Here is a 57,435-nt window from a genome sequence, read left to right as displayed (position 1 = left end):
GGAACTGGTGCGCCGCCTGCTCGAATACGAACAGATGAAGCTCGCCTCGCAGCAGCTCGACGCATTGCCGCAACTGGGCCGCGACTACGTGCGCACCCAGGTCTATATCGAGCAGAACACCGTGGTGCGCTGGCCGGACGTCAACGTCGCCGACCTGCAGTCGGCCTGGGCCGACCTGCTGCGCCGCGCCAAGCTGACGGCGCACCACACCATCAGCCGCGAGGAACTGTCGGTGCGCGAACACATGACGGCCATCCTGCGCCGGCTGCAGAGCGCCAAATTCGTCGAGTTCACCGATCTGTTCGATCCGTCGCGCGGCGTGCCGGTGATCGTCGTCAACTTCGTCGCCCTGCTCGAGCTCGGCAAGGAAACCCTGATCGAGATCACCCAGGCCGAACCGTTCGCCCCCATCTATGTCAGGCTGGCCTACGCGCCCAGCTAGCATGCGGCCGCGTGCCGCCTTGCCAGCGGCCGCCGGCGCCGAGAATCCACCAAGGCAGCATCCATGAAAATCATTTCCTGCATCGAAGAACTGCGCGACCATCTGCAAGGCCAGCTGCGCACCGCTTTTGTCCCGACCATGGGCAATCTGCACGACGGCCACCTGTCGCTGATGAAGCTGGCGCGCAAGCATGGCGATCCGGTGGTGGCGTCGATCTTCGTCAATCGCCTGCAGTTCGGCCCCAACGAGGATTTCGACAAGTACCCGCGCACTTTCCAGGCCGACGTCGAGAAGCTCGAGAAGGAAGGCGTCTATATCCTGTTCGCGCCGACCGAGAAGGATCTGTACCCGGAACCGCAGGAATACCGCGTGCGCCCACCCGACGATCTCGGCAACATTCTCGAGGGTGAATTCCGCCCCGGCTTCTTCACCGGCGTGACCACCGTCGTGCTCAAGCTGTTCTCGTGCGTGCAGCCGCGCGTGGCGGTGTTCGGCAAGAAGGATTACCAGCAGCTCATGATCGTGCGCAACATGGCCAAGCAGTTCGCGCTGCCGACCGAGATCATCGCCGCCGAAACCTATCGCGCCGAGGACGGACTCGCCCTGTCGTCGCGCAACGTCTATCTGTCGGAAGCCGAACGCGCCGAGGCGCCGGCGCTGTATCGCAGCCTCAACGCGGTCGCCGAGGAAGTGCGCAACGGCCATCTCGACATCTTCGAACTCGAGCGCCAGGCCATGGCCGATCTTTCCAGGCGCGGCTGGAAGCCCGACTACATCTCGATCCGCAAGCAGAGCAACCTGCAGCCACCTTCGGCCGGCGACATGGCGACCGGCGAAAAGCTGGTGGTGCTGGCCGCCGCCAAGATCGGCACCACGCGCCTGATCGACAATCTGGAAATCTGAAGCACCTTGCCAAAACGAAACGGGCGGCATGTCTTGCACATGCCGCCCGTTTTCTTATGCTGCTATCGGCTGAACGTTTCTTACACTCGCGATGCCCAGCGAATCACATCCTGCCACTGCTCGATGTCCTTCTCCACGCGTCCCGGCGGCACGTCCCACAGCGTGCGGCCATGCGCGGCAAGCTGCACGTAGTTCTGCGTGTCGCGGATGAAGCCCAGCACCGGCAGGCCCAGATTTTCGACGTAATTCTGCAACTGGTCCGCCGCGCGCGTGCGCGTGTGGACGCGCATGCCGAGCACGCCGACATCTACCTGCTTCTTTTTCTTGCGCTCGGCCAGGCGCTCGAGGAAGTCCTGGGTGGCGAGAATGTCGAACATCGACGGTTGCAGCGGCACGATCACCTTGTCGGCGATCTGCATGACCTTGTCGAAGCGCTTGCCGCCGAAGCCGGCCGGCGTATCGAGCACGATGTGCGTGGTGCCCTTGGGCGGCTTGGCGACGTGGCCGTCCTCGATGTCCCACGCGCGAATCTCGGGCAGCGCCTGCGGCCGCAATGCCAGCCAGGCACGCGAGGATTGCTGGACGTCGGTGTCGCCGAGCATGACCTTGTGGCCCTGCGCGGCGAAGTAGCCGGCGAGATTGGTGGCAAACGTGCTCTTGCCGACTCCCCCCTTGGGATTGGCGACGACGATGACAGGCATGGCTTCCCCTTGTTGTGCGGCTGCCGGAATGACGGCGCGAGGCCGGCCGGTGCGCGCTGATTTCAGGATTTCGGGTTCAAGAATACCATGCGGCTTCGGCACGCAGAACGCGTACAGGCCACGGGCAAGATTCAGGCGAACAGCGCCTTCAGGGCCTGCAGCAGCGGCCGTGCGGCCTCGGCGAGGCGGTCCAGGCTCTGCTCGCGCAGAGCGGCGGTATCCACCGCCTGCGTACTGTGCAGCCCGGCCCATTCGAGCAGCGCCGTGCAGGCCGCGGGCGTATCGAACACGCCGTGCAGATAGGTGCCGAGCACCTGGTCGTCGGCCGAACGCGCGCCCTCGGGTCGGCCGTCGATGAAGAAGACCGGCCGCTCGCGCGCGGGGCCGTCGGATACGCCCATGTGGATTTCGTAGCCGGCCACCTGCGCATCCGCGAAGGCGCAGGTGCCGCCGACCTGCTGCAGGCGCTTCTCGCGCGTCAGTTCGGTCGTCACGTCCAGCAGACCAAGTCCGGGCGAGATGCCGGCCTCGCCTTCCACGCCGTGCGGATCGGCCACGTCCTGCCCCAGCATCTGGTAGCCGCCGCAGATGCCGATGACCTTGCCGCCGTAACGCAGATGTTTCTGCAATGCCGCCTGCCAGCCCTGCGCGCGCAGCCAGTCCAGATCGGCGCGCGTGTGCTTGCTGCCGGGCAGGATGATGAGATCGGCCGGCGGAATCGGCTGGCCCGGCCCGATCATCTGCAGATCGACTTCCGGATGCGCGCGCAGCGCGTCGAAGTCGGTATGGTTGCTGATGCGCGGCATGACCAGCACTACCACGCGGAACGCGCCCTGCTGCGCCTGCACCGAGGCCACCGCGTCCTCGGCATCGAGAAACAGGCCGTGCAGATACGGCAGCACCGCGAGCACCGGCTTGCCGGTCTGCTGTTCGAGCCAGCGCAGGCCCGGCTCCAGCAGGGAGAGGTCGCCGCGGAAACGGTTGATGACGAACCCGACGATGCGCGCGCGTTCGCTGTCCGACAGGCAGGCCAGTGTGCCGATCAGGTGCGCGAACACGCCGCCGCGATCGATGTCGGCCACCAGGATCACCGGGGAGTCCACGGCTTCGGCAAAACCCATGTTGGCGATGTCGCGCTCGCGCAAATTGACTTCGGCCGGACTGCCCGCCCCCTCGACCAGCACCGCGTCGTACTGCGCGCGCAGGCGACGATAGGATTCCAGCACCGCCTGCATCGCGACCGGCTTGTAGGCATGGTAGTCGCGCGCGTTCATGTCGGCGCGCACCTTGCCGTGGATGACCACCTGCGCGCCGATGTCGCTCGACGGCTTGAGCAGGATCGGATTCATGTCGGTATGCGGCGCGATGCGCGCGGCAACGGCCTGCAGCGCCTGCGCGCGGCCGATCTCGCCGCCGTCGGCAGTCACCGCGCTGTTCAGAGCCATGTTCTGCGGCTTGAACGGTGCCACGCGCAGGCCCTCGTCGGCCAGCAGGCGGCACAGCGCCGCCACCAGCGTGCTCTTGCCGGCGTCGGAGGTGGTGCCCTGCACCATCAGCGTGTGGAACGGGAAGCTCATGCCGTCTCTAAGGTGTGCCCGTGCGGCGGCTGCGCGCCTGCTCGAGCTTCTCGCAGACCATCGCCGCGCCATCGATCAGGCGCGGGCCGGCGCGATTGACGAGATCGGCATCCACCGAGAACAGGTTGTCGTTCCTGACCGCCAACAGGTTCCTGTAGGGCCGCCAGATTTCGAGCCCGCCGGATTTCTCGGCCTGACGGTCGCCGGTCATCATGACTTCCGGGTTTTCCAGCAGCACGGCCTCGGTGCTGACGGTCGGCGCCGATACAGGCAGCGAAGCGAACACGTTCTCGCCGCCGCACAGGCGGATCACGTCGCTCATGATGTTGCTGCCATTGAGCGTGTAGATCGGCTTGCCCCAGACCTGATAGAACATGCGCACCACCGGCCGCTCGCGATATTGCGCGGCCAGCGTCGCCAGCCGCGCGCGCTGCTGTGTCGCAACCCTGGCCGCCTGCTGCTCGGTCCCCATCAGCACGCCGAGCCGCTCGATGCTGCGCGGAATGTCGTCGAGCTTCTTCGGCTCGCTGAAGTAGAACGGAATGCCGAGCTTGCGCACGTGCTCGAGCTGGCGTTCCGAATTGCCGTGCAGCCAGACCACCAGCAGATCGGGCTTGGAGGCGATGATGCGTTCGATATCGACTTGCTGGTGATTGCCCACGCGCGGAATCTTGAGCGCGGCCGGCGGATAGTCGCTGTAGCCGACCGTGCCGACGATGCGGTCGCCGCCGCCGGCGGCAAAGATCAGCTCGGTCGCATGCGGCGCCAGCGAGACGATGCGCTGCGCCGGCCGTTCCAGGGTAACCGTCTTGCCGGCATCGTCCTGCACCGTGACGACCGCCTGCGCGGGCAGCGATACGGCCAGTGCCAGCAGCGAAAACCAGTGTGTCAGCTTCATTCCTTTTCATCCTTCCACGCGGCCAGCACGGCCTGCAGTTTTTGCCACTCGTCCTCGTGCGCGGGCAATCCCAGCCGCACGCCATGCGCAAAGCGCCTGATCCAGATGCCGTGCGCGGCCAGATGATCGGCCAGCGTTGCCGGGTTAGGCTGCGACCAGTACTGGAACAGGTCGCAACCGCGCGCCGGGAAACCGAAGCCGTTCAGCATCGCATGCAGGCGTTGGCCCTGCGCACGCAGGTTTGCGCGTGTCGTCTCTTGCCACGCATGGTCGCGCAAGGCCAACACACCGATTTCCTGTGCCGGACCGCTGACGCTCCACGGCCCGAGTTGTTCCGCCAGTGCATCCAGCAACGCCTGTTCGGCCACCACGAAACCCAGGCGCAGCCCGGCCAGTCCGAAGAACTTGCCGACCGAACGCAGCACGATCAACCCGGTGCGGTCAGCCATGCTTGCCACGCTCCATTCCGGCACGACGTCTCCGAATGCCTCATCGACGATCAACCAGCCGCCGTGCGCCGCCAGTTGTGCGGCCCATTGCAGCAGCGTCGCCGGCGCGACCGTCTCGCCGGTCGGATTGTTCGGATTGCAGACCACCATCACGTCGCAGTCCGCCACGGCATCGGCCAGATCGGCATGCGCGACGGCGCGCACCGCATGTCCCGCGCGCCGCCATTGATGCGCATGTTCGGCATAGGATGGTTCGGCAACCACGACCCTGGAAGCAGGCGCATGACGTGTGCGCAGTTGTGGCAGGCCCTGAATCGCGGCCTGCGAACCGGCGACCGCGATCAGGCGCGGCGCGCCGTAGTAGTCGCGCGCGGCGGACAGCAAGACCTCGCTGTCTTCCGGCAGGCGATGCCAGGCATCCGCAGCCAGGGCAGGCACCGGATACGCATGCGGATTGATGCCGGTGGACAGATCGATCCATGCGTCGCGCGGGATGCCGTAGCGCGTTACTGCTGCCTGCAGGTTGCCGCCGTGTTCAAGCAAGGCACACTCCCGCTATTCCAATCACGCCCATCCACAGCCAAGCTGTACCCGCCACCAGCTTCCAGGCGCGTGCGATGTCCTTGCCGGTCGCGCGTGGTCCGCTGCCGAGCGTGGGGCGTTGTTCGAGTTCGCCGTCATAGACTGCCGCGCCGCCTAGCGAGATCGCGAGCGCGCCGGCACCCGCCGCCATCACCGGTCCCGCGTTCGGACTGCTCCACTGCGGCGCCTGCGCACGCCAGCATTGCCAGGCGAGCCGCGTATTGCCGAGCGCGGCATAGGACAAGGCGGTCAGGCGCGCCGGCGCCAGATTCAGCAGGTCGTCGATGCGCGCGGCGGCCCAGCCGAAATGCAGGAAGCGCGCAGTCCGGTAGCCCCACATCGCATCCAGGGTGTTCGCGAGCCGGAACAGCACGGCGCCGGGACCGCCGGCGATCACGAACCAGAACAGCGTGGCAAAGACCGCGTCGTTGCCGTTTTCGAGCAGCGATTCGACACCGGCCTTGGCGAGATCGGCTTCCGGCAATTGCGCGGTGTCGCGGCTGACGATGCGAGAAGTCAACGAGCGCGCCAGCGGCAGGTCGCCCGCCTGCAGCGCAGCGGCAATCGGCATGATGTGGTCGCGCAGGCTGCGCAGGCCGAGGCCGAAGTACAGCATCAGCACGTGCGCCGCCAGCGCAAGGAAGAAATGCAGTTGCGCCAGCATCGCGATCGCGAACCAGCTCGCCGCCACCAAAGGCAGCACTGCCAGCAGCCACGCCAGCATGCCGCGCAGGCGGCCGGCATCCTTGTCATTCATGCGTCGCTCGATCAGCGCCGCGACGTTGCCGAATCCGGCCAGCGGATGCCAGCGGCGCGGCTCGCCGAGCAGGCGGTCGAGCGCAAGACCGAGCCAGACCAGCAGCGCCACCATGTCGAACGTCAGGCCAGCCAGCATGTCAGCCTTTCAGTTGCAGCGGCAGCCCGGCGACCACCAGCACCGCGCGATCGCACACGGCCGCGATGGCCTGGTTCAGGCGGCCCGCTTCATCGACATACCAGCGCGTCACGGCGCCGGTCGGGATGATGCCCTGCCCCACTTCGTTGCTGACCAGGATGACATCGCCCTGCACGTTTGCCAGTGCATCGAGCAAGGCGACGCGTTGTGCATGGAACACGGCCGGCGCTTCGATCGGTCCGACTTCCGGAAATTCGATCCGTTCGGCAAACAGCAGATTGGACAGCCATACCGTCAGGCAATCGACGAGCACCACGGTATCGGGCGCGCTGTGGCGTGCGATCGCCTCGGCCAGCGCGATCGGCGCCTCAACCGTGGTCCATGCCTGATCGCGGCGCGCACGGTGATGCGCGATGCGCTGCGCCATCTCCTCGTCGCCGGATTGCGCGGTGGCGACATAGACAAGCCTGCGGCCGCTGGCGAGCGCCAGCGCCTCGGCATGCGCGCTCTTGCCCGAGCGCGCGCCGCCGATCACGAGCATGCGCGTCATGCCTGCTCCGGCAGGAACAGGCGTGCCGTCGCCGCCGGGTTGGAGGCGAAGTAGGCGTGGAAATAGGTGGCCGTCAGCGAACCGTGGCGATAGACGGCCTCGCCGACCGCGCCGTTGGAACGGCGGATGGTTTCGCCGACCGGCGACAGTCCCGTTTCCAGCGTCGAATAATGAAAGGCGTGGCCGCGCAGTTCACCGTCTTCGGTCGCCAGCGACTGCATGCCGAGACCGGCGATCCGCGGCTGCATCGCGACGCGCCCCGGCAGCAGGCCAGGCATGGCCCAGGCCTTGCCATCGGCATCGGTGATCGATTCGGTAATCGCCATCATGCCGCCGCATTCGGCCAGGATCGGCACCTTGCGCGCGTGCGCGTCACGCATCGACTGCTGCCAGCGCGCAGCGGACGCCAGCGTGGCGCAATGCAGTTCCGGGTAGCCGCCCGGAATATAAACGCCATTCGCATCGGCCGGCACCGGCTCGTCGGCCAGCGGCGCGAAGAAAACCAGTTCCGCACCAAGCGCGCGCAGACAGGCGAGATTGGCGTGATAGGCGAAGGCGAACGCGGCATCGCGCGCCACCGCGATCCTGCGTCCGGCCAGCAATTGCGCGGGTGGCGCGGACGGTTCATCGGGCATGACTTCGACCGGCGCGATCGCCTCCCATGCCGGCATGTCGAGCGCGATGGCATCGGCCAGCCGGTCGAGCAGTTGATCGACATGCGCGATCTCATCGGGCTGCACCAAACCAAGATGACGCTCGGGCAGCGATTCGGTCTGCCTGGGCAGGGTCGCGAGCACCGGCATATCCCGCAGTCCCTGCACGATCTGGTTGCGGTGGTTGTCGCTGGCAATACGGTTCAGGACCACGCCCGCCAGTTTGACGGGACCGTACTGCTGCAGGCCGAGCACCACGGCGCCGACCGTGCGCGCCATCTTGCCGGCATCGACCACGGTCACGACCGGCACGCCGAACGCCTGCGCCAGGTCGGCGGACGACGGATCGCCGTCGTAGAGTCCCATCACGCCTTCGATCAGCACCACGTCGGCTTCCTCGGCCGCCTCGACCAGCAGGCGCTTGCAGGCGTCGAGTCCGACCATCCACAGGTCGAGCGCATAGACCTCGCCACCGCAGGCGCGCTGCAGGATCATCGGGTCCAGGTAATCGGGGCCGGTCTTGAAGACGCGCACGCGCCGCCCTTCCCGCACCAGCCTGCGCGCGATGGCGGCGGTCACCGTGGTCTTGCCCTGTCCCGATGCAATGCCGGAGATCATCAGCATGCGTGCGCTGGCCATCGTCACCACTCCACGCCGGGCTGGGCCGCGATGCCAGCGGCGAATGCATGCTTGACCAGCTGCATCTCGGTCACGGTGTCGGCCGCCTCGATCAGTTCCGGCGGCGCGCCGCGGCCCGTCACCACTACGTGCTGCATGGCCGGGCGTGCGCGCAGGTCGGCGATCACCTGCTGCACGTCGAGATACTTGTACTTCAGCGCGATATTGAGTTCGTCGAGCACGATCAGACCGATGCTGTCATCCGTCAGCAATTCCTTGGCGCGCGCCCATGCAAGCTGCGCCTTCTCGACGTCGCGCTCGCGGTTCTGCGTTTCCCAGGTGTAGCCCTCGCCCATCACGTGAAAGCTGACTTCCTCCGGAAAGCGCCGGAAGAATTTTTCCTCGCCGGTCGGGATCGCGCCCTTGATGAACTGCACGACGCCGACTTTCATGCCATGGCCGAGCGCGCGCGCCACCATACCGAAAGCGCTTGAACTCTTGCCCTTGCCGTTGCCGCAGGTCACCAGCAATACGCCGGCATCGCGCTTGGCAGCGGCGATCTTCTTGTCCACGACTTCCTTCTTGCGCGCCATGCGCGCGTTGTGCCGTTCGGCGAGACCGTCGTCGCTTACTGCACCTGCAGCTTCCGTTTTTTCACTCATCGTTCTTCCTCCGCCGCCAGGTAAATGGCGCGTTGTCCATGACGCACGATCTCGATCGGGTGACCGAGGCAGGCGCTCAACAGCGGCGCCTGCATCACCTCGTCCACCGGTCCCGCATGCCAGCGGCCGTCGCCCATCAGCAGCAGTGCATGGGTGGCGACGCCGTGCGCCAGATTCAGGTCGTGGCTGACCATGACGACCGACCTTCCGCGGGCGCGGCACAGCTCGGCCAGCAGTTTCATCATGCCGACCTGATGCGCGAGATCGAGCGCGCTGGTCGGCTCGTCGAGCAGCATCAGTGGCGTATCCTGCGCCAGTACCGCGGCCATCGCCACGCGCTGCCGCTCGCCGCCTGACAGCGTGCGGATGTCGCGCTCGGCCAGCTCGATCACATCCATCGTCCGCAAGGCTTCCTGCGCGGCGGCATGGTCGTCGTCCGACTCCCAGTACGCCGCATCATGATAGGGATGGCGCGCGGTCAGCACCATCTCGATCGCGCGATAGCCGAACGCATCGTTGCGCCCCTGCGGCAGAAAGGCGCGCTCGCGCGCCAGGTCCTGCAGCGGCCAGTCGGCAATCGACTTTCCATGCATGGCGACCGTTCCATCTTCCGCCGGACGCAAGCCCGCCAGCGTGCGCAGCAGGGTGCTCTTGCCGGCGCCGTTGCGGCCGATCACGCACCAGCATTCGCCCTCGCCGATGCGCCAGTCGAGTCCGTCAACCAGCACGCGATCCGCCACGCGCAGCTGCAGATTGCGCACGTGCATGCCGACCTCCGTTTGTACGGTCATGCGCGCCTCCGCAACTGGTGCAACTGCAGCAGGAACACCGGCACGCCGATCATCGCCGTGATGACACCGACCGGCAATTGCTGGGGAGCCACCACGGTACGCGCCAGCGTATCGGCCAGCACCAGGAAGGCGCCGCCGACCAGCGTGGCAGCCGGCAGCAGCAGCCGATGATCGGGGCCGAACAGGAAGCGGCACGCATGCGGCACGATCAGACCGACGAAGCCGATGCTGCCCGCATTGCTGACCGCGCTGGCCGTCAGCAATGCCGCGCACAGGAACAGGCCGACGCGATATTTGGCAACCGCGATGCCGAGCGTGGCCGCCGCTTCCGCATGCAGCGCCATGACGTTGATGGCACGCGCCGCGCGTGCCGAGAAAGCGAGCGCAGCCAGCAGCACCAGCCACGGCAGCCAGCGGAACTGTGTACCCGACAGATCGCCGATCAGCCAGAACACCATGCCGCGCAGACGATTGTCCGGCGCGATCGACAGCATCAATGTCACCAGCGCGCCGCAGCCGGAAGCGAGCACCACGCCGGTCAGCAGCAGCAGGGGCGCGCTGCCGTCGGAATGCACGGCGCCGCGCAGATCGCGCCGCGCCAGGAAATAGAGCAGGAAGGAAATCGCGATCGCGCCGCCGAAGGCAGCCACATCGACCAGCCAGCCGATCGAGAACAGCAGCATCGCTCCCAGCGCGCCGACTGCCGCCCCGCCCGACACGCCCAGCACATAAGGTTCGGCCAGGGGATTGCGGAGCAGCGCCTGCATCATCACGCCGGCCAATGCCAGCGTGGCACCGGTGACGAAGGCCGACAGCGCGCGGCTCAGTCGCAGTTCGACCAGCGTGGCGGCCATGGTCGAGGACGTGCCGTTTGCGAGTTCACGCAATGCGCCGACGATCTCCGACAACGGCAGCGCCACCGATCCCATGATGCAGGCAATGACCAGACTTGCCAGCGAAATCAGCGCCAACAAGCAAAGGACCGTCCACGCCCGTGCCGCGCTGCGAGGCGCGGCATACGTCATGCGATGCGTGGCGGCAGTCATGAGGTCAACTCCATGCGGATTTCTTTCCCGATAAAAATTCGCGCATGCATCGGCCTTGATAGAAGCGATGCATGCGCGTCCGTGGAACAGCCGCTATTTTACAAAGGACTACTTGAAGCCGTAGCGAATACCCACAAAGACGTTCGAACCCTGCGTCTGGTAACCGCGTGCGAATTCGTATTTCTTGTCCAGCGCATTGTTCCAGCGGCCGAACAATTGCCAGTCGTCATTCAGATCATAGCTGGCATGGAGGTTCAGCAATGCGTAGCCGCCCAATCTATCCTTGTGCTCGCTCTGGTCGTAACGATATCCGGAAAAAACAATGTCGGCGCCCGATTTGATCGCGCCCGCCGTGTGGCTGAAGCCAACCGTGCCATGGTATTTAGCGCGGCGCGCGATCAGCGTATCGGTCGTTTCATCACGCGGATCCTGGATATCAAGCGAACCGAACAGGCGATAGCTGCCGAATCTGCTGCCGGCTTCCAGCGATACGCCAGTCAGCAAGGCCCTATCGACGTTATAGGTGCACTGACCCGGAGCACCGTTGGCGCATGGCTCGGCTGCCAGCATGTCCGTCAACGCATTCCGGTAATAAACGGCACTGAAATGGGTTCGGCCGTTGTCATAGTGCACGCCAATTTCGGCATTCTTGCCCTTCTCCGGCTTCGCATCGGGATTGCCATAGGTAGGATTCCCGGAATACGCATAATAGAGATCGTTATAGGTCGGCGCGCGGAAGCTCGTCGCCACACTGCCGTTGACGCGCCAGTTCTGGTCGAAGCGGTACCCATAGCCGAGTCCGCCGGTCACCTTGGAGCCATAAACCGAACTATCGTCATAGCGCACGCTGGCACTGCCCTGGTGATTGCCACGATTGGCCTGATAGGCAAATGCGATGGAGTTGTTGTTCCGGCTCCGGTTCTGCAATGCCTGGGCAGTATTGAAGACACTCTCCTCGCGCCGTTCCAGCAATACCTGCAGCAAGTCCTTGCCGATGGAAATATCGTTCTGCCAGCTGAAATTGTCCTGCTTGGAATTATTCACACCCGGCGTGGCCGAGGAAAAACTCTGCTGGCGCGTATAGGATCGCGACACCTGGAACAAACTGATCCAGTTGTCCGACAAGCGATTGCGACTGTATGCCGAATAGACATCCACCTCATTGACCATGTAAGGCTTGAACACCGGGATACCGGAGTTATCGATGTCGGCACGGTTATAGCTATTGAGGAACATGGCGCCAATCTCGTGTCCCTGCGCCAGCTCCCAGGAGACCTGACCATTCAGACTGCGCTTGGTGTAACCATCCTTGTCCGGATCGTAGGAGGTTACGCTGCCGGTGGAGGGATTCACCACTCGTGCCGGACGCACCGAAAAACCATCCGCTTTCTCGTGCGACGCATTCAGGGAATAGCGAACGCGGTGATCGCCCTCGGTCGAACCGGAAATACCGGCACTGTATGCCTGCTCGCCATCGGAACCAGCCCCCGCCGAAAAAGTCAGTTGCGGTGCGCCATGACCTTTCTTGGTGAACACCTGTATCACGCCACCAACCGCATCCGCGCCATACAGGCTGCTCAATGGCCCCATCACGATTTCCACGCGTTCGATCTGCGACAACGGAACGGCAGACCACATTGCGGTACCAGACGTGGAAGAAACACTCCGCACACCATCAATCAGCAACAGAGTCTGCTTGCCATTGCCACCACGAATATAGACTTCGGTATCGGTACCGGGGCCACCGTTGCGCTTGATCTCGATACTGCGCTTGGTCTGCAGCAGGTCGGCAAGAGACGTCTGACCGGATTCGCGAATCTCCTCTGCAGTGATGACGATATGATCGGCAAGCACCTCACCCGCTTTCTGTGGTGTACGCGAAGCCGTCACCACCACGGCCTCTAGGGATTCCGGATGTGCAGCCTGAGCAAGGGCCGGCGTGGAAAAAATGGAAGAAACGGCCAGGGCAATGGCGAGCGGCGGAAACGCGCGAGCGGCGCTCCGTGAAACGGATACGGACATGATGACTTTTCGAGAAGATGCTTGCTCAGCCTACCTCCCCGCAGGCTGAATCCAAGGAAAGCGCGAACAGCGACCAGATAGGATCAAGGAGAGCGACGACCGAAACGGCAGGAGCGCGGACAAACCGGACTTGCAAGATCGCGTCGCGACACTCCCCGTTCGCGGCATTTCCACCTGTCCTGGCCGGTATCCGGGCTGACAAGCACAATCGTCCGGCCTTCCCATGAATAGACACAGTGGCGTGAGGAGACGATCTGTCACCGAAGTGGCGACGCTTGTTTACCGTTGCGGGGGCAGCACACGTTGGCTCGAGGCTTCGTGTTTCCCGTTTAACTGCGGCTATGGACATGGCCGCGGGCACCAGAACGGCGCAAGTTTAACGGACTATTCCACCCTGCCGCAACCAATGTGTTGCGCAGATGCGCATCACAGGATCAGAAGTCGAGTCTTGCCGATATACGCACGGACCGTCCCGCCTCAGGATAAATACCGCTGCGGCAAGCGCCAAAAGCTTGCGTGAAGTAATCCTTGTCAGTCAGGTTGGCACCAGTGATGGCAAATTCCCAGGGACCGAACTTCCGGGCATAACGTGCATCGACCACGGCGTGTGCCGGAATGCGCGCATCGCATGTATTCGAGAAATCCCCACCATAACGTTGCGTATCCACCCACTGCACGCCAAGATCAGCGTTCTGCCGATTATCAGGCAACCAGTATAGGCGCAACGTTGCCGTGTTCTTCGGCACGAGCACTACCCGATTACCCTTGTTGGGTCCCTCAGTGAATTTGGCAGACACATGCTGCAGTACGGCAGACAGCTTGAAGACATCGGCAAAACGCAGGCTGCCCTCCACTTCCAACCCCTTGCGCTCGGTTGAGTCGAGATTGACATTGGAAAACGCGTTGGCGTCATAAAGAATCTCGTTTTTCAATTTGTGCTGAAACAACCTGACATCCAGTTGTGTGGCATCAGTCGCACCGAACTTCACGCCAATCTCTCTATCCTGCGAGGTTTGCGGCAACAAAGGCGCGGACAGGAAGGCGTTGTCGTCGATATTCGGCATGCGATAACTGCGCCCTGCTTTTGCATAGGCCATCAGGTCCGATGCGAAAGCATATGATCCTTCCAGTGTCCACGCATTCAGCGAATGCTCTGCTTCATAGTTGGTCCCGAAAGGTATCGGATCGATTGTCTTTTGCTTGAACTTCTCATGCCTGCCGCCGACAGCAATTCTCGCCTTCTCGAAGCGCAGTTCGTCACGCAGATAAAACGCTGTCGAACGTTGCGTGAAATCATCATTCGCGTAGGAAGCATCCCTGACGCGATTGGAACGCGCGAAGTCCAGTCCTGCCACCAGTTCATTGGCGACATTTCCGAATGTACCGGTGTGCCGCACACGCGGCGAGAATTGCGTGACTGTGGTGTCGTATGTCGTGCGAGAGCCGAATTGGAAAAACTCCACGCTCTTGGTCCGCTGCGACAAATCGGCTGCCAGCAGCCATGCACCAAGCTGCGTCTGTCCAGAAAGCGTGTAGCGGTCCATGTCGAAGCTGCCGTATTCGTCAGGTGAATTGGTCTGCCGCAGATTTTCCCGATACTGCATTTCAGTCAACGCTCCTGGGAATCGCGCGTCCTGCCGACTGGAATCCACCCTGAAGCCGATGCGCGATCCCGCATCCGCCCATTGCAATCCACCGCTGAAATTATCCTGCCTCAGTTCGTTGTTCTGACGATAGTTGTCTGTCCGCAGCGATCCCAGATTTGCATCAAGGGAAAACTTGTCCCAACCCTGAGCCAGGGATGCCCGCAGTTCGCGATAGTCGAAACTGCCCGCTTCGGCAAACACGGAACCTCGCGTGCCGTTACGCAGCCCTTTTTTGGTCATGATGTTGATCGTGCCACCAGTAGCGCCGTCGCCGTACAACACACTGCTGCCACCGCGCACGATCTCGATGCGCTCGACGATCTCGATCGGGATCGAGGACATGATCGCGGTAACCTGCTCGTTGTCGGAAAGACGAATCCCATCCACCAGCACGACGATATTCTGATCGCTGAATGCACCGAATCCTCGCAGGTCGATCTGGTAGTCGGACGCGCCTGCCATGTTCTGCCGGCCATAGACACCTGCGATCTTCCGGATTGCCTCATTAACATTAGAAACGCCAGTCTGCCGGATCTGATCAGCAGTGATGACCGTCGCGCCGATTGCTGGCGAATCGCTTTCAAAGCGCGATTCGGACACAGTCACCGTGGAAAGCCTCTGACCGCTCTCGACCTGTGCAACTGCGGGAGAAGTCAGCATGAAAAGGAAGGAAGCAAGCGTGAGCGGCTTCATGGCAGCGACGCTGCAGTGGTGCGGAACGGATGTCATGATAATGTCTTAAAAAGAGCACGCACCCTGCTTCCCCGCAAGGTACGCCAACGGAAGAGCGCGACGGGATCAATTCGCTCGCTGCTTCCACCCGTTCTGGCCGGTATCCGGGCTGTCAAGCACAGTCGCCTTGCCTTCCCATGCGAACGCACAGTGGCGCGAGAGGCGACGTGTCACGAAACCGTGACGCTTGATGACCGTTGCGGGGGCAGCACACGCCAGCCTTGCGGCCTCGTGTTTCCCGTTTAACTGCGATCGTGGACACGATCGCGGGCACCAGAACGGCGCCATTGTACGTGCACGCGCAGATCGGCCGCAATGACCTGCGTTGGCAAACGCACACACGGCAACAATCGGCGACGCTCGCCGCAGGCCGCTGATCTATAATTCTCCCTCGCCCGCAAGCCCCGTCATCCATGTTCACACCCGCACAGCAACAATCCGTCGAAGCACAACTCGCCATCAGGGCCGGGCGTACACATCTGCTGGAACTCGATGGCGCACCGATCATCGTCAAGCAGCTCGAACCGCCGCTCAAGCACTGGGGTTATCCCGTGCTCGATACGCTGGCGGCAATACTCGGGCAGCCGATGCTGCGCGCCGTTCCGGCACCCGGCGGCACGGAGGCGCAAAAGATCGAAGTAATGCGATTGCAGAGCCTGAAGGCGGCGGGTGCATCAGTGCCGGAGATACTGCATGTCACGCCGAACTGGTTTGCCCTCTCCTTCCTCGGCGCGACCTCGCTCGATCACATGCTGCGCGAGCATGCAGACATCGGACAGCGTTACTGGGAAAGCGGGCTGAATGCCATTCTGGCCCTGCATCGCCTGGGGCAGACCGCCAGCCAGTGCTTTGCGCGCAACATGATCTGGCATGATGGCAAGGTCAGCTTCATCGACTTCGAGGACGATCCGACCAAGAGCATGCCTCTGTCCTCGGCACAGGCACGCGACTGGGTGCTGTACCTGCATTCGACCGCCTACATCCTGCAGATGTCGCCCGAGCACATCGCCACCATCTTCCTGCGCTACCTGCACAAGGACCAGCCCGCCGTGCTGCACGAAGTGCTGCGCGCGGCACGCACCTTCGGCTGGCTGCGCATCCTGCCAAGCAAACGCAAGCCATGGGGACGCGATGTGGTGGCGGCACAGGCAGCCGCCAATGCACTGCATCGTGTGGCAGTCGAAGCAAGGCGCGAACGCGCCATTTTCTGATACGTACCCGACACGAAGAAGACACGGACGCGCAGCAGCACGTCCGCTTCAGCAATCCACGATCAGCAGTTCGCCATAGCGAATCTTGTGCGGCTTCTGCGCCGCGTAGCGCGCCATCTCGGGCACCGACAAGCCATGTTCGCAGGCAGCCAGCAGACGGATGATGCCGGCATGGCAGACGACGATCGCGTGTTCGATCTGCATCCCCGACAATTCATCGCGAAAATCGCGCACGCGCTGCGCGACTTCGAGCACGCTTTCGCCACCGCCGGGCCGGTAACCGGCCATGTCGCTGGCCCAAGCATCGATATCGGGACGCGGAATATCGTCCCAGGCGCGCATTTCCCAGTCGCCGAAATGCATCTCGGCGAGGCGCTCGTCGCGCGTCGCGGTTTCGCAATCGAGTTCCTGCGCCAGACTGTCTGACAGATCGGTACAGCGCCGCAGAGGGCTGGAAAAAAGCCGCGCATGGCGCGGCAGGTGTGGCAGCAGCGCCGCCTTGACCGAGGCGATCTCTTCCTGCGCCACGGCAAGGTCGGTGCGTCCGTAACAGACCTTGGGGGGGACCGTGGGACGCGGATGGCGGATCAGGTAGAGATGCATGGCGGACCTCGTTCAACCTGAAAACGGTAGCTGGATGCGCGCGCCAATGGCGTCATCGGCGTGCCGGGCATGACATGACGACACGCGTTTCCAGGGTTAATAGGCAATGGCGGTCAGCACTCCCAGGTAGAACGCAAGCTCGGCGATCTGCTGCACGGCGCCCAGGCAGTCGCCAGTATAGCCGCCGATGCGGCGCCTGAACATTCTTGCCATCCAGAACATCGCCCCCGCCGCCAGCAGCACGCCGACCACGATGCCATCGAACGGAATCCAGCCCGATACCAGCACCAGCAACAGCGCCGGCACCACGGTGACGGCAGCGATGCCGAACTCGCGCGACGACATGCGTTCGGCAATCGGCTTGGACTTGCCTTCGTCCCTGACGTACGCCATGCGCCAGATCAGGCTCACGGCGCACAGGCGCGACAGCGGATGCGCGAGCACCAGCGCCGCCACCACGGTGGCCGGTGGTAGCGTCGCCAGCGTGGTCGCCTTCAGTCCCAGCATCAGCATGATGCCGATCGCGCCGTAGGCGCCGATGCGCGAATCCTTCATGATTTCCAGCACGCGCTCGGGCGTGCTGCCGCCGCCGAAACCGTCGCAGGTATCGGCAAAGCCGTCCTCGTGGAACGCGCCCGTCAGCAGCAGGCCGGCCACCATGGACAGCAGCACCGCCACCGCCTGCGGCCACAGCAGCGTGGCGAGGATATAGACCAGCGCCAGCAGCAGCCCGACCACCAGCCCCACTGCCGGGAAATAGCGCGCCGCCTGCGACAGCCAGCGCGGATCGTAGCCGACCCAGCGCGGCACGGGCAGGCGCGTGAAGAACTGCAGCGCAACGAAGAACAGCCGCAGCTCGTGCCTGACGCGCTCGCCCATGTCTTCTTCCTCGAACAGATCCGGTTCCATCATCCTGCTCCCGCCTATCCGGCACTTCGGTTGCTGACAGCGGCCGACTCGAAGGTCGCCATCTCGTTCAGGAAATTCACGGCGGCGTGCAACATCGGCAACGCCAGCACGCTGCCGGTGCCCTCGCCGAGACGCAAGCCCATCTGCAACAGCGGCTGTACGCCGAGTGCGTCGAGCAGCTGGCGATGTCCGTGCTCGTCCGAGCAATGCGCAAACACGCAATAGTCCAGAATCGCCGGCTGCAGCCGTGCCGCCACCAGCAAGGCGCTGGTGATGATGAAGCCGTCGATCACCAGCACCATCCTGCGCCGCGCTGCTTCCAGCATGGCACCGGTGATCATCGCGATCTCGAAGCCGCCGAAGGCGGCCAGCACCTCGAGCGGCGCGCGCGCGCCGGCATGCAACGCGACTGCGCGCTCGACCACCTGCTGCTTGTGCCGCACGCCATCCGCCGACAGGCCGGTGCCGGCACCGACGCAAGCCGCGGCAGGCAGGCCGGTCAGCGCATGCATGACGGCGGCCGCCGAGGTGGTGTTGGCGATGCCCATTTCGCCAAAGCCGATCACGTTGCCGGGCATCTCGGCGACAAGCGCCGCACCGTGCGCCATCGCCTGCGCGCACTGCGCCAGCGTCATGGCCGCCTCGCGCGCGAAGTTGCGCGTGCCGTGCGCGACCTTGCGATCGATCAGGCCCGCGCGCGCACCGAAGTCGTGGTTGACGCCGGCATCGACGATCCGCAGCGCGCAACCGTTCTGGCGCGCAAAGACGTTGATGGCTGCGCCGCCGGCCAGGAAGTTCTCGACCATCTGCCAGGTCACGCTCTGCGGATAGGCAGACACGCCCTCCTCGACCACACCGTGGTCGCCGGCGAATACCAGCAGCGCCGGTTCCACGATGCGCGGCTGCACGGTCTGCTGGATCAGGCCGATCCGGCGTGCGAGCGTTTCGAGCATGCCGAGGCTGCCCGGCGGCTTGGTCTTGCCGTCGATGGCTGCACGCAACGCATGGTCGAGCGCGGCATCGCCGGCGGCGGGAATGGGGGGGATGGTCATGCGTGACGCACAGCGAGCTGCACGGTCCTTTGAAAATCGTTGAATCGGAGGGAAGCCCGCAGCACTTGTCGCGAAGACAAGCGCGCGTGCGGAAAACCAGCAGCAGTGTATGCGCGGCGCTCGGGGGCGTCAAACGCGACCGTTGCGCCAAGGTCGCGGAACAGGCAAAAGTGTGGCGGCATTGGAAATGCACCGTGTGCCATGACTTTCCTGCCACGATATTTCACCATATTTAACAAGTGTTGCCAGCGTGCGGCATCTTGCCCGCCCGGCTATGCCACCCTCTCAAATCCGGCTATGATTGCCTGTAGACAACTTCAATAATCCGCCTGCATTGCTCAAATTATCGGCCGCGCCGCCGTTAACTTGAACATGGCATGCATGCGGCAGCAGACACGAATCAACAGGAAGGATGAACATGAGCGGCGATACGGACGAATTTGAAGCGTTGTTTGACGAGATTTCTGCCCAGCGCCTGCAACCATCCTCCCCTCCGGCGGCGCCATCGGCGGCCGTGAACGAAGTGCGTGCCGAAACAAGCGCCGCACCTGCTGTAGAAGAGGCGGAAGCGGCTGCCGAACAATCCGCCGCCGACAAACCCATGTACGAACGTCTGGGCGGCATCGTGCGCCTGCTGCATGACTCGCTGCGTGAACTCGGCTACGACCGTTCGCTGTCGGACGTGGCCTCCGAGATTTCCGATGCGCAGGGCCGTCTCGAATACGTCGCCACGCTGACCGAGCAGGCTGCCAACAAGGTCCTCAATACCATCGACGTGGGCATGCCGGAACAGGAAGCGCTGTCACGCGATGCAAAGCTCATGGACGAACGCTGGACGCAACTGTTCGAAGGCAAGCTCGGCGTCGACGAATTCAAGGCACTGGCCGGCGATTCGCACAGTTTTTCCGCGCGCGTGGCCGCCGCCAGCGAAGCCGAAAAGGCGCGTCTGCTCGACATCATGATGGCGCAGGATTTCCAGGACATCACCGGCCAGCTGATCAAGAAAATCGTCTCCATCACGCACAAGGTCGAGAGCGAACTCGCACAGCTGCTGCGCGACAACGCACCGCCGGAAGTGAAGGCAGCGCAGGCGCAGGCCGAACAGCAGAAGAAAGAGGCGCCAGTCGAGCTCATGAATGGTCCTGCCGCGCCGGCAGTCGCGATGGCGCAGGACGATGTCGATAGTCTGCTTGCCGATCTGGGGTTCTGATGGACGAGATGCTCAAAGAGTTTGTCGTCGAGGCGCTTGATCTCGCCACCAACGTCGAGGAGCATCTGCTCTCGCTCGAGCGCCATCCCGACGACCTGAATACCCTCAATGCCGTGTTCCGCTCCTTCCACACGATCAAGGGCGGCGCCGGTTTCATGAACCTGCCGGCCATGGTGTCGGCCTGCCACCTGACCGAGAACCTGTTCGACGCGCTGCGCACCGGCCAGGTGCCGGTAACGCCGACCGCAATCGAGGCCGCATTGCAGGCCAGCGGCTTCGTCGCCGATCAATTGCAGGAACTCGCCAACGGCGCGCCGCCCGAATCGCTGCCGGCCATGCCGGAATCGCTCGAAAGCATATTGACCACCGCCATCGAAGGTGGCGTTGCCGCCGCGCCGGCCAGCGCCGCAGTGTCCGCGTCAACTGCTGCAAGTGCGCCGGCAGCAGTCGATGATGGGGTGGACTGGGAAGCCCTGTATCTGGCCGTGGTCCCCGCCGGCACGGCCGTGGCATCGGCAGCGGCCACGCCCACCGCACCGCAGCCGGCTGCCGCGACTGCCCCGGCCTCTCCCGCCCCGGCCGCCAAGGCAGGCGGATGGGATGGCGTCGAACGCCGCGGCGGCGACAAGGCTGCCGCCGTGGTCAAGGAAGACAGCATCCGCGTCGATGCGGTCAAACTCGACACCCTGCTCGAGGTTGCAGGCGAATCGGTACAGGCCGCCAATCAGGCTGCCGTGCTGCTCGAAAAACTCGCGCAGTTCCCGGTCGAGGGACAAGCTGCCACGCTGATGGCAGCGCTGGCCGAAACGCTCAACCGCGCCTCGCGCTACTCGACCGAACTGCAGCGCGCCACGCTTTCCACGCGCATGCAGCCGGTCGGCAAACTGTTCCAGCGCTTCCCGCGCCTGGTACGCGAACTGGCCAAGGACCTCGGCAAGGACGTCGATCTGCAGATCGAAGGCGCCGAGACCGAAGTCGACCGCGTGGTCGTCGACAGTCTGTACGATCCGCTGGTCCACATGCTGCGCAACTCGCTCGATCACGGCATCGAGGACAACGAAACACGCGCGGCATCCGGCAAACCGGCAAAGTCCGTCATCCTGCTCAAGGCATGGCAGGAAGCCAGCAGCGTCATGATCGAAATCTCCGACGATGGCAAGGGCATGGACGCGCAAGCCTTGCGTGCCAAGGCGCTGGCCAAGGGCCTGATTTCGGAAAGTGCGGCGCAAACACAGGAAGAAATGCTGCAACTGGTGTTCCTGCCGGGCTTCTCGACCAAGGAAGTCGCCAACAGCGTGTCGGGCCGCGGCGTCGGCATGGACGTGGTGAAAACCGCCGTCGAAAAGCACCGCGGCGCCATCACCATCGATTCGCGTCTCGGCGTCGGCACGCGCTTCTCGATTCGCCTGCCGATCGAACTGTCGATCGTGCCGACCATGCTGGTCCGCAGCTCGGAGGCCGCGCTGGCGCTGCCGATGGCCGTGGTCGAGCGCGTGGTCGAACTGCCGGAAGAGTTCGAACAGGTCGGTGGCGCTCCGGTGCTGCGTGATCAGGGCCGGCCGCTGCCGGTGCGCTCGCTGGCGGGCGCGCTCGGCTACGAACTGGCTGCCGAACGCGTAGGCATCGTGATCTCCGCACCGCAGCCTTACATCCTCTCGGTCGGTGCAGTCGATGGCACGGCCGATCTGGTGATCAAGCCGATGACGGCCATGCATGTGGATGGCATTGCCGGTACCGCGCGCTCGGCCGAAGGCGAACTTGTACTCGTGGTCGGCCTGTCCTTCCTGCTCGAAGGCTGCAAGCCGACCGTCAAGGCGCAATCCGTCAAACTGGCAGCCTGAGCGCTTCTCCCCTTCCGCAAAACAAAACACCCTGATCGCTCAGGGTGTTTTTACATCCGCTTCTGCCAAAGAAGGCGTCAGTCGTCCTTGGCGCCGTCGATATTGAGTTCGTGGATCTTGCGCGTGATCGTATTGCGGCCTATGCCCAGGCGCACCGCCGCGTCGTTCTTGCGGCCATGCGTATGCTTGAGCGCCGTCTTGATCAGGATCGATTCGAACTGGCGACCCAGCACATCCATCACCTCCGGCTGACCGGCGGCCAGCAACGATGCCGCCTCGGCTTCCAGCAGCGCCGTCCAGTTAGACGGCTCGCCCTGCGGCGGCATGGCGAACGACGCCGGCGCAGACGACGCGATTGCCGCCGGCATGGCCTGACCGTCGCCGTCGAGCGGACTGTAGCTGACTGCCGGTACGGCCGGCGCGTTGCCGCTTGCCACCGGCGGCATGCCGGCGGCAAAGCCCTGTCCTTCCGTCAACTCCTGCGGCAGGTCCTTGGCCTCGACCGTCTGTCCTGGCGCCATGACGGTGATCCAGTTGCAGAGGTTCTCGAGCTGGCGCACGTTGCCCGGCAGTTCCAGGCTGCTCAGGAACTGCATCGCGCCGTCCGACATGCGCTTGACCTCGACGCCGAGCTGCTTGGCGCTCTGCGCGAGGAAATGGCGCGTCAGGATCGGGATGTCTTCGCGACGCTCGCGCAGGCTCGGCAGGCGCAGGCGGATCACGTTCAGGCGGTGATACAAGTCTTCGCGGAACAGGCCTTCGCGCACGCGCTGCTCGAGGTTCTGGTGCGTCGCCGCGATCACGCGCACATTGGCCTTGAGCGGCTGGTGGCCGCCGACGCGGTAGAAGTGGCCGTCCGACAGCACACGCAGCAGGCGCGTCTGCAGGTCGAACGGCATGTCGCCGATCTCGTCGAGGAACAGCGTGCCGCCCTCGGCCTGCTCGAAGCGGCCGCGCCGCGTCGCCTGCGCGCCAGTGAAGGCGCCGCGCTCATGGCCGAACAGTTCGGATTCCAGCAGGTCTTTCGGAATCGCCGCCGTGTTCAGCGCGATGAAGGGTTGCGAGGCGCGCGGACTGTGCTTGTGCAGCGCGCGTGCGACGAGCTCCTTGCCGGAACCCGATTCGCCGGTGATCAGCACCGTGACGTTGGATTGCGAGAGACGGCCGATGGCACGGAACACGTCCTGCATGGCCGGCGCCTGGCCGAGGATTTCCGGCGTGTCGGCCGATACGTGTTCGACACTGGTTTCACGCAGGCTTTCCTCGAGCGCGCGGCGAATAAGTTCGACCGCCTTGTCGATGTCGAACGGCTTGGCCAGGTATTCGAAGGCACCGCCCTGGAAGGCCGCGACGGCGGAATCGAGGTCCGAGAACGCGGTGATGATGATGACCGGCAGCCCCGGATGCTTGGCCTTGACCGCCTGCAGCAGCTCGAGACCCGACTCGCCCGGCATGCGGATGTCCGAGACCAGGACCTGCGGCGCGCCATCCTTCAGCGCCTCCATCGCGTCGCGCGCATTGGAGAAGCTCTTGGTCGCAAGATTTTCACGGGCCAGCGCCTTTTCGAGCACCCAGCGAATCGATTCGTCGTCGTCAACAATCCAGATTGGTTTCATATGCTTTTTCTAGTGTTCCGCATGAGGCGGCAATGCGCATGCATTGCCGAATTGTTTGTCCCTTCTCAAGGCAGCGGAATGAGGATTCGGAAATCCGTGTATCCCGGCCGGCTTTCGCATTCGATCACGCCCATGTGCTGCTGAACGAATGTCTGTGCCAGCGTCAAGCCCAGTCCGCTGCCCCCGTCCCTGCCGGAAACCAGCGGATAGAAAATACGATCACGGATGTCCGGTGGAATGCCGGGTCCGTTATCGATGATATGCAAATCTAATGCCAGCCGATAACGCACTTTCGCCAGCGTCACCTGACGGGCGATTCGCGTGCGTAATATCAGTTCTGCATCGCCATCCTTCATGCGCGGCGTCAGCACCTGCGCCGCGTTATGGGCAATGTTCAGCACGGCCTGGATCAGTTGTTCCTTGTCGCCGCGGAACTCCGGAATCGACAGGTCGTAATCGCGCCTGATTTTCAGGCCGTTCGGAAATTCGGAGGTGATCAGGCTGCGCACACGCTCGCAGACTTCATGGATATTCACGTCGCCGACGATGTGCGGCCGCCGGTGCGGCGCCAGCAGGCGGTCGACCAGCGTCTGCAGGCGATCGGCTTCCTTGATGATGACCTGGGTATATTCGCGCAGTTCCTTCAGATGACGCTCGGGCAGCTCGAGCTCGAGCAGCTGCGCCGCGCCGCGGATGCCGCCCAGCGGGTTCTTGATCTCGTGCGCGAGGTTGCGGATCAGCTCCTTGTTGGCCTGGCTCTGGTCCAGCAGGCGCTCCTCGCGATCGAGCTTCAGTTGTTGGAGGTTTTCGCGCAGTTCGATCAGAACCGGCATCTCCGGATTGTCGAGCGCGGTGACCACCACGTGTACCTGCAAGGGTTCGCGGCCCGGTCGCTCGAGCGTCAGTTCCTGGCGCTTGTCGGCAAACACATGCGCGAGCGCTTCGCGGAACATGTGCTCGAGTTCCTCGTTGCCGAGAAAGAGTTCGTGCAGGGTATGGTTGACCAGCGTCTTGCTCGACGATTCGAGCAGGTTTTCCGCCGCTGGATTGGCATAGAGAATGTAGCCGTCGGGGTTGAGCACCAGCACCGCGGATGCCAGCAGGTCGAGACCACCGAAGGAAGGCGTCAATTTTTTCACAGGACTCCATCAGAAAGGCCGCTCAAAAAAGAATGGCCGCAATCGCGGCCAGACTCAAGCAAACATCATACCGATGCAAAGCATCTTATTGGAGATTGCCCAGCTCGCGTTTCAGTGCTTCGATATTGCGTTCGGTACGCGCCACGTCGTCCTTGAGCGCGGCAGTCCGCTCCTGGTACTTCGCATAGTTGCGCTCGTCGCCACGCCGCTCGGGCTCGCCGTTGTTGTACTCGCTCTTCAGCGCGGTCAGCTTGTCCTGCTCCACCTTCATCTCGTCGAGCAGGATGCGCTTGCGGTCATTGTCGCGCGCCTTCTGTTCGGCGGTGTTCACACGCGGAAAATCCGCCGGCGAGGTCGCCGCCACGCGCGGCGCCGCGGGACGCGCCACCGGCGTCGGCGACACTACCGATACGCCCGACAGGTCGACGCGCTTGCAACGCGCGGTCGGGCCGGTATTCCGGTATTCGCGGCGCCCCTGCGCATCCACGCACAGGTAGACGTCGTTTTGCGCCGACGCCGGCACGACGATGGCAGCCAGAAGCAGGACCACAAGTTGCTGTTTCATACATAGCCGAGGAAAGCCTGGAGAATCCCTAGTTTATGTCAGGAAACAAGCGCATGACAAACGGCTTGCGTACGCCATGGCCATAAAAAAAGCGGGAAAAGCAACACGCTTTTCCCGCCTCCCTTACGACCGGTGAAACACCTGCGATTACAGCGAATAGTACATATCGTATTCGACCGGATGCGCGGTCATGCGGAAACGCGTGACTTCGTTCATCTTCAGTTCGATGTACGCATCGATCATCGCGTCGCTGAACACGCCGCCGCGGGTCAGGAACTCGCGGTCCTTGTCCAGGTGCTCCAGCGCTTCTTCCAGCGAGGCGCAGACGGTCGGGATCAGCTTGTCTTCTTCCGGCGGCAGGTGGTACAGATCCTTGGAGGCGGCTTCGCCCGGGTGGATCTTGTTCTGCACGCCGTCCAGACCGGCCATCAGCAGCGCGGCGAAGCACAGGTACGGGTTGGCCAGCGGGTCCGGGAAACGGGTTTCGATACGACGCGCCTTCGGATTAGGAACGTGCGGAATACGGATCGAAGCCGAACGGTTGCGCGACGAGTAGGCCAGCTTGACCGGTGCCTCGAAGCCGGGAACCAGACGCTTGTACGAGTTGGTGCCCGGGTTGGTGATCGCGTTCAGCGCCTTAGCGTGCTTGATGATGCCGCCGATGTAGTACAGCGCGAATTCCGACAGGCCGGCATAGCCGTCGCCTGCGAACAGGTTCTTGCCATCCTTCCAGACCGACTGGTGGACGTGCATGCCCGAGCCGTTGTCGCCAACGATCGGTTTCGGCATGAAGGTCGCGGTCTTGCCATAGGTGTGGGCGACGTTCCAGACCACGTATTTCAGGTTCTGGGTCCAGTCGGCGCGCTCGACCAGGGTCGAGAACTTGGTGCCGATTTCGTTCTGGCCGGCGCCGGCGACTTCGTGGTGATGCACTTCGACCGGGATGCCCAGCGATTCGAGGATCAGGCACATTTCCGAACGCATGTCCTGGAAGCTGTCGACCGGCGGAACCGGGAAATAGCCGCCCTTGACTGCCGGACGGTGGCCGGTGTTGCCGCCTTCGATCTTCTCGCCGGTGGACCACGATGCTTCCTCGGAATCGATCTTGACGAAGCAGCCATCCATGCCGATCTTCCAGCGGATGCCGTCGAAGATGAAGAATTCAGGCTCCGGACCGAAGTAGGCGGTGTCGCCCAGGCCCGACGATTTCAGGTAGGCTTCGGCACGCTTGGCGATCGAGCGCGGATCGCGGTCGTAGCCCTTGCCGTCCGACGGTTCGATCACGTCGCACTGCATGAACAGCGTGGTTTCTTCCATGAACGGATCGATGTGGGCGGTGTTCGGATCGGGCATCAGCAGCATGTCGGATGCTTCGATACCTTTCCAGCCGGCGATCGACGAACCATCGAAGGCATGGCCGGATTCGAACTTGTCCATGTCGAAATGCGAAACCGGCACCGTGACGTGCTGTTCCTTGCCACGTGTATCAGCGAAGCGAAAATCAACGAACTTCACTTCGTTGTCTTTCACCATCTTCAAGACCTCTGCGGCCGTCGTTGCCATGCGAATCTCCTAAATATGAGCGGGTAGTACAGGGAATTGTGTCGGTTGTGATCCGTGCGGTGTTCAATTGCGCTAACAGCGTGCGTCCATAACTCGCACGGGATAATAGCAGATTCCATGCCACCATTTGCAGCAGGGGACGGTCCATTTCGATCCATGTAAATCATTGAATTACAAGGGAAAGCACTGTTTTGGACAGGTGCTTATCAAAGCAATCACATTCCGAGATTCACCAACATTGTGCATTTATGTGTTTTCGCACAATTAACGTGCGCAAAATGGATGAAAGGCAATTTTCGCCCACTATTGGTGCATTAAAGATAGAGCAGGCACAAGGCGCCTACGGCCGTTGGCAAGGCCGCTCCGGCCAGCAGTCCCTGCACCGTCACTGCCCCGTTGCGAAAGCCTGCGCGCAGCAGCGCAAGACCGGCCGGATTCGGCGCGTTGGCGATCACCGTCAGGCCGCCGCCGGCAACCGCGCCAGCCATCAGCATGTACTTTGCACTGTCCGACATGCCTTCGATCAGCGACCCCAGATAGGTCAGCGCCGCGTTGTCGGTGATCGCCGTCAGGCCCAGTGCGCCGAAGAACAGCGCCGTCGGTTCCAGTCCCGCGACGATGGGCTGCAGCCACCATTGCTGCATCCCGCCGAGGATCACGAGTCCGGCGAGGAAGAAGCCGACCAGCAGCGCCTCCTTGAGGATCAGGGGTGCCTGGTGGCGGCTGTAGGCGCGCGTATAGCCAAGGAAGAACAGGAACAGCCCGATGAAGATGACCGGATGATGCGCGAACACCACCACGCCGGCCAGAAAAGCCAGATGGATCAGGCACACAATGCGCGGCACACCTTGCTCGGCAGCCGGCTGCGGCGCATCGCCGCCCAGGTGCCGGCGCAGCAGCAGGCTGACGCCCGTGGCATTGACGAGCACCGCGAGCGCTGCCTTCCAGCCGAAATGCGTGAACATGAAGGCGCTGTCCCAGTTCCACTTGGTCGCCACCATCAGCACCGGCGGCGCCGCGAACGAGGTCAGCGTGCCGCCGATGGAGACATTGACGAACAGCACGCCCAACGCGGCGTACTTCAGCCATTCGGGAATGCCGTCGCGGAACACCAGCGGTCCCAGCATCAGCGCCGCGAGCGTCATTGCCGCCGGCTCGGTGATCAGCGAGCCGATCAGCGGCACCAGCCCCAGGCACAGCCAGACACGCGCTACCGTGTCGTCGACCGGCAGTGCGCGCGCAATGGTCGCAACCAGCATTCTGACCACCGCCAGCACCGGGCGCGAGGCGGCGATCACCATGATGACGAACACGAACAGCGGCTCCGTGAAATGGCGCGACTCCGCGTAATCGAGCGCGGCATCGCCGCCGGCGATCAACGCCATCACGGCAATCAGCACGAAGGCCCAGAAACCGAAGACCACCTCGACCTCGCCCAGCAGATGCAGCAATCCCTCATGTCGCGGATAGCGATGGGCGAGTCGGGTGAAGAAGGAAGCGGTGAAGGTATGCAGCAGAGCGATGGCAAAAATGATGGCCGCAACAAGCTCGATCGTGGTCATGCCGTCCCCTGTGATGGTGGTCGGTCATTATAGCAAGCGCGCCTTGCCCGGCGGCATGTCACAATCGCTTCACGCGGGTTGAGTACACTGCCGTTTTGCCACCGTCTTTGTTACCGTGCCTGCGCCATGCGATCCGATCCCCAGCCTTCCTGCCGCCGCATTCTTCATGCGGTCGCCACCCTGCTTGCAGCCACGCTGTTCGTCGGCACGCCGGCTGGTGCGCAGTCCGCGTCGACTCCGGCACAAGCGGAAGAAATCACGGTCAAGATCATCGCCTTCAACGACCTGCATGGCCATCTCGACCCGCCGCAGCTCGCGATCCGCACCCAAGGGCCGGACGGCAGGAGCATGCGCGTACCGGCCGGTGGTGCGGCCTACCTGGCCGATGCCATCCGCACGCTCAAGCAGCACACTCCCTATCACGCGGTGGTCTCGGCCGGCGATCTGGTCGGCGCCTCGCCGCTGCTGTCGGCGCTGTTTCTCGATGAGCCTACCGTTCTTGCCGCCAACCTGTTCGGACTGGACTTCAACGCCGTCGGCAATCACGAATTCGACCGGGGCGCCGCCGAACTGCAGCGCCTGCAGGACGGCGGCTGCACGCAGCACATCAGCCGTCCGCCGTGCATACTGGATGGCCATTTCCAAGGTGCGCGCTTTGGCTTCCTCGCGGCCAATGTATTCCAACGCGATGGGTCCACCCTGTTCCCGGCGGCCGGCATCAAGGTCTTCGGCCCCGACGCGCGGCAAGTCAAGATCGGTTTCATCGGCGCGACGCTGAAGGGAACGCCCGCCATCGTCACGCCCGCCGGTGTCGCCGGCCTGCGCTTCGGCGACGAAGCGGACGCCATCAATGCGCAGATTCCTCAGTTGCGGGCGCAAGGCGTGCACGCCATCGTCGCCCTGATCCACCAGGGCGGCACCACGACCGGCCGACAGGATGCAGACCGTCAGTGTCTCGATCTGGAAGGCGAGATCGTACCCATCATCGAGCGACTCGATCCTGCGATCGACGTCGTCGTCTCCGGCCATACGCATCGCGCCTACCTGTGCGACTACCGCCGCGCCGACGGCAGCAACGTCCTGCTGACCAGCGCCGGCCAGTACGGCACGCTGCTGACCGAGATCGACCTGACGGTCGATACGCGCAACGGCACCGTCGTCGGCCGATCCGCGCGCAACGTGATCGTGCAGAGCGAACCCTTCACGGATGCCGACGGCGCTGCGGTCGGGCTGGCAGCAAGCCAGCCGCGCTTCGACAAGGACCCGGCGGTCGAGGCGCTGCTGCAACGTACCCGCATCGCCGCCGCGCCGCTCGCCGCGCGCCTATCCGGCCGCCTTGCCGCTGCCATCACGCGCAGACCGGCGGATTCGGGCGAGAACTCGCTCGGCAATCTCGTCGCCGATGCCCATCTCGCCGCCACGCATGCGGCCGACAAGGGCGGTGCGCAGATCGCCTTCATGAACCCGGGAGGCCTGCGTGCCGACCTGATCGTTCCCGTCGGCGGCGGCGACGTCGACTATGCCCAACTCTTCAAGGCGCAACCGTTCGGCAATCATCTGGTGGTCCTGCAGTTGACGGGCCGGCAGTTGAAGATGCTGCTCGAACAGCAGTTCGCCGGCCGCAACCGCGAACGTCCGCGCGTGCTGCTGCCTTCCGCCGGCTTCACCTATCGCTACGACCTGTCGCGCCCGGCCGGACAGCGCGTCTCCGCCATGCGCCTGCATGGCGCGGACATCGTCCCCGAGCGCACCTATCGCATCACCGTCAATAATTACCTGGCAGCGGGTGGCGACGGCTTCGGCCTGCTGCGCGGCCTCGCCCCGGTTGCCGAAGGCATGCCGGACGTGGACGCACTCGACGCCTATCTGCGCAGCCATTCGCCAGCCACACCATTGGCGCCGCCAGCCACCGATCGTATCCGGCGCGTGCATTAAGCGGCGCAGCAGGTCGCCGCCCTGCTTGCTCCTCTATAATCGATGCCAACATTCGCATCCCATACAGGAACACATGCCATGAGCAACGACATTCTCGACGCCGGCCGCGCACGCGGCCGTCACGACAACCTTCCCTATGCAGGCGCGCTGACGCCACAGGAAAGCCATGCGCTGCTGCTGGCCGATCCGCGCGTCAAGCTCATCGACGTACGCACCGATGCCGAACGCGACTGGATCGGCAAACCCGCCATCGCGCCCGAGCAGCAATTCGCCGTGCAGTGGAACCTCTATCCGGGCGGCGCCCGCAATCCCGATTTCCTGCAGCAGCTGGAACAGGTCGCCGGCAAGGACGATGTCTTGCTGTTCCTGTGCCGCGGCGCGGTGCGCTCCAAGGGCGCGGCAAAACTGGCGGCCGAGAACGGCTACGTCAACAGCTTCGACGTGCTCGAAGGATTCGAGGGCGGCAAGGATGCCAACGGCCATCGCAACAATGTCGACGGCTGGCGCAAGGCGGGTCTGCCGTGGATAGGTGCCTGAAGATCGCAATAGATCGCGCAGTGGCCCCGACGTCGTAAAGACGCGAGCCGCGCAATGAAAAAGGCAGACCGCGGTCTGCCTTTTTCATTTGCATTACCAGCCTAGTCGAGCTTGGCCGCGTGCTCGCGCGTCTCGTGGAAAACGATGTCGGGCCAGCGTTCCTGCGTCAGGCGCAGGTTGACGCCCGAGCTTGCCAGATAGGCGAGATTGCCGGCAGCGTCGTGCGCGAGGTTGTGGCCGGCCGACGACTTTTCGAACTCGGCCAGCTTCTTCTTGTCGTCGCACGAAATCCAGCGCGCGGTGCTGATGCTGGTGCCTTCGAACACCGCATCGACGCCGTACTCGTTCAGCAGGCGGCTTGCCACCACCTCGAACTGCAGCACGCCGACGCCGCCCAGCACGAGATCGCTGCTGTTGACCGGCTTGAAGACCTGGATCGCGCCCTCTTCGCCCAGTTGCTGCAGCCCCTTGTGCAGTTGCTTGATCTTGAGCGGATTGCGGATGCGCACCGAGCGGAAGAATTCCGGCGCGAAGTACGGAATGCCCGTGAACTGCAGCAGTTCGCCTTCGGAGAAGCTGTCGCCGATCTGCATGTTGCCGTGGTTGGGCAGGCCGATGATGTCGCCAGCGTAGGCTTCCTCGACCTGCTCGCGGCTCGATGCCATGAAGGTGACGACACTCGACACCTTGATCTCGCGGTTCAGGCGCAGGTGCTTGACCTTCATGCCGCGCTCGAAGCGTCCCGAACATACGCGCAGGAAGGCGATGCGGTCGCGGTGCGCCGGGTCCATGTTGGCCTGGATCTTGAAGACGAAGCCGGAGAACGGTTTTTCGGTCGGCTGCACGGCGCGCACGGTCGCATCGCGCTCGCGCGGCGGCTGCGCCCAGTCGAGCAGCGCGTTGAGAATTTCGCGCACGCCGAAGTTGTTGATGGCGGAACCGAAAAATACCGGCGTGCGCGTGCCGGCGAGGAAGGCATCCAGGTCGAACGGATGCGAGGCGCCGTGCACCAGTTCGACTTCCATCTTGAGCTGCTCGATCTCGAGCGGGAACATCTCGGCCAGCTTGGGATTGTCGATGCCCTTGACGATCTCGAAGGTCTGGTCGGCCTTCTCGTTACCGGGTGCGAACAGCATGATCTCGTCGCGCAGCAGGTGATAGACGCCGCGGAAATTCTTGCCCATGCCGATCGGCCACGTCACCGGCGCGCACTCGATCTTGAGCACCGACTCCACTTCGTCGAGCAGTTCCAGCGGATCGCGTGTCTCGCGGTCCAGCTTGTTCATGAAGGTGACGATGGGCGTGTTGCGCATGCGGCACACGTTCAACAGCTTGATGGTCTGTTCTTCCACGCCCTTGGCGGCATCGATCACCATCAGCGCCGAGTCGACCGCGGTCAGCACGCGATAGGTATCCTCGGAAAAATCCTGGTGGCCCGGCGTGTCGAGCAGATTGACCACGTGATCGCGATACTCGAACTGCATGACCGAGCTGGCGACCGAGATGCCGCGCTGCTTCTCGATGTCCATCCAGTCGGAGGTCGCATGGCGGCCGCTCTTGCGGCCCTTGACGGTACCGGCGAGCTGGATCGCGCCCGAGAACAGCAGCAGTTTTTCGGTCAGCGTGGTCTTGCCGGCATCCGGGTGGGAAATGATGCCGAAGGTGCGGCGGCGCGCGACTTCCTTGGCGATCAGTTCGGCAGAAACACTGCGCGGTTCGGCTGTCTGGTCAAGGTCGTCAGAAACGGGAGTATCGGGCGCGGAAGACATGAAATAGCCCTGGAAAAAGGCCACAAGTCTACCGATTCCAACGCCGGAAGTCTAATGCTGTGAATGCCGACGCATGGCTTGAAGAAAAACTGCAGTGAAGAATGGGAAAGTGACAAGAACCGCTTACCGTTTGACTTTCAGCAAGCCGGCCGCCTCAAGGCGCTTCCAGACCGCGTCCTTTTCCTCGTCGGTATAGATGATCCAGTTCAACACTTCGTCCCAGGTGCGGCCGCAACCCTTGCAGACTTCATCGCCATGCGACGTCGAGCAATAGCCCGCACAAGGAGAATCGGGACGCAGGGTCGAATTGCGCGCGGCATCGGAGGGTTGATCTTTGCTGCTCATGTCTGGAGGAAAAACGTAAAACGACGGTTCATTGTAATACCTGGGCGCCGCGAGCGCCGAGCCAATGCCGTTCAGTTCTGCTGGATGATGAAATCAGTCAGCAAGACATCCTCCGCCGCCTGTGTGCCGAGCACGAGATTGACGGAGTCGCGCATGGCTTCCTGTACATACGCCACCCCATCGGCCTGACGCGCGCGGGCCGAATCGAGATTGGCCAGCGTGGATTGCAGGGCAAAATCGATCTGCTGCTGGCGCTCGTCGATCACCGAGGCATTGGCGCTGCGACTCTGCACGGAAACCGTGGCGCGCAGCGAATAGTCGCTGCTGCGCACCACGATCGGACCGAAATTCGTATAGGCGACACCCGCCGCAGCACGTGCCTGGTATTTGAAGAACATCCACGCCGAAAAAGCACAGATGAGCGCGATCACCAGCGCCAGCAGGATATAGGCGATCGTGTTGTCCGACTGGGCGGTTTTGTAGCGCGACTTGGTGGCCATGGGAAATGGAAAGAACGACAACCGCAGCAGTGTAACCGATCCCGCCGCTCCATCATCCGAACAGCGTTCAGCCTTGTCCTACTCGGCAACCCTGACCGCAACCTTGCCGTCGCGTTCGAGCCTGTCCTCGATTTCACCAATCTGTGCTGCCAGCGAATTGCCGGTCTGATCGACGACGGCGACAATGCTCGCGTCCAGTCTGTCCAGGCGCGCGAGCAACGCGGTCCGCGCCTCGCTTTCCTGCAAGCTTTTTCCCTGCAGTTCGCCCTCGATGAAGCGCCGCAACTCGGTGAACCGCGATGCTTCCGCCTGATCGGCCAACTCACGGTTGGCCTGCAGTTCGCGCGCATGGCGACGCGCTTCCAGCAGTACCGAGCTTTGCAGATAGATGATGAAGGTCAGGAAGAACGCCGTCAGCACGGCCGTCAAGCCCAGCATCACCATGCCCAGCGGCGCATGGATGGTAGTCACGCCCAGCCAGAGGTCGGTCGGCGTAGTGAATGTCTCCCAGTTGAATGCGGCCAGTGCACCGATGGCAGCCAGGATCAGGACAAAAATAATGGTTCGGATCTGCATGCTGTGCCCCCTTCGCGATGTACGAGCGTATTGCCGGGATGGCGGACCGCTCCTCGAACGTTTTCTGTCAGACAACCATTGTGCCCATTTCTATCCCGGGACATTGTTCGGCACCGTACAACGGTAGCCGAGTCAATTTGACAATATCCGCAAAAATTCCTTTTTTTGATGATCCCTTCATGTAACATTCCTTGTGGCATTACCGCAGAACAATATTTATATAAACGGAGCGATACCCATGAAATTCAGATCCTTGGCAGCGGCATTGATGCTGACAATCGGCGCGGGAGCGGCGTCGGCACAGGAAATGATCCTGGTAGCAGTCAACGAAGGCGTGACATATCAGGAAGGCGGCCCTGCCAGCGAACGCTACAAGCCTTTGCTGCAACTGCTGTCCAAGGAATTGAAGCAGAACGTCAAGCTGCAGGCGGTGGACAAATACGCCGCGCTCGAAAAGGGGCTGGCCGAAGGCAAGTACGATCTCGCCTTCATCCATCCGGCGCATATCGGCCTGCAGGCCGTCAAGAAGGATGGCTACGAAGGCCTGGTGACGGCCAAGGGGTTTACAGACTACCGCGCGCGCGTGATGGTGCCGGCCAATTCGCCGCTGAAGTCGCTGCAGGACTTGCGCGGCAAGAAGATCGGCGTGCCCTCGCTGGAATCAATCACCACCGTGATGTTTACCGCCAACCTGCGCGAACTGAATTTCCAGCAGCCGGAAAAGAGCTTTACCGCCACCCGCTACCAGGATGCCGTGCCGTTCATGATCGACAACGGCTTCGTTGATGCCGGCGTGACCGGTTCCGCCGCCGTGGCCAAGGCCTGGACCGAAAAAGGCGGACGCATCCTCGGCGAAACCAAGCCAGTGCCGATCAAGCAATTCATCGCCTCGCGCAAACTGAGCGATGCCGACCGCGAAAAAGTACGCAAAACTCTGCTGGAACTCTCCGAAACCGAATCCGGCAAGGCCATCCTGCAGAAAATCGGCATGAGCGGCTTCCTCCCGTGGAACGACAACGTGATGCAGGAAGCCACGAAGCGTCTCGGCTTGTAACCCGGACAAGCCACCTTGATCAAGCCGCACCACCGTGCGGCTTTTTTACGACTGGTGCCGTCGGGCATTCTTGTCAGTTGATCCAGACGAAAATCCAACACTGCCTTTTGCATCCGTGACTTTCGGGCGCGGTCCTGCTATGCTGTGTTTTCATACAGTATTATCTTTTCGGTCGGGCCGCGCTCTTCACAGTTTCAACTGCGGTCCGACCTTTCTCTTCCTTTTCTTTTTTCTGCGCCCGGTATTGCTGTCCCTCCGTTCCGGTGCGTCCTGTGCTTGCCTATCTTCCGGTTTTCCCTCAAAGTAGCGCCCTGTCGTATTCGCTCGGGGTCCTGCGCACATCTGCGCGGGTGAGAGATACCCGTTGAACCTGATTGAGATAATCCTCGCGCAGGAAAGCACGTCGTCCCCGCCACCGTCATGGCGCCGAAGCAGCTGACCTGCCATGCATTGAAAGTCGATGATGGCCCTACCAGAAGCTGCCCCGGCAGCCAGTTCCGCACACCCTTCCCAGTTCAGTCCGCAGTTCATTCCAATTCCAGCCAACGACCGCGTGTTCTCGTTCCGCGACCATGCCGCGCTCTGGTTCAGCCTTGGCGTCGGCCTGCTGGTGATCCAGATCGGCGCCTTTCTCGGCACCGCGCTCGGCACGCAGACCGCGCTGTTCGCCATCGTGGTCGGCTCCGTGCTCGGCGCGGCGCTGCTGGCGCTGGTCGCCTACATCGGCTACCAGCGCGGCCTGTCGAGCCCGGTCCTGATGTGCCAGACGCTCGGCACCTCGTTCGCACGGCTGCCGGTAGTACTCAACGTGGTGCAATTGATCGGCTGGAGCGCCTTCGAACTGGTCGTCATGCGCGACGGCACCACCGCGCTGGTCAAGGACATCACCGGCATCGACGCGGTCTGGCTGCCGTACGTGGCGGCGCTGTTCTGGGGGCTGCTGCTGATCGGCCTCGCGACAGGTTCCATGATCGGACTGGTGCGCTGGTTCGTCGGCCGCTTCGGCCTGCCGCTGGTGATCCTGTCGCTGATATGGCTGACCTGGCAGTTCGGCGCCAAGGCACAGGCGCAGGGCTGGGATGCGATCTGGAACCGCGCCGGCGACGGCTCCATGAGCACGCTGGCCGGCATCGATCTCGTGATGGCGATGCCGGTGTCGTGGCTGCCGCTGGTGGCAGACTTCGCACGCTACGGCAAGGCCGGCGCATCGACCTTCCGCGGCACCTGGCTCGGTTTTGCGATCGCCAATATCTGGTGCCACGCGCTCGGCGTGCTGGTGGTCAGCACCACCGACGTCGGCGCCGACCTGATGGCGGCGCTGCTGCTGGCGCAGGGCGGCCTGATCGCGCTCGGCCTGATCCTGATCGACGAGATGGACAATGCCTACGGCGACATCTATTCGGGTTCGGTGGCGCTCAACTTTCTGCACGGCAGACGCTCGATCCGCTTCTGGGGCATCGCGCTGGCGACGCTGGCGACCGGCTGCGCGCTGTTCCTGCCGATGCATGGCATCGAACCCTTCCTGCTGATGCTGAGCTCGGTGTTCGTGCCGCTGTTCGGCGTGGTGGTGTCGCAGCTGGCGCTGCAGGGCGCGGCCACCAGCCGTCGCGTCAATCCGGTGCCGGTGGCGATCTGGATCGTCGGCATCGTCGCCTTCCATGCCTGCCCTGCGATCTGGCCGCAGGTCGGCTCGGCAATCCCGGCGCTGCTGATCACGCTGATCCTGGGCACGCTGTATCGCGTCACGCGCACGCCGACATTACAGGCGGCCTGATCCGCCGGAGACGATAAAAAAAGCCGATGCAGTTGCATCGGCTTTTTTCATTCGGCGCTGGCCGGCGGTCGTTCCCATCCGCCACCGAGCGCCTTGAACAGATCGGTGGTGCCGGTCAATCGCGACAGCCGCTGCTGCGCCAGCGAATCCTCGGCAGAGAACAGCGTGCGCTGCGCGTCGAGCAGGCTGTTGAGGTCGTCGGCGCCCTCGCGGTAGCGCAGTTCCGACAGGCGCAACGCACGCTGCGCCTCGGCGCGGATTTCAGTCTGCGAACGTTCCTGCTCGCGATTGCGCGTGGTATTGCCGAGCGCATCCTCGACTTCCTTCAAGGCCGTGTAGATCGTGCTGCGGTAGCTTTCGACCAGTTGCCGCCGCGACGACTCGCTGCTTTCGACCTGCAGCCGCAGGCGGTTGCCGTCGAACAGCGTCTGCACGATGGAAGCGGCGATACCGATGCTGTAGGTCGGGCTGCCGAGATTGAGCAGCGCCGAGCTCGATGCGCCGGCCGCGCCGCTCAGGGAAATCGTCGGCAGCAGGGCCGCGCGTGCCGCCGCCACGTTGGCATCGGCCGCGTACAGGGTGGCTTCGGCGCTCGCAATGTCGGGGCGCCGCGTGATGAGCGTCGATGGCAGGTTCGGCGCCACCTCGGGCACTGCCAGTCCTTCGATTCCCTGCGCCGCGACCTGCAGCGACTGCGGCGGCCGTCCGAGCAGGATCGCGAGCGCGGTCACCGTCTGCCGTTCCTGCGTCTGCAGCGGCAGGATGGTGGCGCGCTGGGCCAGCACCGTGCTGCGCTGGCGGCTGACGTCGAGCGCGGAAGCCGAACCATAGCGGTAGCGCGCCTCGACGATGGCGAACAGCTTCTCCGCAATCGCCAGGTTCTGCTCGGCGATCTTCAGCCTAGTGCGCAGCGCCAGCGTCTGGAAGTAGGCATTGGCAACGCCGGTGGTCAGCGTGGTGCGCGCCGTTTCCAGATCAAAGCGGGTGGCATCGAGCGAGGCATTGGCACTGGCCGCGGTGGCCGCCACGCGGCCCCAGACGTCGACTTCGTAATTGACCTGCAGCGAGGCGCCCGACGATTCGCTCTTGGCCCAGCCGCCGACGGTGGCGGTGCCCGACTTGACGCGGCCGGTGCCGGTATCGGCGCTGACGGTCAACAGCGGGAACAGCGAGGCGCCGGCACTGCGCGCGGTGATCTCGGCCTGCGTGACGCGCTCCGCCGCAATCAGCAATGTGGGATTGGTGGCCTGCGCATCCTCGATCAGCGCGCTCAGTTCTTCCGACTGGAAGCCGCGCCACCAGTCACGCTGCAGCGCGGCGTTGCCGGATGAGGCTTCCATCCAGGTTTGCGGTAGCGCGACGTCGGGACGTGTGGCCTCGATGTGACCGGCGCAGGCAGACAGGGCAAGCACCGTCGCCAATGCCAGCGCAAGGCGGGTCGGACGAAAAATTTTTTGCATGTTCATGTTGTTTACTCCGCCGCCAGCGCAACCACCGGGTCGAGCTGTGCGGCCTTCTTCGCCGGCAGATAGCCGAATACGAGACCTGTCATGAAGGCGCAGCCAAACGCCAGCAGCACCGGCATCAGCGAATACTTGATCGGCGTACCGAAGGCGCCGATCACACCGGCTGTCGCCAGCCCGATGATCACGCCGATGGCGCCGCCGATGGCCGACACCACCATCGCCTCGATCAGGAACTGCTGCATGATGTTGCGCTCGCGCGCACCGGTCGCCATGCGGATGCCGATCTCGCGCGTGCGTTCGGTGACCGACACCAGCATGATGTTCATGACGCCGATGCCGCCGACCAGCAGCGAAATCGCCGCGATCGAGCCGAGCAGAATGGTCAGCGTGTTCTGCGTCTGCTCCATCGCTTCCATCAGCGACGCCATGTTGCGGATCTGGTAGTCGACCGTGCCGTGGCGCTCGAGCAGCAGCTTATCGACCGCATCCTGCGTCTCGTCGATGTGCGCCGTGTCTTCCACCGCCACTGTCACGTTGCGCAGGTAGCGCTGGCCCGACAGACGCAGACTGCTGGTCGAGTACGGCACGAAGATGATGTCGTCCTGGTCCGAACCCATCGGCGAGGCGCCCTTGTCGGACATCACGCCAACCACCTGAAACAGCAGGTTGTTGATGAGGATGAACTGGCCGATCGGATTCTGCTGGCCGAACAGCGCATTGGCGGTCGTCCTGCCCAGCACCGCGACCGCCGCGTAGCTGTCCTCGTCCTCCTCGCTGAAGAAGGTGCCAAGCGCCGGCTGCCACTGGCGCGCCAGCGGGAACTTGGCCGAGGTGCCGTTGACGCTGGTCGAGGTATCGGCATCGCCGAAGCGCGCGGTCACGCTGCTGTTCTGCTCGGGAATCGCCGCCAGCACGTTGGGCAGTTCGTTGATCGCCTTGACGTCGTCGACCACCAGCGTCGCGGTACTGCTGAAGCCGCGCTGGTTGGGCGCGCCCGGCCGCACCAGCAGCAGGTTGGAGCCCATCGAACTGATGCGCTCGACCACCATCGCCTTGGCACCGTCGCCGATCGCCAGCATCGCGATCACGGAGGCCACGCCGATCACGATGCCGAGCAGCGTCAGCACCGAGCGGAACAGGTTGGCGCGCAGCGAGCGCATCGCCATCTTGGCCGCTTCCAGCACGTCGGCGATGCGCGAACCCTCACGCGGCACGATCGGCCGCTTGAAGGTCTGCTGCGTCTGCGACACCGGCGCCGGTCCCGGATCGGACAGGATATTGCCGTCGCGGATTTCGATCAGGCGGTGCGCATGCTCGGCCACCTCCTTGGCGTGCGTGATCAGCAGCACGGTATGGCCGCGCTCGGACAGGTCCGCCAGCAGCTTCATGACGTCCTGCCCGCTCTTGCTGTCGAGCGCGCCGGTCGGTTCGTCGGCGAGGATGATGCGGCCGCCGTTCATCAGCGCGCGCGAGATCGATACGCGCTGCTGCTGACCGCCGGACAACTGGTTGGGACGATGATGCGAGCGCTCCGCCAGGCCCAGTTCGCTCAGCAGTTCCTGCGCGCGCTCGTGCCGTTCGGCCGGCGGCAGGCCGGCGTACATGGCGGGCACCTCGACGTTCTCGGACGCGCTGGCCGAAGCGATCAGGTTGTAGCTCTGGAACACGAAACCGAAATCGTCGCGCCGCAGCAGCGCCAGTTCGTCGCGGCTGAAGCCGGATACGTCGCGTCCCATGAACAGATACTGTCCTTTGGTCGGACGATCGAGGCAGCCGAGGATATTCATCAGCGTCGATTTGCCGGAACCGGAAGCACCCATGATGGCGACGAATTCGCCCTCATAAATCTTGAGGTCGATGCCATGCAGCACCTCGACCTCGAGGCCGCCATTGCGGTAAGTCTTGGTGACGCCGCGCAGCTCGATCAGCGGCTGCTGGTCGGCCGAACGGCCGCCGTCGATCGGCACCATGCTTTGCTGTTCGCTCATCAACGGCTCCGCATCGGCGTACCGCCCATGCCCGGCGGCATGCCAGCCACGCCGGACGGACGGCTGCTGTCCTGCTGCGCCTGCTTGAAGCCGGTGATGACGCGATCGCCTTCCTTCAGGCCGCTCAATACCTGCATCTGCACACGCGTGGTCACGCCAAGTTCGATGGTACGCGTCTCGATGTTGTTGTCGCCGTCAACCACGCGCACGGTGCCGGTCTTGTTCTGCGCCTGCTGGTTGGCACCGGGCAGGCCGCTGCTGTCGGGTTGTGCATCCTCACTTGCTGCCCCGGCGGTCTTGTCGTCCACGGCCGGCGCAGCGGTGGCAGCAGCCGGCGCTGCACCCTTTTCCGTACCACTGCCATTACCTTCACCCCGTTCGCGCTGGCGGCGTTCGCGCATGGCAGCCCTTTCCTCGGGCGACATCTTCTCGAAGGCCGCGCGGCGCTGTTCGGGCGTCATGTTGGCAAAGTTGTTGCCTGCCGACGCGCCGACCGTACCCGTACCAGCGGCTCCCGCAGCACGGCTGCCGCCGCGTGTCAGCGTCACGGCGGCGGTCGGCACCAGCAGCGCGTCCTTGGCCGACGAGGCAATGAAGAACACCTGTGTCGTCATGTTCGGCAGCAGCGCCTGATTGCGGTTTGGCACGTCGAACAGCGCGTTGTACAGCACCACATTGTTGGTGACGGTCGGCGTCGGCTCGAGCTTGCGCAGCTTGCCGTACCAGCGGCGCCCCTGGCTGCCGAGCGTGGTGAAATAGACTTCCATGTCCTTGCGCAGCTTGCCGACCTCGGCCTCCGACACCTGGGTCTGCACCGTCATGGTCGAGAGGTCGGCAACGCGCAGGATGGTCGGCGCCGACTGATTGGCGTTCAGGGTCTGGCCCTGGCGCGCCGTTACCGAGACCACGGTACCGGACATCGGCGCATAGATCTTGGCGTAGTTGAGATTGGCTTCGTCGGCACGCAGAGACGACTCGGTCTGCTCGATCTGTGCCTGGATGGCTTCGATCTGCGCACGCGCCGAACGCAGCGTGGTTTCTGCCGTCTGCAGCGATTCGCGCGTGGTCGCGTCCTCGGCAAACAGGTTCTTCTGGCGCGTATATTGGATTTCTGCCAGCGCCAGCTGGGCTTCCTGATTCTTCTTGGAAGCGATCTGGTTGCGCAGGCCGGCGCGGCGCGCATCCACGGTCGCACGCAACACGGTCGGATCGATCTCGGCCAGCAGGTCGCCTTCCTTGACCACCGAGCCGATCTCCACGTGCAGCTTCTTCAACTGACCCGACACCTGCGCACCGACATCGACGTATTCGAGCGGCTGCACGGTACCGGTCGCCGTCACCAGGTCCTCGATGTCGCCGCGCTCGATGGCGGTCACCTGGTACTGGTTCAACGCGTTCTTCTTCGCATTGATCTTCTGCCAGCCCCAGTAGCCGCCGAGCGCAAGCAGCACGATCAGTGCGCCGGTCAGGGTATAGCGGTTGAGCACCCGCTGGCGCAGGCTGCGCGCTGGCGATGGTTTCGACGATGGATTCTTTGGCTGGGACATGATGGATCGGGAAGGCAGCGTTATCGTTCGGACAGTGAAACGTCAGGTTTGTTGCGGCATGCGGCGGTTTCCGCGCGCCATCAACGATAGCCAGAGGTTAAGGCATGAGCAAGCATATCCATGCGTCGCGCAGGTAAAGAATTGTGAAGACGGACAGCCAATCGGACGGCCCGTCTATCCGCGCTGCGGCAAACACCGGACGCAAAAACGACGACGCCGGAAATCGCATGATCTCCGGCGTCGTCGTTCATTTCGCCATGCGCGCATGGCAGATGGATCAGCGCTCCACGAAGGCGCGTTCGATCACGTAGTCGCCCGGCTGGCCAATGCCCGGCGAGACTTCAAAGCCGAGCTTGTCGAGTTCGGCCGAGGTGTCCTTCAGCATTTCAGGGCTGCCGCAGATCATGGCGCGGTCGGTCAGCGGGTCCATCTGCGGGATGCCCAGCGTTTCGCACATCAGGCCGCTCGAGATGGCGGTGGTGATGCGGCCCTTGTTGGCGAATTCCTCGCGCGTGACGGTCGGGTAGTAGAGCAGCTTCTCGGCGATTTCCTCACCCAGGCCTTCGATCTCCAGCAGTTCCTTGCCGATGTAGTCGCGATAGGCGAGTTCGCTGACCAGACGCACGCCGTGCACCAGGATCACCTGCTCGAAGCGCTCGTAGGTTTCCGGATCGCGGATGATGCTCATGAACGGCGCGAGGCCGGTGCCGCTGCCGAACAGGAACAGACGCTTGGCCGGCAGCAGGTCGGAGATCACCAGCGTGCCGGTCGGCTTGCGGCCGACCAGCAGTTCGTCGCCGACCTTGAGGTTCTGCAGATGCTTGGTCAGGGCGCCGTCCTGCACCTTGATCGAGAGGAATTCCAGATGTTCTTCCCACGACGGGCTGGCAATACTGTAGGCGCGCAGCAGCGGTTTGTCGTTGATGGTCAGACCGATCATGACGAAATGGCCGCTTTCGAAGCGGAAGCTCGGTTCGCGCGTGGTGGTGAAGGAGAAAAGCGTGTCGTTCCAGTGGTGGACGGACAGAATACGAACGGTGTCAAAAGCAGCCATAAAATCAAAGCATCCTAATATCGAAATCGAGCGCCCGGCTCGGCAAATGCGGCAAGGCCCGCACAATCGTGCGAACCGAGCCCTTGCGGACAAGAGCGCTATTTTAACAGTGGGGGATCAGGCAACTACAGGCGTCGAACCGGTCTGACTTGCAGCAGAAAGGGATGGTGCCAACCCAATCGGAATCATTTGAGAACGGTTCTCATTATATCGCCCGCCTTCCCTTCAGGCAACCGGCCGCCGTGCAGCATACAGAAGAACCGGTCAACGCTGCGGATTGAATGGTTATTTCCTTATAACCAGACATGCGGTTTCCATCACTGCCGTGCCCTGCCGCCCAAAGAAAAAAGCAGACGCGCCGGTCTGCTTTTCTCGTTCTCCTGCCGTGCTTACTTCGCGGTTGCGGCTGCCGCAGCGGCGGCGGCATCGGCCTTCTTGATCGACGGTTCGACCGTCGCGATATCCTCGTTCTGCACGATCTTGACGATCTTGCCATTGGCAATGTCGTCGCAGACCTCGGTCAGCAGGCGAATCCCGAGCGGCGCCAGATCGCGCTTCCAGAGCAGTTCCGGGGTGTCGCCGGGCAGCACGAACACGTGCTCCTGCGCCGCGATCGGGCCACCATCCATGACTTCGTCGAGCCAATAGACGCTGCCGCCGGCGACCTTGTCGCCCATGCGGATGGTCCAGATGATGGCGTCCTTGCCACGATGCAGCGGCAGCAGCGACGGGTGATAGCCGATTGCGCCGTAAGTGGTGCGGTTGCGGGTGGGTTCGCGTACGAAATCGTGCGAGTGCGCGGTGACGATCAGATCGACGCCGTCGGGAATGGTGTTTTCATTGAGCAGGCCGGATTTCATCCACTTGACACCGGCCGCCTCGGCCACCGCCTTCAGACGATCAGGGCCACCATCACCGCTGAGTTCGGGCGACGATACGCCAACCATGTTGTGACCTGCCGCCAGCAGGGCCGAGAAAACCTCTGCACCGAAGTGCTTTTGTCCACAGATATAGATGTTCACGTAATGATGGCGATTCGAACGATCGCTGTTGTTGTCGGTTGATATTCAGGCGCACTGCGAAGCTCGCACCGGCCGGCTCTCGCCATGCCAGCGAGCGCACACAAGGCACGCGCCCGGCTGCATGACGACCCAGCATTGTAGTACAGGACGCGGTGGGCGCCAAAATGCCGCCCTGCCCCCTGCTATTCGCCGACGCTGCCCGTGACCGGCAGCACGATGCCCGTGATGTAGCTCGAACACACGGGAGACGCCAGAAATACATAGGCGGGAGAAAGCTCCTCCGGCTGTGCCGGGCGGCGATAGTCGGTCTGCGCGCCGAACTCGGCCACCTTGTCCGCCGGCCGGTCGGCCGGATTCAACGGCGTCCACACCGGTCCCGGCGCCACCGCATTGACGCGTATGCCCTGCTCGAGGACGTTGCCGGCCAGCGCCATCGTGAAGGCATGGATCGCGCCCTTGGTGGTCGAATAGTCGAGCAGCTTCTTGCTCCCCCTGAGTCCCGTCACCGAACCGGTATTGATGATGGAAGCACCGCGCTTCATGTGCGGCAGCGCCGCCTTGGCCATGTGGAAATAGCCATAGACGTTGGTCTTCATGGTTTCGTCGAAGCGCTCCTCGCTCAACTCGGGCAGCGAATCGGCATGCTCCTGGAATGCCGCGTTGTTGACCAGCACGTCGAGCCGGCCAAAGGTCTTCACGGCTTTCTTCACCGCCTTGACGCAGAAGGCTGCACTCTTTACATCACCCGGAATCAACAGGCATTGCCTGCCTTCGGCTTCGACATGGCGGCGCGTCTCGCGCGCATCGCCGTGCTCGTTCAGATAGACGATGGCCACATCCGCACCCTCGCGCGCGAACAGCACGGCGACCGCGCGGCCGATGCCGGAATCGCCGCCGGTGACGATCGCTGCCATGCCCTTGAGCTTGCCGCTGCCGCGATAGCCCTTGGCAAGGAACTGCGGCTTGAGGTCGAGATCGCTTTCATTACCGGGCTTGCGCAGATGATTGCGCGACAGCGGCGGTGCCGGCTGCGCCTTGGCGCCGGTTTGCACGGCGCTGCGTTTCTTCGGGCTCTGCTTCTTTGCCGCATCCTTACCGTCCTGTTCCTGCTGCAACCTGCGCTGCTTGCGCACAGTCGCCTGACTGCCATCCTTGCCGGTTCTGGTCGCCATGCTGTCTCCTTGTTCGTAATGGACAAAGGCAAAACCGTATGACGCAGCGGCTGCGGTGATGTTCCCGATCCGGAAAGAAAGAACTCAGGCTTCCTGTCCGGCAAGCAGCATGGAGCGCAATTCGTCGAATGCCAGCGGCTGGCCGATGAAATATCCCTGCGCTTCGTCGCAACCGTTCTGTTTCAGGAACGCAAGATGCTCGGGACGTTCGACCCCTTCGGCGATGACCTTGATCTTCAGATTGTGCGCAAGCGCGATGATGGTCTGGGAAATGACGGCGTCGTCGGGATCGCTGTCGCAATTGAAAATGAAGGATTGATCGATCTTGAGTCGATCGATCGGAAAACGCTTGAGATAGGCGAGACTTGAAAACCCGGTGCCGAAATCGTCGAGCGACAGCTGGATCTTCATCGCATTGAGCGCCTTGAGCACGCCGATGATGTCTTCCACATTGTGCATCACCATGCTCTCGGTCAGCTCAAGCTCGAGACAGTTGGGATCGATGCCGGTGGCGTCGAGCGTACGCCGGATGACCGAGATGAAATCCTTCTCGCCCAGCTGGCGCGCCGACAGATTGACCGCAACGCGCAATGGCGGCAAGCCGGAAGCGAGCAGCTCGCACATCTGGCGACAGGCCGTTTGCAGTACCCAGTTACCGATGGGGATGATCAGCCCGTTGTGCTCTGCCATCGGAATGAAATCCAGTGGTGAGATCAGGCCGCGCCGCGGATGCCCCCATCGGATCAGCGCCTCGACACCGATGATGCGCCCGCTCGCAAGCTCGATCTGCGGCTGGTACAGCAGATGGAATTCGTCATTCTCCAGCGCGCCCCACAGATCGTGCTCGAGCGCAAGACGCTGGCCGGTACGCGCGTTCATCTCCTTTTCGTAGAACTGGAAGTTGTTGCGCCCGCTTGACTTGGCGCGGTACATGGCGGCATCCGCATTGGCCAGCAGGGATTCGGCATCGCTGCCGTCGGTCGGATAGGAAGCGATGCCCATGCTGCAGGTCACGACGATATCCTGCCCGCGAATCATGACCGGCTTGATCATCTCGTGCTGCACGCGTTGCATGACGTGCGACACGCCGCTCTGCATGTTCTGGTTGATCAGCAGCAGCACGAACTCGTCGCCGCCGATACGCGCCACCGTGTCGCCGGCACGCACGCAATTCTGCAGGCGGGTGCCGACGGTAGCGATCAGTTCGTCACCGGCGCCATGACCAAGGCTGTCGTTGACCAGCTTGAAGTTGTCGAGATCGATGAAGACGATGGTCAGCATCTGCTCGTAGCGCTGCGCATGAATCAACGCCTGCTGCACGCGCTCGTTGAGCAGATTGCGATTGGCCAGCCCGGTCAGCGTGTCGTAATTGGCCTGATGCTCGAGGTCCTCCTGATAGCGCTTGATCTGCGTGACGTCATACAGCACGCCGACGAAATGATTGACCGCGCCCCCCTGCCCCTCGCTGACCGGTGCGATATAGAGTTCGTTGAGGAACATCGTGCCGTCCTTGTGATAATTCCTCAGCAGGACGGATGCCGGTCTTTGCTCGCGAATGGCCGCGCGCAGTTTCTCGAGTTCCGGCTGCTCGGTATCCCCACCCTGCAGGAAGCGGCAATTGCGGCCGATCGCCTCCTCGCGCGAATAACCGGTAATGCTTTCGAAGGCACCGTTCACATAGATCAGCGGCATATCGGGCATCTGCACATCGACGATCACGATCGGATTGACGCAAGCCTCGATGGCGCGGTTGCGAAGAAGCAGTTCTTCCTCGACTTTCATGCGCTCGGTGATGTCGATCGCCATGCCGCCGATGCGAACGCTCTTTTCACCCTCCACCAGCGGAAACTTGGTTGACAGCCAATGGGTCTCGCCATGTACGCAGGCCACCAGTTCGACGATCTGCAGCGCCTTTCCGGCATCCAGTACACGCTGATCGCCCGCTTGCAGACGATCCGCGATCTGCCGCGGAAACAATTCGTCAAGCCGCTTGCCGATCGCTTCTCCACGCTGCAGGCCAAGCGCGGTATCGAGCGCATGATTGGCATAGACGAAACGGCCCTGCTCGTCGCGTATGAAGGCGGCTCCCGGCATGTTCTCCATGAAGGTGCTGAACATGTGGTTGAGTTCCCGCAGCTCGCGTTCGACGCGCCGTCGCGCGTCGCGCTGCTCGACATGTTCGAGTACCCGCGCCACCGCACTCGCCAGACGAGACAGGTTGGTCTTGATGACGTAATCGCTGGCACCGAGCTTGAGCGACTCGATCGCCATTTCCTCGCCGATGCGTCCGGAAACGAATATGAAGGGAATGTCGGGCTGCACCTGCTTGACGACCTTGAGCGCCGACAGGCCATCGAAATGCGGCATGGAAAAATCGGACAGCACCAGATCGGGACCGAACTGCTCCATTGCCGCGCGCAGGTTCTGCTCGGTATCGACGCGCTGATACTCGTGCAGAATGCCGCTGCGCTTGAGCTCGCGCGACGCCAGTTCGGCATCGTGCGGCGTATCTTCGACGAACAGTATCTTGATCATGGAATGGACCGCCTCGGTTATCAGCGCCGGCTCGGGATTCTGTTCAGGATGGCCCAGTAGAAACCGACCTTGGAAACCTCCTCGAAGAACTTCTCCGACTCGACCGGCTTGACAAGGTAACTGTTCACGCCCAGTTCGTAGCAGCGCTTGATATCGGGCTCTTCCGCACTCGACGTCAGCATGATGACTGGAATGATGCGGGTCCGTTCGTTGCCCTTGATGACGCTCAGCACTTCCAGCCCCGTTACCTTGGGCATCTTCAGATCCAGCATGATCAGTGTCGGATCGCCGTCAACACGGTTGGCGAACTCTCCTTCGCGGGCGATGTAATCAAGCGCCTGCTGTCCGTCGCGGACCCAGGTGATGTTGTTGACGAGTCCGACACGCTTGAGCGCGCGCATCGTCATTTCGGCATCCGTCGCCGTATCCTCGACGAGCAGGATATGCACTGGCAGCATGTCGTTCATGCAGTGGTCTCCTCTTCTTCCCTTGGCAGGCTGAAATTGAAAATCGTCTCCTGTCCCGGCGAGCTTTGTGCCCATACCCGTCCGCCGTGCCGCACCACGACCCGTTTCACGATCGCCAGCCCGACCCCGGTTCCGGGGAACTCCTGTTCGCTGTGCAGACGCTGGAACACGCCAAACAGCTTGTCGTAGAAACGCATGTCGAAGCCGACACCGTTGTCGTGCACGGCATAGATGATCTCTTCCTCTTCCTCGCGCGCGCGTACCTCGACCCGTGCCTGCTGCGTCGTGCTGCTGTACTTGACGGCATTGGCGAGCAGATTGGCCAGCACCTGACGCAGCAATGCGCGGTCCCCGCGACACGGAGGCAACTCTTCCCTGTGGAACGAAGGCGCGCGCTCTGCATGGGCGCATACCTCATGCCAGACCTCGTCGACCAGCGCGTTCATGTCGATCTCACGCAGTTCGACCGGCTTGCGCCCCAGGCGGGAGAAGGTCAGCAGATCGTCGATCAGCATGCCCATCTTGCGGCTGCTGTCGCGCACCACTTTCAGGATGCGTCTGCCCTCGTCATCCAGCCTGTCTTCGAAGTCCTCCTGCAGGATGCGCGAATAGCCATCGATTGCGCGCAGCGGCGAACGCAGATCATGCGACACCGAGTAGCTGAAGCTTTCCAGCTCCTTGTTCGTCAATTCCAATTGCGCCGTATATCGCTGCGTCTCGCGCTGCGCCCGTTTGCGCTGCTCTCCTTCGCGCAGGATGAGCCAGATCGCGTAACACAGGAAACCGACTGCAAACAGGTTGCCGAAGAAAACCCATCTGCCGGTCGAGCGCGCATTGTCCTTGACCAGCGCCGCGCGCTCCTTCAACAGGCGTTCCTCGATTTCCAGCATGCGATGGACCTGCACATGTACCTGCCCCATGGTGGAAAGTCCCTTGCCCTGCACCAGATCGACGATTCCCGCCTTGTCGATGACAGGATGCGCATCGAGCATTTCTATGCCCAGCCGCAGCGCATGCATGCGCTGCCGGATCATGTCCTCCAGGGCGGGAATCTGTTCATGCAGAGATCGATTGTCGGCCGTCGTCTCGCGCAGAAAGGACAGCCGCCCGGCCAGGCGCTGTGCCACGGCGTCATGCGCCAGAAGAAATGTCTGATGTCCGGTCAGGAGATATCCACGCTGGGCGGATTCCGCATCCTTCACGTCGAGCAGAATCTGATGCATGGTTTCGATCACCACGTGCGCGTTCTCGACCGTGCGCGAATTTTCCGCAAACTGATTGATGCGGATCAGCGTCATGCCGGACAGCAGGATGAGGATCAGCAGGGCCAGCGCGAGACCGGCCTTGATCGCCAGTGATCTCCTGATTACCCGCGTCCATCGAGGTTTGCCGGCCATGGTATGCATCCCGATAATGCCGATGCCGAACGGCATGGTTCGAAATATTGATGGAAAACCGCTCGTTCCAATAAGCGAAGCGCGTCATTTTCAACTGTTGCCCAAAAGATTTTATTAGATAAAAAAGTGTTTCCCCACAAAAATCTCATGGTTGTTCGACGAATTAACAAACTCCTGCCAAAGCCACCGAAAACGCGAAATGCAAAGCCGTGCCAATCCCATATTCATGGGGTATTTTCTTAAATTTCCGATCCACCATTCTTTTACATTTAACAAATCCGCGAGCCCGGACAGCCGCATGTCCATCCTTCAGAAATCATGCCGATGTTTGCGCACGCCAAACCATTCATTCCGCGACAAAACGATCCCGCGCATGGACCGTGTGCAGGAACAGGCCCATCTGTATACACTGACCGCATGATCTCGATTACTTCCTGCGGGAGCCAGCCATGAACACCATGAATGTCCAATTCAATGTCAGCGTATTGGCGGTGCCGAGCTTCGTTCATCCCGATGAATTTTCCAAATGGCTGCACCAGGAGACGCGCGCCTTGCAGGACCTGGCGGACGAACACAGCCTGATCATCGTGCGCCTGTACCTGCCGCAGCGCATCAAGGATGTATGGAGCCGCAAGGAGCTCGACGCGCTCCTGCAAGGCATCACGGACAAGTATCCGCAGATATTCCGCACGGAGATGGTCGTCATCCAGGACGATCTCAAGCTCTCGGAAGTGGAGTTGCTGCAGTCCGATGCGGAAAAGGAAATCGCTGCCCTCATGGAATCCATGGAGCGCTATCAGGAAGAGATGCTCGCGCGCAGCAAGCTGCATTAACCACTGCGCCGATCCCCCCGGCCGTGATCTTGTCTTGCTCAATTACGGCATGCCGGCATAGGGATATGCCGGACGCCCGTTTGAAAGGCAGTGGAAAAAAGCCCTTTCAAATCAAGCATCTTTGATCTCTTTCCACAGTTACACACAATCTTGTCCACAGAAATTGTGCACAAGCCCCGCCCGGTGAATCAGGCTGCGCAGGTATGATGACGGAAATGCCGGTCATCGGCTTCGAGAAACAAGTTCGCTCATCTGCGGTTATCCAACCTCGATCTTCATGTCAGCACGCCTGCCTTTTCCGATCCGTCATCCATGCCCGCCGGGCGCATGCATCTGCGATCAGGAAGCCATGCTGGACGATCCGCAGGCGGACCTGCGCATCCTGCGCCTGACCCGTGAAGAAGAAAGAAAACTGCTCGCGCGTCTCGAAGCGATCGCCTCCTACAATGACCTTCGGCACATGCAGCAGCGCATGGTCGAACAACTCGGCATCGTCGTGACCATCACGCCCAGCGTCCGTGGCGTCAGAACGGTACGTGGCCTGTCGATCAAGGTGGAAGAACAACGCGGACTGTGCCGCAGAACGCGCCAGAACATCTCGTCCGCGATTCGCAAATGCCTGGAAAACAATGAGGCGATCGCCTTCGCGATCGTCGATGCGCACGATCTGCTGGCACCCACGCAGGCGCAGTTGCAGGCCGCAACGGACGATCCCGCCGCCCCCTCTTCCTTATCGAAACCATGAATCGGGCAACACGTATCGCAACCGGCATTGCGCTGGCATTCGGCATCGCATTGCAGGCCTGTGCGCAGAGCGGGAATGTCGAAGCCGGCAGAAAGGCCTTCGGCAAATGCATCTATTGCCATCAGGTCGGGCCATCGGCACGCAACATGTTCGGCCCGCATCTCAATGGCATCGTCGGGCGGCGCGCCGGCTCGGCGCCGGATTACCGATATTCCGCCGCCATGAAAAATGCCGGCATCGTCTGGACCGAGGAGAACCTGCGCGCCTTCGTGCGCAAGCCGGGCAAGGTCGTGCCCGACAACAACATGCGCTTCTATGGCCTCTGGAGCGACAAGGAAGCAGCCGATCTGGTCGCCTATCTGCGTACCCTGAAATGATTCCAGCGATACCGCTCGTCCGGGAGCGTGCCCTCGCCATTGCGTTCATGACCGCCATCGCTTGCCATGTCCGGGCACCTTGGTGAGGACGTGGACAGCGTCGCCTTCAATACCCATGATGCCGACATTACAAAAACAGCGATAAATCCATTATTTATCCGCTTTTCTCGCCATTTTTGATGAAAAACATGTATTTACCATATTCATGGTATGCACTTTGTATCCAAGCGCGTGATAGCGTCGTGAAAAATTTCCGCACGGCATTACAGTACCGTACTCCCGAAATTTGAGTCATTCACATCCCGGCCACGTCGGGAAATCCAACCGCGCGAGGAGATACACGATGTTTGCAGACATGAAGGTCGGGACCAAACTCACCCTCGGTTTTGGCGTCACCGCATTGCTTGCGCTTCTGATCGCCGCCGCCTCCCTTTTTCAGATCGACAGTATCGGCAAGGTGGTTCACGACCAGAATCTGCTGCGCACCCAGCAGCTCGAACGGCTCTACGTGGCGCGCGAAGCACTCGGACAAACCGGCCTCGCCGCGCGCAACGCCTACATCTTCACCGATCCGGCCGATGCCGCACGCGAACTGGACATCCTCGATCGGCAAAAAGACATCTATCTGCAGGCGCTCGAGCAACTCACGCCTCTGCTCAAGGACGACGCTGCCTTCCAGAAGGCCAGAAACGGCCTGCTCGTCATGGCACGCGAACTCGAGCGGCCACGCCAGTTTCGCGAAAGCGGCCGCATGACGGAGTTCGGCGATTTCCTCGTCAATGAATGCAGTCCGCTGCGGCGTCAGATCGTGACCGACATCGATGCCGTCCTCGACAACATCCAGGCCAGCGTCGATGCGCGAAGCGCGGATGCCGATCGTGTTTCCAGGCAGGCCTTCCTGATCATCTCGGTGGCGGCGGGTGCGGCCATTCTGCTCGGCCTGGGACTCGGCGTCGCGATCAGCCGCGCCATCACCGTTCCGCTCAGACAGGCGGTCCGTGTGGCACAAACCGTTGCCGGCGGCGACCTCACCAGCCGGATCGACGTGCGCTCCCGCGACGAAACCGGCCAGTTGCTGCAGTCGCTGAAGGACATGAACGCATCGCTGGCACGCATCGTCGATGAAGTGCGCAGCGGCACCGCCAGCATTGCCAGCGCGTCGCAGCAGATCGCCAACGGCAACCTCGACCTGTCCTCGCGTACCGAACAGCAAGCCGGTTCGCTCGAAGAAACCGCGTCGTCGATGGAACAGCTGACCGCTACCGTGCGACAGAATGCAGACAATGCGCGGCAGGCCAACGACCTGTCTCACGACGCATCGGAAATCGCCGTCAAGGGCGGCGCAGCGGTACAGCAGATGGTCGTGACCATGGGCGGCATTAATGACTCCGCCAGAAAGATCACCGACATCATCGGCGTCATCGACGGCATCGCATTCCAGACCAACATCCTGGCACTCAATGCCGCAGTCGAGGCAGCCCGTGCCGGCGAGGAAGGCCGCGGCTTCGCGGTGGTCGCCGGAGAAGTCCGCAACCTCGCCCAGCGCTCGGCTGCCGCGGCAAAGGAGATCAAGATTCTGATCGCCGACTCTGTCGGTCAGGTCGAGACCGGCAGCAGACTGGTTGAGCAGGCCGGCGCCACCATGACCGAAGTGGTGGCAAGCGTCAAACGGGTGACGGCCATCATGAGCGAAATCATGGCCGCCAGCCAGGAGCAGAGTGCCGGCATCGAACAGATCAACGAAGCCATTACGCAGATGGATCACGTCACGCAGCAGAATGCGGCGCTGGTGGAGGAAGCCGCGGCGGCTGCCGATGCGCTCAGGGAACAGGCCGGAAAACTCGAGGATAGCGTACGCATCTTCAGGCTGGACAATACTCCGCAAGACGTTTCGCCAACCACCATGCCCTCTCGTCTGGCCAGCACGCTGTCGCAGCCACAAGGCAGAATCCGCGGTACCCGGCCTGCCGCGCTGCCCGCCATGGCAATGGCAGCCGGCATTGATTGACTCATGGCAGGCATCCAAACAGTGAACTTTTGGACAACAAAATACCCTAAGAAAACAGATCGTGCTGTTGCCGACGATCGATATCTTGTTTGGAGTAACGATCACAGGGACGCCTTACGCGCCCGCCAACCGAAAGGAAGACAATCATGAAGAGATTCATTGCGATGCTGTGCGTGGTAGCCATGGGCGTAGGCCTGACCGCCTGTAACACCGTCAAGGGCGCAGGCAAGGATGTGGAACGCGGCGGCGAGAAAATCCAGGGCAAGTAAGCCAGCTCGACAAAAAGCCGGGATGCACATGCATCCCGGCTTTTTTTATTCCTCCAGGTTACGCCCCCGGTACGCTTCCCATCGAAATCCAACCTCACCCAATTTGTAATGGAATGTTGCGAACCTGCCGGCATCTTGCTGCCATATGACGCTAAGTGACATCCACAGTTTACGCTCCACAGCCCCTTCCCTATAGTTCGCACAACAAAAGCTTCACGGTTTTTTAACGAATTCAGAAGCTGGTTTGCTTCAGGTTCCGTCCTGTACGGACCTGATATCTGTTCACTTTCCAAGGAAGAAAATCAATGGGCAAGTCCTTATTCGTCGCATTTACCCTGGCCATGACCTTGAGCGCTTGCGGCTCCGATACACAAGCGCCCGATACCCCATTGACGGCAGAAGAAGAAGCGGCAAAAGCAGAGCGCATTCGCAAGGCCAACGCTGCAGCCGAATCGCAACTGGGTCACTGATCCGACAACAGCTGCAATAAAAAAACCGCCTCTCAAGGCGGTTTTTTCATGACTGCAAGCGATGAAGGCACTATTGCAAGTGCCGTGACATCTCAACATCGCCTCGGAAATTCCGAGAGAATCCTCTCCCGCACCTCGCTGCATCAGGAAGGCTCGCGAAAAAGCCGACGCGGAATCCACCACAGATAGAAGATCATCCCCAGCAATTCGACCAGCGATTGCACGACGATGACCACCGCGGCAATCCGCCAGCCGTCGGGCAGCGTCAGGGCAAATGGCAAGACCACAAATGAATTGCGCGTGCCGAAACTGAATGCCAGGGTACGGCCCTGATCGACAGGCAGCTTCATGAGACTGGCGATGAATCTGGCAGCCAGTGCCGCAAGCAGCAGATACAGTATGCAAACCGGAATGACCGATTGCAGCAGGGTTCCGGCAGCCTCATAGACATGCGCGGCCTGTGCAGCCGCGATCAGCAATACCACCAGAGCCAGCAGCGGAACCGGCAGGACGGCGAGGCGCTCGCGTATCCTGCCGCGCGCATGCGAGGATTCGAACCAGCGTTCGCAAGGCAACGCCAGGGCAAGCGGAATCGCAACGATGAGAACGGCTGGAATCAGCGTGGCGACATCGAATACCCCGGTCAGCCCATCACCCATCAGCAGCCACAGGTACAACGGCAGCAATACCAGTTGCAACAGCAGATTGATGGGCGTGACCGCGATCGCCCGCGGCGTATTGCCGCCGCCCAGCTGTGTAAATGTGATGAACCAGTCGGTACAGGGAACCAGCAGGACCAGCGCCATGCCCAGCCGCAATGCGGGATCAGCCGGCAGCATGGGCAGCAGTGCCGCCACCAGGAGCGGCAGGACGAGAAAATTACCGACGACGATTGCCAGCAAAAACCGGTAATCGCGCAAGGCTTCGCGCAGATGCAGCAGCGGCACCTGGATGAAGGTCGCATACAGCAGCATGACGAGGACCGGCCACAGCAGCGATTCGTACATCGGCTGAAGCGCGGGCAGACCGGTACCGAGCAGAAGCCCGATCAGGATGGAAACGAGGTAGATCCAGACCTGGTGTCGTTCGAGAAACGTGCGAAGCAGAAGAGCCTCCTGGAATCACGAAGAAAGTCGCCGGTTGCGACCATGGACATCAGTGAAGGAAAGGCGGGGGAATTCTGGGGTGGCTGATGGGACTCGAACCCACGACGACAGGAATCACAATCCTGGACTCTACCAACTGAGCTACAGCCACCGTTGTTTTCCCCACGAGTGCGGGGAAGCTGGCTATTATACGAAATCTGTGTGGCTGTGGCAAATCATTCGCGCGCCGCATCCGTAGCGCACGGCGCATCGTCCACAGCCAGCGAAGTCACCGATGGATGCAGACCCAGCAGCTCGGCAAAGGCACGGCGCAAGGCCGCCTCGCTGCCGGTGGTGAAGGCTTCGATATTGCCTGGCCCGCCAACCAGACGCTGCACGCCGCGCTGCTGCAGTTGGCGTTCGAGCTGGCGCGTGACGGCTTCGCCAGTATCGATGATGGTCACCGGCTCCGCGCTCACACGCTTGGCGATCGCATCGATCAGCGGTTCGACGAACGGATAATGGGTGCAGCCCAGCGCAATCGTATCCGCCCCGCCCTGCAGCAAAGGCATCACGTAACGTTCGACCATGGCGATGGTTTCGGGCGAATCCAGTTCCCCCTTCTCGATCTGGTCGACCAGGCCGACGCAGGCCTGCGCGATGATTTCGACGCCGGTATCCGCCGTGATGCGCTCGCACAATGCCTTGAAACGCCCGCTGGCGATCGTGCTGGCGGTTGCCAGCACACCGGCCTTGCCGCTGCGGCTGAACACGGCAGCCGGTTTGACGCCCGGCTCCACGCCAACCACGATCAGATCCGGATAACGCTGCCGCAAGGCCTCGATGGCAGCGGCGGTGGCAGTGTTGCAGGCCACCACGATGGCCTTGACGTTTTTGCTGCGAAGAAAAGCCGCGATCGCCAGCACGCGCGCCACGATCTGCGCGTCGCTCTTGCCGCCATAGGGCGCGTGGCCTGAATCGGCAAAGCAGATGACATGGTCGGACGGCAGCAGCGAGGTGACATGACGCAGCACGGACAGCGCACCGATGCCGGAATCGAAAATACCGATCGGCGCCTCGGCGGCGACGGGATCGGGAAAGGCGGAAAAAGCCATTGCGGTGAGGTTCTCTTTCTTAGTTCTTATTGTCTGTGCATCAGGCCGGCAAGGCATCGAGACGAATCTTCTCGATGCGTTCCTTCCATTCCTTCGGGCCGGTCGTATGCACCGACGTACCCTGCGAATCGACGGCCACCGTGACCGGCATGTCCTTGACGTCGAACTCGTAGATCGCTTCCATGCCCAGATCGGCAAAGCCGATCACGCGTGCGTTCTTGATCGCCTTCGACACCAGGTAGGCCGCGCCGCCGACCGCCATCAGGTAGGCCGACTGGTGCTTGCGGATCGCCTCGATCGCGACCGGGCCGCGTTCAGCCTTGCCGATCATGGAGATCAGGCCGGTCTGCGCCAGCATCATCTCGGTGAACTTGTCCATGCGCGTGGCCGTCGTCGGGCCGGCGGGGCCGACCGCTTCGTCGCCGACCGGATCGACCGGACCGACATAATAGATCACGCGATTGGTGAAATCGACCGGCAGCTTTTCGCCCTTCGCCAGCATGTCCTGGATGCGCTTGTGGGCGGCGTCGCGCCCGGTCAGCATCTTGCCGTTCAGCAGCAGCGTCTGGCCCGGCTTCCACGAGGCGACTTCCTCGCGCGTCAGCGTATCCAGGTTCACGCGCTTCGACTTCTCGGTATCCGGTGCCCAGCTTACATCCGGCCAGTCGGACAGCGACGGCGGTTCGATGTAGGCCGGACCGGAACCGTCGAGCACGAAGTGCGCGTGGCGCGTGGCGGCGCAGTTCGGAATCATCGCCACCGGCTTGGATGCCGCATGGGTCGGATACATATTGATCTTCACGTCGAGCACGGTGGTCAGCCCGCCCAGCCCTTGCGCGCCGATGCCGAGCGCATTGATCCTGTCGCACAGCTCGATGCGCAGTTCCTCTGTCTTGTTCTGCGGACCGCGCTGCTTGAGCTCGTACATATCGATGTCGTCCATCAGCGACTGCTTGG

At 62.5% G+C, this 57,435-nt stretch carries 51 protein-coding genes, 1 tRNA gene and 3 riboswitches (2 of these 55 cut by a window edge); of the genes, 15 read left to right on the top strand and 37 right to left on the bottom strand.

The window, feature by feature from the left end; translation table 11 throughout:
* Both IEV38_RS10225 and panC read left to right on the top strand, forming a co-directional pair.
* On the top strand, positions 1-442 hold the 3' portion of the coding sequence (locus tag IEV38_RS10225; protein WP_229728979.1) for a segregation and condensation protein A. 404 nt of this gene lie to the left of the window's left edge; only the last 442 of its 846 coding nucleotides appear in the window; its start codon lies off the left edge, out of view; it ends in the stop codon at positions 440-442.
* Positions 443-505: 63 nt separating this feature from the next.
* Positions 506-1,345 (top strand): pantoate--beta-alanine ligase, encoded by an 840-nt coding sequence (gene panC, locus IEV38_RS10220; protein WP_188396060.1) that lies wholly within the window; start codon positions 506-508, stop codon positions 1,343-1,345.
* Between the two features lie 80 nt (positions 1,346-1,425).
* Here panC and IEV38_RS10215 read toward each other — a convergent pair whose 3' ends face one another.
* The 12 genes from IEV38_RS10215 to IEV38_RS10160 form a co-directional block, all read right to left on the bottom strand.
* Positions 1,426-2,046, bottom strand: a complete 621-nt coding sequence (locus IEV38_RS10215) for a ParA family protein (RefSeq protein ID WP_188396059.1) — start codon at positions 2,044-2,046, stop codon at positions 1,426-1,428.
* 131 nt (positions 2,047-2,177) lie between these two features.
* Complete coding sequence (locus IEV38_RS10210) at positions 2,178-3,623, bottom strand: cobyric acid synthase (RefSeq protein ID WP_188396058.1); 1,446 nt, start codon at positions 3,621-3,623, stop codon at positions 2,178-2,180.
* 7 nt (positions 3,624-3,630) lie between these two features.
* The gene (locus tag IEV38_RS10205; protein ID WP_188396057.1) at positions 3,631-4,521 is read right to left on the bottom strand and encodes a cobalamin-binding protein; all 891 of its coding nucleotides are present in this window, start codon (positions 4,519-4,521) and stop codon (positions 3,631-3,633) included.
* Positions 4,518-5,513, bottom strand: coding sequence for a threonine-phosphate decarboxylase CobD (gene cobD / locus IEV38_RS10200; RefSeq protein WP_188396056.1), 996 nt, complete (start codon positions 5,511-5,513; stop codon positions 4,518-4,520). Before cobD ends, IEV38_RS10205 begins: the two co-directional genes overlap by 4 nt.
* Entirely contained in the window at positions 5,506-6,447 is a 942-nt protein-coding gene (gene cbiB / locus IEV38_RS10195) for an adenosylcobinamide-phosphate synthase CbiB (protein WP_188396055.1), read from the bottom strand. Before cbiB ends, cobD begins: the two co-directional genes overlap by 8 nt.
* A 1-nt stretch (position 6,448) precedes the next feature.
* The gene (gene cobU, locus IEV38_RS10190) at positions 6,449-6,997 is read right to left on the bottom strand and encodes a bifunctional adenosylcobinamide kinase/adenosylcobinamide-phosphate guanylyltransferase (protein WP_188396054.1); all 549 of its coding nucleotides are present in this window, start codon (positions 6,995-6,997) and stop codon (positions 6,449-6,451) included.
* The gene (locus IEV38_RS10185) at positions 6,994-8,289 is read right to left on the bottom strand and encodes a cobyrinic acid a,c-diamide synthase CobB (RefSeq protein WP_188396053.1); all 1,296 of its coding nucleotides are present in this window, start codon (positions 8,287-8,289) and stop codon (positions 6,994-6,996) included. Before IEV38_RS10185 ends, cobU begins: the two co-directional genes overlap by 4 nt.
* 2 nt (positions 8,290-8,291) lie before the next feature.
* Positions 8,292-8,930, bottom strand: a complete 639-nt coding sequence (gene cobO, locus IEV38_RS10180) for a cob(I)yrinic acid a,c-diamide adenosyltransferase (RefSeq protein ID WP_188396052.1) — start codon at positions 8,928-8,930, stop codon at positions 8,292-8,294.
* Positions 8,927-9,721 (bottom strand): ABC transporter ATP-binding protein, encoded by a 795-nt coding sequence (locus IEV38_RS10175; RefSeq protein ID WP_229728971.1) that lies wholly within the window; start codon positions 9,719-9,721, stop codon positions 8,927-8,929. Before IEV38_RS10175 ends, cobO begins: the two co-directional genes overlap by 4 nt.
* Entirely contained in the window at positions 9,718-10,767 is a 1,050-nt protein-coding gene (locus IEV38_RS10170) for a FecCD family ABC transporter permease (protein ID WP_371869859.1), read from the bottom strand. The genes IEV38_RS10175 and IEV38_RS10170 overlap by 4 nt, the downstream gene beginning before the upstream one ends.
* Before the next feature lie 108 nt (positions 10,768-10,875).
* A complete protein-coding gene (locus IEV38_RS10165) occupies positions 10,876-12,789 on the bottom strand; it encodes a TonB-dependent receptor plug domain-containing protein (protein ID WP_188396051.1) in 1,914 nt (637 codons plus the stop codon).
* A 164-nt stretch (positions 12,790-12,953) separates the two neighbouring features.
* Positions 12,954-13,169, bottom strand: a riboswitch (cobalamin riboswitch).
* A 54-nt stretch (positions 13,170-13,223) separates the two neighbouring features.
* Positions 13,224-15,164, bottom strand: a complete 1,941-nt coding sequence (locus IEV38_RS10160; protein ID WP_188396050.1) for a TonB-dependent receptor family protein — start codon at positions 15,162-15,164, stop codon at positions 13,224-13,226.
* A gap of 81 nt (positions 15,165-15,245) precedes the next feature.
* Positions 15,246-15,460: riboswitch (cobalamin riboswitch) on the bottom strand.
* A gap of 120 nt (positions 15,461-15,580) precedes the next feature.
* Here IEV38_RS10160 and IEV38_RS10155 point away from each other — a divergent pair.
* Positions 15,581-16,378: a BUD32 family EKC/KEOPS complex subunit gene (locus IEV38_RS10155; RefSeq protein ID WP_188396049.1), complete on the top strand. Its 798-nt coding sequence runs from the start codon at positions 15,581-15,583 to the stop codon at positions 16,376-16,378.
* Positions 16,379-16,426: 48 nt separating this feature from the next.
* Here the strand turns inward: IEV38_RS10155 and cobC are convergent, their stop codons facing one another.
* The 3 genes from cobC to cobT all read right to left on the bottom strand — a co-directional run bounded on the left by cobC (position 16,427) and on the right by cobT (position 18,942).
* Positions 16,427-16,981, bottom strand: coding sequence for an alpha-ribazole phosphatase family protein (cobC, locus tag IEV38_RS10150; protein WP_188396048.1), 555 nt, complete (start codon positions 16,979-16,981; stop codon positions 16,427-16,429).
* A 96-nt stretch (positions 16,982-17,077) separates the two neighbouring features.
* Positions 17,078-17,890, bottom strand: a complete 813-nt coding sequence (locus IEV38_RS10145; RefSeq protein WP_229728978.1) for an adenosylcobinamide-GDP ribazoletransferase — start codon at positions 17,888-17,890, stop codon at positions 17,078-17,080.
* A gap of 14 nt (positions 17,891-17,904) precedes the next feature.
* On the bottom strand, positions 17,905-18,942 hold the full coding sequence (gene cobT, locus IEV38_RS10140; RefSeq protein ID WP_188396047.1) for a nicotinate-nucleotide--dimethylbenzimidazole phosphoribosyltransferase: 1,038 nt from the start codon (positions 18,940-18,942) through the stop codon (positions 17,905-17,907).
* A 418-nt stretch (positions 18,943-19,360) separates the two neighbouring features.
* Here cobT and IEV38_RS10135 point away from each other — a divergent pair, with 418 nt between their 5' ends.
* Together IEV38_RS10135 and IEV38_RS10130 are read left to right on the top strand one after the other, a co-directional pair.
* Complete coding sequence (locus IEV38_RS10135; protein WP_188396046.1) at positions 19,361-20,152, top strand: protein phosphatase CheZ; 792 nt, start codon at positions 19,361-19,363, stop codon at positions 20,150-20,152.
* On the top strand, positions 20,152-21,993 hold the full coding sequence (locus IEV38_RS10130; protein ID WP_188396045.1) for a chemotaxis protein CheA: 1,842 nt from the start codon (positions 20,152-20,154) through the stop codon (positions 21,991-21,993). Before IEV38_RS10135 ends, IEV38_RS10130 begins: the two co-directional genes overlap by 1 nt.
* Positions 21,994-22,070: 77 nt before the next feature.
* On the opposite strand, the gene ntrC is transcribed toward IEV38_RS10130, so the two are convergent.
* From ntrC to IEV38_RS10105, 5 genes are all read right to left on the bottom strand, one after another.
* On the bottom strand, positions 22,071-23,609 hold the full coding sequence (gene ntrC / locus IEV38_RS10125) for a nitrogen regulation protein NR(I) (RefSeq protein ID WP_188396044.1): 1,539 nt from the start codon (positions 23,607-23,609) through the stop codon (positions 22,071-22,073).
* A gap of 65 nt (positions 23,610-23,674) precedes the next feature.
* Positions 23,675-24,748, bottom strand: coding sequence for a nitrogen regulation protein NR(II) (gene glnL / locus IEV38_RS10120; RefSeq protein WP_188396043.1), 1,074 nt, complete (start codon positions 24,746-24,748; stop codon positions 23,675-23,677).
* Between the two features lie 85 nt (positions 24,749-24,833).
* Positions 24,834-25,313 (bottom strand): DUF4124 domain-containing protein, encoded by a 480-nt coding sequence (locus IEV38_RS10115; RefSeq protein ID WP_188396042.1) that lies wholly within the window; start codon positions 25,311-25,313, stop codon positions 24,834-24,836.
* A gap of 147 nt (positions 25,314-25,460) precedes the next feature.
* Positions 25,461-26,876, bottom strand: a complete 1,416-nt coding sequence (gene glnA / locus IEV38_RS10110; protein WP_188396041.1) for a type I glutamate--ammonia ligase — start codon at positions 26,874-26,876, stop codon at positions 25,461-25,463.
* Between the two features lie 314 nt (positions 26,877-27,190).
* The gene (locus IEV38_RS10105) at positions 27,191-28,438 is read right to left on the bottom strand and encodes a putative Na+/H+ antiporter (RefSeq protein WP_188396040.1); all 1,248 of its coding nucleotides are present in this window, start codon (positions 28,436-28,438) and stop codon (positions 27,191-27,193) included.
* 126 nt (positions 28,439-28,564) lie between these two features.
* Here IEV38_RS10105 and IEV38_RS10100 point away from each other — a divergent pair, with 126 nt between their 5' ends.
* Both IEV38_RS10100 and IEV38_RS10095 read left to right on the top strand, forming a co-directional pair.
* Positions 28,565-30,373 (top strand): bifunctional metallophosphatase/5'-nucleotidase, encoded by a 1,809-nt coding sequence (locus tag IEV38_RS10100; RefSeq protein WP_188396039.1) that lies wholly within the window; start codon positions 28,565-28,567, stop codon positions 30,371-30,373.
* 78 nt (positions 30,374-30,451) lie between these two features.
* The gene (locus IEV38_RS10095; RefSeq protein WP_188396038.1) at positions 30,452-30,910 is read left to right on the top strand and encodes a rhodanese-like domain-containing protein; all 459 of its coding nucleotides are present in this window, start codon (positions 30,452-30,454) and stop codon (positions 30,908-30,910) included.
* Between the two features lie 101 nt (positions 30,911-31,011).
* Here the strand turns inward: IEV38_RS10095 and IEV38_RS10090 are convergent, their stop codons facing one another.
* The 4 genes from IEV38_RS10090 to IEV38_RS10075 all read right to left on the bottom strand — a co-directional run bounded on the left by IEV38_RS10090 (position 31,012) and on the right by IEV38_RS10075 (position 34,100).
* Complete coding sequence (locus IEV38_RS10090; RefSeq protein ID WP_188396037.1) at positions 31,012-32,679, bottom strand: peptide chain release factor 3; 1,668 nt, start codon at positions 32,677-32,679, stop codon at positions 31,012-31,014.
* A 123-nt stretch (positions 32,680-32,802) separates the two neighbouring features.
* A complete protein-coding gene (locus IEV38_RS10085) occupies positions 32,803-33,024 on the bottom strand; it encodes a DUF1289 domain-containing protein (RefSeq protein ID WP_188396036.1) in 222 nt (73 codons plus the stop codon).
* A 71-nt stretch (positions 33,025-33,095) separates the two neighbouring features.
* Positions 33,096-33,524, bottom strand: coding sequence for a flagellar basal body-associated FliL family protein (locus IEV38_RS10080; protein ID WP_188396035.1), 429 nt, complete (start codon positions 33,522-33,524; stop codon positions 33,096-33,098).
* Between the two features lie 78 nt (positions 33,525-33,602).
* Positions 33,603-34,100, bottom strand: coding sequence for a LapA family protein (locus tag IEV38_RS10075; RefSeq protein WP_188396034.1), 498 nt, complete (start codon positions 34,098-34,100; stop codon positions 33,603-33,605).
* Positions 34,101-34,338: 238 nt separating this feature from the next.
* Here IEV38_RS10075 and IEV38_RS10070 point away from each other — a divergent pair, with 238 nt between their 5' ends.
* Positions 34,339-35,154, top strand: a complete 816-nt coding sequence (locus IEV38_RS10070) for a phosphate/phosphite/phosphonate ABC transporter substrate-binding protein (RefSeq protein WP_188396033.1) — start codon at positions 34,339-34,341, stop codon at positions 35,152-35,154.
* A 315-nt stretch (positions 35,155-35,469) separates the two neighbouring features.
* A riboswitch (TPP riboswitch) is annotated at positions 35,470-35,568 on the top strand.
* A 49-nt stretch (positions 35,569-35,617) separates the two neighbouring features.
* Complete coding sequence (locus IEV38_RS10065; protein WP_188396139.1) at positions 35,618-36,928, top strand: purine-cytosine permease family protein; 1,311 nt, start codon at positions 35,618-35,620, stop codon at positions 36,926-36,928.
* A 47-nt stretch (positions 36,929-36,975) separates the two neighbouring features.
* Here the strand turns inward: IEV38_RS10065 and IEV38_RS10060 are convergent, their stop codons facing one another.
* From IEV38_RS10060 to IEV38_RS10020, 9 genes are all read right to left on the bottom strand, one after another.
* Complete coding sequence (locus IEV38_RS10060) at positions 36,976-38,394, bottom strand: efflux transporter outer membrane subunit (protein ID WP_188396032.1); 1,419 nt, start codon at positions 38,392-38,394, stop codon at positions 36,976-36,978.
* 5 nt (positions 38,395-38,399) lie between these two features.
* Complete coding sequence (locus IEV38_RS10055) at positions 38,400-40,382, bottom strand: MacB family efflux pump subunit (protein WP_229728970.1); 1,983 nt, start codon at positions 40,380-40,382, stop codon at positions 38,400-38,402.
* A complete protein-coding gene (locus tag IEV38_RS10050; protein WP_188396031.1) occupies positions 40,382-41,929 on the bottom strand; it encodes an efflux RND transporter periplasmic adaptor subunit in 1,548 nt (515 codons plus the stop codon). Before IEV38_RS10050 ends, IEV38_RS10055 begins: the two co-directional genes overlap by 1 nt.
* 277 nt (positions 41,930-42,206) lie before the next feature.
* Entirely contained in the window at positions 42,207-42,983 is a 777-nt protein-coding gene (locus IEV38_RS10045; RefSeq protein ID WP_188396030.1) for a ferredoxin--NADP reductase, read from the bottom strand.
* Between the two features lie 389 nt (positions 42,984-43,372).
* Complete coding sequence (locus tag IEV38_RS10040) at positions 43,373-44,005, bottom strand: formyltransferase family protein (protein ID WP_229728969.1); 633 nt, start codon at positions 44,003-44,005, stop codon at positions 43,373-43,375.
* A gap of 182 nt (positions 44,006-44,187) precedes the next feature.
* Positions 44,188-45,177, bottom strand: a complete 990-nt coding sequence (locus IEV38_RS10035) for an SDR family oxidoreductase (protein WP_188396029.1) — start codon at positions 45,175-45,177, stop codon at positions 44,188-44,190.
* An 84-nt stretch (positions 45,178-45,261) separates the two neighbouring features.
* Positions 45,262-47,712 (bottom strand): EAL domain-containing protein, encoded by a 2,451-nt coding sequence (locus tag IEV38_RS10030; RefSeq protein WP_188396028.1) that lies wholly within the window; start codon positions 47,710-47,712, stop codon positions 45,262-45,264.
* A 20-nt stretch (positions 47,713-47,732) separates the two neighbouring features.
* Positions 47,733-48,179, bottom strand: a complete 447-nt coding sequence (locus IEV38_RS10025; protein WP_188396027.1) for a response regulator — start codon at positions 48,177-48,179, stop codon at positions 47,733-47,735.
* Complete coding sequence (locus tag IEV38_RS10020) at positions 48,176-49,576, bottom strand: sensor histidine kinase (RefSeq protein WP_188396026.1); 1,401 nt, start codon at positions 49,574-49,576, stop codon at positions 48,176-48,178. The genes IEV38_RS10025 and IEV38_RS10020 overlap by 4 nt, the downstream gene beginning before the upstream one ends.
* A 449-nt stretch (positions 49,577-50,025) precedes the next feature.
* On the opposite strand from IEV38_RS10020, the gene IEV38_RS10015 reads away from it, so the two are divergent.
* From IEV38_RS10015 to IEV38_RS09990, 6 genes are all read left to right on the top strand, one after another.
* Positions 50,026-50,409, top strand: coding sequence for a hypothetical protein (locus IEV38_RS10015; protein WP_188396025.1), 384 nt, complete (start codon positions 50,026-50,028; stop codon positions 50,407-50,409).
* Between the two features lie 277 nt (positions 50,410-50,686).
* Entirely contained in the window at positions 50,687-51,154 is a 468-nt protein-coding gene (locus tag IEV38_RS10010; RefSeq protein ID WP_188396024.1) for a hypothetical protein, read from the top strand.
* Complete coding sequence (locus IEV38_RS10005; protein WP_188396023.1) at positions 51,151-51,531, top strand: c-type cytochrome; 381 nt, start codon at positions 51,151-51,153, stop codon at positions 51,529-51,531. The genes IEV38_RS10010 and IEV38_RS10005 overlap by 4 nt, the downstream gene beginning before the upstream one ends.
* Before the next feature lie 343 nt (positions 51,532-51,874).
* The gene (locus tag IEV38_RS10000; RefSeq protein ID WP_188396022.1) at positions 51,875-53,539 is read left to right on the top strand and encodes a methyl-accepting chemotaxis protein; all 1,665 of its coding nucleotides are present in this window, start codon (positions 51,875-51,877) and stop codon (positions 53,537-53,539) included.
* Positions 53,540-53,685: 146 nt separating this feature from the next.
* Positions 53,686-53,808 (top strand): entericidin A/B family lipoprotein, encoded by a 123-nt coding sequence (locus IEV38_RS09995; protein WP_188396021.1) that lies wholly within the window; start codon positions 53,686-53,688, stop codon positions 53,806-53,808.
* Between the two features lie 305 nt (positions 53,809-54,113).
* On the top strand, positions 54,114-54,278 hold the full coding sequence (locus IEV38_RS09990) for a hypothetical protein (RefSeq protein ID WP_188396020.1): 165 nt from the start codon (positions 54,114-54,116) through the stop codon (positions 54,276-54,278).
* Positions 54,279-54,421: 143 nt separating this feature from the next.
* Here IEV38_RS09990 and IEV38_RS09985 read toward each other — a convergent pair whose 3' ends face one another.
* The 4 genes from IEV38_RS09985 to IEV38_RS09970 form a co-directional block, all read right to left on the bottom strand.
* Positions 54,422-55,285 (bottom strand): bile acid:sodium symporter, encoded by an 864-nt coding sequence (locus tag IEV38_RS09985; protein ID WP_229728968.1) that lies wholly within the window; start codon positions 55,283-55,285, stop codon positions 54,422-54,424.
* Between the two features lie 174 nt (positions 55,286-55,459).
* Positions 55,460-55,535, bottom strand: a tRNA-His gene (locus IEV38_RS09980).
* Positions 55,536-55,599: 64 nt separating this feature from the next.
* Positions 55,600-56,478, bottom strand: a complete 879-nt coding sequence (gene murI, locus IEV38_RS09975) for a glutamate racemase (RefSeq protein WP_188396019.1) — start codon at positions 56,476-56,478, stop codon at positions 55,600-55,602.
* 40 nt (positions 56,479-56,518) lie between these two features.
* Positions 56,519-57,435, bottom strand: the 3' portion of a protein-coding gene (locus tag IEV38_RS09970; RefSeq protein WP_188396018.1) for a fumarate hydratase. 616 nt of this gene lie beyond the right edge of the window; 917 of the gene's 1,533 nt are visible here — the last part of the coding sequence; the start codon falls outside the window, past its right edge — the gene reads right to left on this strand; its stop codon occupies positions 56,519-56,521.

The organism is Oxalicibacterium flavum (assembly GCF_014635065.1).
Taxonomy (GTDB): domain Bacteria; phylum Pseudomonadota; class Gammaproteobacteria; order Burkholderiales; family Burkholderiaceae_D; genus Oxalicibacterium; species Oxalicibacterium flavum.
Note: the sequence above shows the minus strand (reverse complement) of the source record. Positions and strands in the feature narration are given on the sequence as shown.

Bases quoted from the DNA above. Each gene is read 5' to 3' on its own strand.
- panC (WP_188396060.1), top strand. From the start codon at position 506: ATGAAAATCATTTCCTGCATCGAAGAACTGCGCGACCATCTGCAAGGC.
- IEV38_RS10215 (WP_188396059.1), bottom strand. From the start codon at position 2,046: ATGCCTGTCATCGTCGTCGCCAATCCCAAGGGGGGAGTCGGCAAGAGC.
- IEV38_RS10210 (WP_188396058.1), bottom strand. From the start codon at position 3,623: ATGAGCTTCCCGTTCCACACGCTGATGGTGCAGGGCACCACCTCCGAC.
- IEV38_RS10205 (WP_188396057.1), bottom strand. From the start codon at position 4,521: ATGAAGCTGACACACTGGTTTTCGCTGCTGGCACTGGCCGTATCGCTG.
- cbiB (WP_188396055.1), bottom strand. From the start codon at position 6,447: ATGCTGGCTGGCCTGACGTTCGACATGGTGGCGCTGCTGGTCTGGCTC.
- cobU (WP_188396054.1), bottom strand. From the start codon at position 6,997: ATGACGCGCATGCTCGTGATCGGCGGCGCGCGCTCGGGCAAGAGCGCG.
- IEV38_RS10185 (WP_188396053.1), bottom strand. From the start codon at position 8,289: ATGGCCAGCGCACGCATGCTGATGATCTCCGGCATTGCATCGGGACAG.
- cobO (WP_188396052.1), bottom strand. From the start codon at position 8,930: ATGAGTGAAAAAACGGAAGCTGCAGGTGCAGTAAGCGACGACGGTCTC.
- IEV38_RS10175 (WP_229728971.1), bottom strand. From the start codon at position 9,721: ATGACCGTACAAACGGAGGTCGGCATGCACGTGCGCAATCTGCAGCTG.
- IEV38_RS10170 (WP_371869859.1), bottom strand. From the start codon at position 10,767: ATGACTGCCGCCACGCATCGCATGACGTATGCCGCGCCTCGCAGCGCG.
- IEV38_RS10165 (WP_188396051.1), bottom strand. From the start codon at position 12,789: ATGTCCGTATCCGTTTCACGGAGCGCCGCTCGCGCGTTTCCGCCGCTC.
- IEV38_RS10160 (WP_188396050.1), bottom strand. From the start codon at position 15,164: ATGACATCCGTTCCGCACCACTGCAGCGTCGCTGCCATGAAGCCGCTC.
- IEV38_RS10155 (WP_188396049.1), top strand. From the start codon at position 15,581: ATGTTCACACCCGCACAGCAACAATCCGTCGAAGCACAACTCGCCATC.
- cobC (WP_188396048.1), bottom strand. From the start codon at position 16,981: ATGCATCTCTACCTGATCCGCCATCCGCGTCCCACGGTCCCCCCCAAG.
- IEV38_RS10145 (WP_229728978.1), bottom strand. From the start codon at position 17,890: ATGGAACCGGATCTGTTCGAGGAAGAAGACATGGGCGAGCGCGTCAGG.
- cobT (WP_188396047.1), bottom strand. From the start codon at position 18,942: ATGACCATCCCCCCCATTCCCGCCGCCGGCGATGCCGCGCTCGACCAT.
- IEV38_RS10135 (WP_188396046.1), top strand. From the start codon at position 19,361: ATGAGCGGCGATACGGACGAATTTGAAGCGTTGTTTGACGAGATTTCT.
- IEV38_RS10130 (WP_188396045.1), top strand. From the start codon at position 20,152: ATGGACGAGATGCTCAAAGAGTTTGTCGTCGAGGCGCTTGATCTCGCC.
- ntrC (WP_188396044.1), bottom strand. From the start codon at position 23,609: ATGAAACCAATCTGGATTGTTGACGACGACGAATCGATTCGCTGGGTG.
- IEV38_RS10115 (WP_188396042.1), bottom strand. From the start codon at position 25,313: ATGAAACAGCAACTTGTGGTCCTGCTTCTGGCTGCCATCGTCGTGCCG.
- glnA (WP_188396041.1), bottom strand. From the start codon at position 26,876: ATGGCAACGACGGCCGCAGAGGTCTTGAAGATGGTGAAAGACAACGAA.
- IEV38_RS10105 (WP_188396040.1), bottom strand. From the start codon at position 28,438: ATGACCACGATCGAGCTTGTTGCGGCCATCATTTTTGCCATCGCTCTG.
- IEV38_RS10100 (WP_188396039.1), top strand. From the start codon at position 28,565: ATGCGATCCGATCCCCAGCCTTCCTGCCGCCGCATTCTTCATGCGGTC.
- IEV38_RS10095 (WP_188396038.1), top strand. From the start codon at position 30,452: ATGAGCAACGACATTCTCGACGCCGGCCGCGCACGCGGCCGTCACGAC.
- IEV38_RS10090 (WP_188396037.1), bottom strand. From the start codon at position 32,679: ATGTCTTCCGCGCCCGATACTCCCGTTTCTGACGACCTTGACCAGACA.
- IEV38_RS10085 (WP_188396036.1), bottom strand. From the start codon at position 33,024: ATGAGCAGCAAAGATCAACCCTCCGATGCCGCGCGCAATTCGACCCTG.
- IEV38_RS10080 (WP_188396035.1), bottom strand. From the start codon at position 33,524: ATGGCCACCAAGTCGCGCTACAAAACCGCCCAGTCGGACAACACGATC.
- IEV38_RS10075 (WP_188396034.1), bottom strand. From the start codon at position 34,100: ATGCAGATCCGAACCATTATTTTTGTCCTGATCCTGGCTGCCATCGGT.
- IEV38_RS10070 (WP_188396033.1), top strand. From the start codon at position 34,339: ATGAAATTCAGATCCTTGGCAGCGGCATTGATGCTGACAATCGGCGCG.
- IEV38_RS10065 (WP_188396139.1), top strand. From the start codon at position 35,618: ATGGCCCTACCAGAAGCTGCCCCGGCAGCCAGTTCCGCACACCCTTCC.
- IEV38_RS10060 (WP_188396032.1), bottom strand. From the start codon at position 38,394: ATGAACATGCAAAAAATTTTTCGTCCGACCCGCCTTGCGCTGGCATTG.
- IEV38_RS10055 (WP_229728970.1), bottom strand. From the start codon at position 40,382: ATGAGCGAACAGCAAAGCATGGTGCCGATCGACGGCGGCCGTTCGGCC.
- IEV38_RS10050 (WP_188396031.1), bottom strand. From the start codon at position 41,929: ATGTCCCAGCCAAAGAATCCATCGTCGAAACCATCGCCAGCGCGCAGC.
- IEV38_RS10045 (WP_188396030.1), bottom strand. From the start codon at position 42,983: ATGGCTGCTTTTGACACCGTTCGTATTCTGTCCGTCCACCACTGGAAC.
- IEV38_RS10035 (WP_188396029.1), bottom strand. From the start codon at position 45,177: ATGGCGACCAGAACCGGCAAGGATGGCAGTCAGGCGACTGTGCGCAAG.
- IEV38_RS10030 (WP_188396028.1), bottom strand. From the start codon at position 47,712: ATGATCAAGATACTGTTCGTCGAAGATACGCCGCACGATGCCGAACTG.
- IEV38_RS10025 (WP_188396027.1), bottom strand. From the start codon at position 48,179: ATGAACGACATGCTGCCAGTGCATATCCTGCTCGTCGAGGATACGGCG.
- IEV38_RS10020 (WP_188396026.1), bottom strand. From the start codon at position 49,576: ATGGCCGGCAAACCTCGATGGACGCGGGTAATCAGGAGATCACTGGCG.
- IEV38_RS10015 (WP_188396025.1), top strand. From the start codon at position 50,026: ATGAACACCATGAATGTCCAATTCAATGTCAGCGTATTGGCGGTGCCG.
- IEV38_RS10010 (WP_188396024.1), top strand. From the start codon at position 50,687: ATGTCAGCACGCCTGCCTTTTCCGATCCGTCATCCATGCCCGCCGGGC.
- IEV38_RS10005 (WP_188396023.1), top strand. From the start codon at position 51,151: ATGAATCGGGCAACACGTATCGCAACCGGCATTGCGCTGGCATTCGGC.
- IEV38_RS10000 (WP_188396022.1), top strand. From the start codon at position 51,875: ATGTTTGCAGACATGAAGGTCGGGACCAAACTCACCCTCGGTTTTGGC.
- IEV38_RS09995 (WP_188396021.1), top strand. From the start codon at position 53,686: ATGAAGAGATTCATTGCGATGCTGTGCGTGGTAGCCATGGGCGTAGGC.
- IEV38_RS09990 (WP_188396020.1), top strand. From the start codon at position 54,114: ATGGGCAAGTCCTTATTCGTCGCATTTACCCTGGCCATGACCTTGAGC.
- IEV38_RS09985 (WP_229728968.1), bottom strand. From the start codon at position 55,285: ATGTACGAATCGCTGCTGTGGCCGGTCCTCGTCATGCTGCTGTATGCG.
- murI (WP_188396019.1), bottom strand. From the start codon at position 56,478: ATGGCTTTTTCCGCCTTTCCCGATCCCGTCGCCGCCGAGGCGCCGATC.